Genomic DNA, 57,075 nt, shown 5'->3' on the forward strand with positions numbered 1-57,075 from the left:
GCGACGGTGTCGCCGCCGATGACCGCGGCCCCCAGGGGCGCGCACTCCGCCGCCATCCCGGTCGCCACGCCCTCCAGCCAGGCGGTGGGGGTGTCGGCCGGGCAGGCCAGGCCGACCAGCAGCGCGGTGGTCGTGCCACCCATCGCGGCGACGTCGGCGAGGTTCGCGGCGGCGGCCTTGTGCCCGACGTCCTCGGCCGTCGACCAGTCCCGCCGGAAATGGCGGCCCTCCACCAGGACGTCGGTGGTCGCCACCACCCGCCCGTCGGGCGTGGCCAGCACGGCGGCGTCGTCCCCGGGACCCACCTCCGCCAGGGCCGCCGTACCGGTGCGGGCGAGCACGCGGGCGATGACGCCGAACTCCCCGACGGCCCCGACGGTGTCGGCGCCGTCCTCGCGCGGCACGAACGGACGGGGCCGACTCACCGGGTGCCTCCGATCACTGGGGTAGGTTGCCGAACTGACCGCCAGACGGCGGGGACGACGTATCGGCGCAGTTGCCGGAGGAAGGATCTCCCGTGGTCCACGCCTACATCCTCATCCAGACCGAGGTCGGCAAGGCCGCCCAGGTCGCCACGACCATCAGCGAGATCAGCGGGGTGACCCGGGCCGAGGACGTGACCGGCCCCTACGACGTGATCGTGCGCGCCGAGGCCGAGACCGTCGACGAGCTCGGTCGGCTGGTCGTGGCGCGGGTGCAGTCGGTCGACGGCATCACCCGCACGCTGACCTGCCCCGTCGTCAACATCTGACGGTCCTCCCGCCCCGCCCGCCTTACCCCTGCGAGCTCTGACACCCTGACCGAGCACCCGCCTGCGCCGGAGCGCCCCGACGACCCGCTGCGGCGCATCGCCCTGATCGCGACCGCCGTCCTGGTACCGGTGGTCGTGGTGCTGGTCGTGCTGGCCAACGTCCTGGGCGGCGGGAACGAGGACGACGACACCGCCGCGCGCGGACCGGCCGAGATCGAGGGCACGGCTCCCCAGCAGCGCGCCGACCTCCCGCCGCTGCCGGTGGAGGTCCCCCCGGTCACGCCGGAGACCGAGGGGCCCTGCACGGCGCTGATGGCCGTCCTGCCACTGGAGCTGGCCCGCCAGCCGTCCCGGCCGGTGCAGACGGACTCCCCGTTCGCCTACGCCTGGGGCGACCCGGCCGTCGTCCTGCGCTGCGGCGTGGAGCGGCCCGCGGGCTGGGTGACGGGCGCCGCGGCCATCCAGATCAACGGCGTGCAGTGGTACGTCGACACCGACGATCCCGAGACCACGGTCTGGACGACGGTCGACCGGCCCGTCTACGTGGAGCTCACCCTGCCGCCGGGCGTCGACAGCGCCCCGGTGACGGCACTGACCACCCAGATCGCCGAGGCACTCCCCTACCAGGAGCCCACCCCCGGGCCCTGAGCGCGGCCGCCCGTCATCCGGCCGGCAGCCTGTCCAGCTGCGCGACCACCACGGCGTGGACCTCGTCGGTCGCGCCGTCGAGGGAAGCGGCGACGGCCGTGACGGCGACGCTGAACGGCCCGCGCGTGCACCACACGAAGGCCGCGGGACCGGACAGCTCCGGCCGGCGGGGCTCGGCCACCTGGAGCTCACGACAGCCGTCGGGCAGGTCCGGGTCACCCTCGCTCAGCAGCCCGCCGTAGTGCGCGGCGTCGTTGCGCGCGAGGTCCTCGGCGTACGCGCCGGCACCCTCGCCGTCCTCGAACTGGTCGATGAAGACCCCGGTCAGCGGCCCCTCCCCCGTCCCGGGCCCCCAGAACCGCTCCCAGCCGTGGCGGTAGTCGTAGTCCCGGAGGACCGCGCGCTCGCGGGCGGGGTCGTCGGCGTACCCGGCGACGTCCTCGACCCGCTTCGCTCCCGCCGGCGGCTCGATCTCGGCGTCCGGCAGCCGCGGCAGCCCCGAGGGCACCTCCTCGACGACCAGCGGCTCCAGCTCCTCGGGGGAGGCGGGGAGGGACGGCGCCGCGACCGCGGTCTCCGCCGTCCCCTCGTCCTCTCGACCGCACGCGGGCACGACGACGACGGGTAGGACGGCCAGCAGGACGGCGACCCGGCGGCGGGGCCACCGTCCGGAGCTCACCGTGGAGCCAGGGCGCCGGACACCAGCCGGTCGACCAGTTCGGCGAAGTCCACGCCACTGGCTGCCCACATCCGGGCGAACATGGAGATCGGGGTGAAGCCGGGCATGGTGTTGACCTCGTTGATCACCAGCTGCTCGGCGCCGTCGGCGCCGGTGCCGAGGAAGAAGTCGACGCGGGCCAGGCCCCGGCAGTCCAGCGCCAGGTAGGCGCGGCGGGCCGCTGCCTGCACCGCCTCCGTCTGCGCCGGGGTGAGGTCCGCGGGGATGTCGAACTCGGCCGCGTCGTCGAGGTACTTGGCGGCGAAGTCGTACCAGTCCACGCCCTCGCGCAACCTGATCTCGGCCGGCACGCTGGCCTCCGGGAGGCCCGTGCCGCGGGCGGCGAGGACCCCGCACTCGATCTCCCGGCCGGTGACGGCCGCTTCGACGATCACCTTGGGGTCGACGGCGGCGGCAGCGGCCACCGCCTCGGGGAACCGGCCCCAGTCGGTGACCTTGGTGATCCCGATGCTCGAACCGGCGCGGGACGGCTTGACGAAGACGGGCAGTCCGAGCCGCTCTCGGGCGGCGTCGTCGAGCACCGCGGGATCGGGGCAGACGGCGCCGTCGGCGTCGCGCAGCACCACGTGGTCGCCCTGCGGCAGCCCGGCTGCGGCCAGGAGCTTCTTGGTGAACTCCTTGTCCATGGAGGCCGCGCTGGCGAACACGCCGGAGCCCACGTAGGGCAGGCCGCTCATCTCGAGCAGCCCCTGCACGGTGCCGTCCTCGCCGAACGGGCCGTGCAGCACCGGGAACACCACGTCGACCGCGGTGAGCACCTCGCCCATGCCGGCGCCGGGCTCGAGGACGGCCAGGCCCCGGCCGGCGGGGTCACCGACCAGGGAGACCGCCGTCCCGCCGGTGACCTCCGGGAGCTCGCCGTCGGTGATGGCCAACGCCTGCTCGCTGTCGGTCAGCACCCAGCGCCCGTCGCGGGCGATGCCCACCGGCACCACCTCGTAGCGCTCGGGATCCAGCGCAGCCATGACCGCACCGGCCGAGACGCAGGAGATGGCGTGCTCGGCGCTGCGGCCCCCGAACACGACCGCGACGCGCACCTTGCCTGCCTGCCCGTTCATCGGGTCGACCCTAGTGCCGCGTTCCCGGGCGCACGCGCCGTCCCGCCGGGGCGTGGCGGGTGTGGCAGCCTCGACGCGTGCACGATCACGCCGCCGCGCCGTCGGGGTCCCCGGCCCCCGCCTTCTCGCGGGGCGCCCGGCTGGCCGGCTGGGCCGTGCACCTGTACACGGCCTCCGGCGCGGTCCTGGGCCTCCTGACGGTCCTCGCGGCCATCGAGGGCGAGGTCGAGACCGCCTTGTGGCTGGTGCTGGCCACGCTGTTCGTCGACGGCACCGACGGCATGCTGGCCCGCCGTCTCCGGGTCAAGGAGACGATCCCCTGGTTCGACGGCGCCCTGCTCGACAACATCGTCGACTACCTGACGTTCACCTTCGTCGCGGTCGTGCTGCTCTGGACGACGGACCGGCTGCCCGACGGCGCGGTCGGCTGGGTGGTGGCCGCGCTGCCCCTGCTGGCCTCCTGCTACCAGTTCTGCCGGGTCGACGCGAAGACCGAGGACCACTACTTCCTCGGCTTCCCCAGCTACTGGAACATCGTCGCCCTCTACGCGATCGTCCTGGACCTCGGCACCACCGCGGTGGCCGTCCTCCTCGTGGTGCTGACCGTGCTGGTGTTCGTGCCGATCAAGTACGTCTACCCCTCGCGCACCGTCCTGCTGCGCAGCCTGAACATGGGGCTGGCCACCGCCTGGCTGGTGAGCGTCGTCGTGCTGCTCCTGCAGTACCCCGACCCGCACCCCGTGGCCGTGGCGCTGAGCCTCGCCTACCCCGTCTACTACACCGCCGTCAGCGTCTGGCTCACGGTGGCCGGCAGCGGGCAGCGGGCCGGGTCAGCCCAGGGCGGCCAGACCGCGGCCTAGGTCCTCGACGAGGTCGTCGGTGTCCTCGATGCCGCAGGAGAACCGCACGAACCCGGGCGGGACGGCGTCGCCGCCCCACTGCGCCCGCCGGTCGACGGTGCTGTGCACGCCGCCGAAGCTGGTCGCCGCCGACCAGAGCCGGGTGCCGGCGAGCAGCCGGGCGACCGCGTCCTCGTCCGCCAGCTCGCAGGAGAGCACCCCGTTGGGGCGCAGCATCTGCCGCCCGGCCACCTCGGAGGAGGGGTCGCCCACGCGCCAGGGCCAGCGCAGCCCGGTGACCGCGGGCGAGGAGGCCAGCAGCTCGGCCACCGCGGCGGCGTTCTGCGCCTGGCGCGCCAGCCGCAGGTCGAGGGTGCTCATCGACCGGTGCCCCAGCCAGGCCTCGAACGGGCCGGGGGTGCTCCCGGTGCGGTTCCGGAAGCCCAGCACCTGCGCGTACAGCTCGTCGTCGGCGGTGCTGACGTGCCCCAGCAGCAGGTCGCTGTGACCGGTCAGCGCCTTGGTGTCGCTGCCCACGGTGAGGTGCGCGCCCAGCGCCAGCGGCCGCTGGCCCAGCGGCGTCGCCGTGGTGTTGTCGACGGCGACCACGGTGCCGGCCGCCCGCGCGGCGCGGGCCACGGCGGCGATGTCGCAGACGTCGAGCTGCGGATTGCTCGGCGTCTCCAGCAGCACCATCGCCACGCCCGCCAGGCCGCCGTCGGCCGCGAAGCGCTCGATCTCGGGGGTGGGGACCTCGGTGACCGCGATGCCGAACCGGGTCAGCTCCTCGGCGCCCAGCATGCGGGTCGTGTAGTAGCCGTCCGACGGCAGGACGACGCGGTCTCCGCTGCCCACGCAGGCCAGCACCGTCGCCGTCAGCGCCGCCATCCCGGTGGCGAAGGAGAGGCACCGCCCCCCGTCGAGCTCGCCGACGGCGGCCTCGAAATCGCGCAGCGTCGGGTGCTCGGTGCGGGCATAGGCGTCCCGGCCACCGGCGCGCGGCGGCAGGTCACCGAGGTGGAAGGGCGCGGCGAAGACCGGCGACGGCCGCAGCGGCGCACCGGGAACGGCGGGGTGCTCCCCCGCCCGCACGGAGCGGGTGCCGTCCCCCCAGCTCATTCGGGCTTCGTCATTCGGGCCTCGTCATTCCGGCTTGGCCTCGCGGGACATCATCGCCTGCACCATCCGGGCCGCGGGCTGTCCGTCGTGGCAGACCCGCACGACAGCCTCGGTGATCGGGACGTCGACCCCGTGCGCCCGGGCCAGGTCGAGCACCGAGCGGCAGCTCTTCACGCCCTCGGCGGTCTGCCGGGTGCTCTCCTGCACCTCCTGCACGGTCATGCCGCGGCCGAGCTTCTCGCCGAACGTCCGGTTGCGCGACAGCGGCGAGCTGCAGGTGGCCACGAGGTCGCCCAGTCCGGCGAGCCCCGCGAAGGTGGTGAGCTCGGCGCCCAGGGCCATGCCCAGCCGCGCGGTCTCGGCGAGCCCCCGGGTGATCAGCGACGCCCGGGTGTTGTCCCCGAACCCCAGCCCCTCGGCGATGCCGCAGGCCAGCGCGATGACGTTCTTCACCGCGCCACCCAGCTCGCAGCCGACCAGGTCGGGGTTGGTGTAGGGGCGGAAGTAGCGGGTCTTGCAGGCGTCCTGCACCTGGGCCGCGCGGTCGCCGTCGCTGCACGCGATGACCGTGGCGGCCGGCTGCTCCTCGGCGATCTCCCGGGCCAGGTTGGGCCCCGAGAGCGCCGCCACCCGGTCGGCGCCCGCGCCGGTGACCTCGCAGATGACCTCGCTCATCCGCTTGGTCGTGCCGAGCTCGATGCCCTTCATCAGGCTCAGCAGCGTGGCGTCGGCCGGCAGCAGCGGCGCCCAGTCGACGAGGTTGCCCCGCAGCGACTGCGAGGGGACGGCGAGGACCACGAGCTCGGCTCCCTGCAGGGCCTCGCCGGCGTCGGTGGTCGCCCGCACGGACGCGGGCAACCGGATGCCGGGCAGGTAGTCGCGGTTCTCCGCGTCCTCGGTGATCGCCCGCGCGAGCTCGGGCCGGCGGGCGTGCAGCGCGACGTCGCACCCGGCGTCGGCGAGCACCTTCGCGAACGTCGTCCCCCACGAACCGGCTCCCAGGACCGCCGCCCGCCTCACGCGACACCTCCCGCGAGGTCGCCGGGCAGCTCGCGCCGGGGGCGCGGGTAGAACGCCACCGGCGCGGGCTCGCCGCGCAGCTCGGCCAACTGGTCGCGGACGCGGCCCATCATGAGGTCGGTGGTCTCCTTCAGCAGCTCGGCGGTGACCGGTCCCCCGGCCCGGACCCGAGCGCGCTGCTCGGAGAGGTCGATCGGCTCGCCGACGTAGTAGTCGGCAGGCGTCCGGGGCCGCAGGTACAGCTTCTTGGCGTGGTAGTCGTGGAGCCGCTGCGGACCCCACTGGGCGACGGGCAGCACGACGGCATCGGTGGTCAGCGCGAGCCGCGCGGCACCGGTGCGCGACTCCATCGGCCACCACTCGGGGTCGCGGGTGACCGAGCCCTCGGGGTAGATGACCACCACGTTGCCGGCGGCCAGGTCGTCCTGCGCCGCGGCCAGGGCGCCCACCGCGTCCGAGGAGTACCGGGCGACCGGGATCTGACCGGCGGACCGCAGGATCGCCCCGGCCAGCCCCTTGAACACCGACTCCTTGGCCAGGAAGTGCGGCATCCGGCCGTGGTCGAACACCAGCCGGGCGCAGGCGATCGGGTCGAGGATCGACACGTGGTTGGCCACCAGCAGCACCGGCCCGCTCCTGGGCAGGCGGTCGCCGTGCCGGTAGCGGATGCGGAACATCAGCTTCGACGCCGGGAAGACGACGGCGATGCAGAGCCAGAACGCCCAGCCGATGCGCCCACGGGTGCGCCACCTGCCGGGCCGGCGGCTCGGGGGCCGCTCGACCGGCGCGGACCCGTCGTCCGAGCCCCGCCAGGACGTCTGCTCCGCCACCGGCTGTCCTCCCCGTCTCCTGTGATCTGCCCCATGATCGACCCTGCGGTCCCCCGGCGGGAGCACCGGGGTCCCCGGGGAGCGGCGACCGGCGCCGAGCGGTGTGCTGCCATTGTCGCCGTGTCCCCGTGGTCGGTCGTCGTCCCGGCGAAGCGGCTCGCCGTGGCCAAGACCCGGCTGCGGCCGCTGACCGACCGGGCCGACGGGGCCTCCGACGCCCACGAGGCGCTGGTGCTCGCGCTGCTCGCCGACACGGTGGCGGCGGCCCTGGCGTGCCCGTCGGTGGGCGACGTCGTGGTGGTGACCGACGAGCCCGCGGCCGCGGCGCTGGTGCGCCACCTGGGTGCCCGCCCGGTCGCCGACGAGCCGGACCGCGGGCTGAACCCGGCCCTGGAGCACGGCGCCCGCGTCGCCCTCGGGACGGCCGTCGCCGCCCTCTCCTCCGACCTGCCGGCGCTACGACCGGACGAGCTCGCCGCCGCCCTGCGCGCCGCCGACGCCGCCCCGCGGTCCTTCGTCCCCGACGCACAGGGCAGCGGGACCACGATGCTCACCGCGCGCGGCACCCCGCTGCGGCCGCGCTTCGGGACGGGGTCCGCGCGGCTCCACCGCGACGACGGCGCGGTCCCCCTGGACGGCGCGTGGCCGGGGCTGGTCCGCGACGTCGACACCGTCGAGGACCTGCGGGCGGCCGTGGCTCTGGGTGTGGGAGCCCGGACCGCGGCCCTGCTGGCCGGTTCGCCGACTCTCGCCGTTCACCTCGGTGCGGCACGATGAACCGGTGCCCTCCCGCGACGACGCCGTCCCCCTCCCGGCCGACCGCTTCCTGAACCGGGAGCTGTCCTGGCTGGACTTCAACGCCCGCGTGCTGGAGCTGGCGGAGGACGACCGGCTGCCGCTCCTGGAGCGGGTGAAGTTCCTGGCGATCTTCGCGAGCAACCTCGACGAGTTCTACATGGTCCGCATCGCGGGGCTGAAGCGCCGGCAGAGCACGGGGCTGACGGTGCGCTCCCCCGACGGGCTCACCATCCGGGAGCAGCTGGAGCGGGTCACGGCCCGGACGCAGGAGCTGGTCCAGCGGCACTCCGACGTCTTCAACAAGGACGTGCTGCCGCGGCTCGAGGAGGCCGGTATCCGCATCGTCCACTGGGACGAGCTGGAGGAGGCCGCCGCGCTGAAGCTGCGGGAGTACTTCCGCGACCAGGTCTTCCCGGTGCTCACGCCGCTGGCGGTCGACCCGGCGCACCCCTTCCCGTACATCAGCGGGCTCTCGCTGAACCTCGCGGTGTCGGTGCGCGACCCGGACACCAACGCACCCCGCTTCGCCCGGCTCAAGGTGCCCAACAACGTGCCCCGCTTCGTGCCCGTGGCGATCGCCGGGTCGGTGGCGGACGGTGCGCCGTCGGCGGCCTTCCTGCCGCTCGAGGAGCTCATCGCCGCCCACCTGTCCCAGCTCTTCCCGGGCCTGGACGTGCTCGACCACCACTTCTTCCGTGTCACCCGGAACGCCGACCTGGAGGTCGAGGAGGACCGCGACGAGGACCTGCTCCAGGCGCTCGAGCGGGAGCTGGCCCGCCGCCGCTTCGGACCGGCGGTGCGGCTGGAGGTCGCCGAGCCGATGGACCCGCGGATCCTCGAGGTGCTCGTCTCCGAGCTGGAGGTGCAGCCCGACGACGTCGTGCACGTGCCCGGGTTGCTCGACCTCGCCTCGCTCATGGCCCTGTACGACCTGGACCGGCCCGAGCTCAAGGACGAGCCGTTCGTGCCGACCACCCATCCGCGGCTGAGCGAGGGCGAGACGCCCAAGAGCGTGTTCGCGACGCTGCGCGAGGGCGACGTCCTGGTCCACCACCCGTACCACTCGTTCGCGACCAGCGTGCAGCGCTTCATCGAGCAGGCCGCCGCCGATCCGAACGTGCTCGCGATCAAGCAGACGCTCTACCGGACCTCCGGTGACTCACCGATCGTCAACGCGCTCATCGAGGCGGCCGAGGCCGGCAAGCAGGTCGTCGTCCTGGTGGAGATCAAGGCCCGCTTCGACGAGGAGGCCAACATCAGCTGGGCCCGCTCGCTGGAGAGGGCCGGCTGCCACGTCGTCTACGGGCTGGTCGGCCTCAAGACCCACTGCAAGACGGCGCTGGTGGTGCGCCGGGAGCAGGGCGTCATCCGGCGCTACTGCCACATCGGCACGGGCAACTACAACCCGAAGACCGCGCGCCTCTACGAGGACCTCGGCATCCTCACCGCCGACCCCCGGGTGGGCGCCGACCTCACCGACCTGTTCAACGTGCTCACCGGCTACTCGCGGCAGACCAACTACCGCACCCTCATGGTCGCCCCCCACGGCGTCCGGAACGGCCTGGTGGAGAAGATCCGCCGCGAGGTGCGGCACGCCGCCGAGGGCCGTCCGGCCGGCATCCGCATCAAGGTGAACTCGCTGGTCGACGAGAAGATCATCGACGCCCTGTACGAGGCCTCGCAGGCCGGCGTCCCCGTCGAGCTCTTCGTCCGCGGCATCTGCGCCCTGCGCCCCGGGGTGGAGGGGCTCTCGGAGAACATCCGTGTGCGCTCCGTCGTCGGCCGCTTCCTCGAGCACAGCCGGGTGATCTCTTTCGTCAACGGCGGCGAGCGCGAGTGGTGGATCGGCAGCGCCGACCTCATGCACCGCAACCTCGACCGTCGCGTCGAGGTCCTGCTGCGCGTGTGCGACGACGTCGCCCGGAGGCAGCTGCACGAGGCGCTCGAGGCCGCGCTGGGCCCGGACGTGCGGTGCTGGGAGCTGCGCAGCGACGGGCAGTGGGAGCGGCTGGAAGGACGCGACTACCAGGCCGACCTGATGGACCGCATCCATGCCCTCGCCGGCTGAGGGCAGGGAGATCGCGGCCGCCGGCGGAGTCGTGTGGCGGGCCGCGGGGTCCGGGATCGAGGAGTCCGGGATCGAGGTGGCGGTCGTGCACCGCGCCCGGTACGACGACTGGTCGCTGCCCAAGGGCAAGCTGGAGCCCGGCGAGCACGCCCTGCAGGCCGCCTGCCGCGAGATCGTCGAGGAGACCGGGCTCGCCGTCGTCCCCGGCCGCCGGAGTCTGACGACCCGGTACGACGTCGAGGGCGTGCCGAAACGGGTGGACTACTGGCTGATGCGCTGCGCCGGAGGCACGTTCCTGCCCAACGACGAGTGCGACGAGCTGCGGTGGCTCTCCCCCGCCGACGCCGCCGCACTGGTCACCCACGAGCACGACCGGGAGGTGCTCGCCGACGCCGCGCGCACCGACCTGCCTCCCGAGGTGCGGCTGCTGCTGGTGCGGCACGGCAAGGCGGGCAGCAGCGACAGGTGGACCGGTCCGGACGGGGAGCGCCCCCTCACGGCCGCCGGCGAGGAGCAGGCCCGCCGGCTCGCCGACGTGCTGCCGCTGTTCGGGCCGGGCGCCGTCGTCAGTGCGACGCCGCTGCGCTGCCGGCAGACGGTGGCGCCGCTGGCCGGCCGGCTGGGGGGAACGGTCGAGGAGCACCCCGAGTGGGGCGAGCCGGAGTTCGGCGGCGACCCGCAGCGCGCGCTGGAGACGGCGCTGCGGCTGCTCGACGGACCTGGCGTCACCGTGGTGTGCAGTCAGGGCGGGACGATCCCCACGGTCCTCCAGGCCCTCGGGGTGCACGGCCACGGCGTGCCGGGGCTGCTCCCGCCGGCCGCCAAGGGCAGCGTGTGGGCCCTGGGTGGCCGCCCGGGGGCGCTGGTGGCGGACTACTACCGCGACGTCGCGCCCCCGGATCCGTCAGGCGGCCGGTAGCGCGCGCGGCAGCCAGGCGGGGCGGTTCGTCTCGAACGCCTGGATGTCGTCGAGGTGCCGCTCGGTCAGGCCGACGTCGTCGAGCCCCTCGAGCAGCCGCCAGCGGATGTAGTCGTCGATCTCGAACGGCACGACGACGTCCGCGTAGCTCACCGTCTTCGACTGCAGGTCCACGGTCACCTGCGTGGCCGGGTCGGCCTCGATCGCCGTCCAGAGCCGCTCCACCTCGGCCTGCGGCAGCACGACGGTGAGCAGCCCGGCCTTGGTCGAGTTGTTGCGGAAGATGTCGGCGAACCGGGAGCTGATGACCACCCGGAACCCGCCGTCGAGCAGCGCCCAGTTCGCGTGCTCGCGGGAGGAGCCGGTGCCGAAGTCGGGTCCGGCGACCAGGATCGAGGCGTCGGCGTACTCGGGCCGGTTGAGCACGAAGTCGGGCTCGTTGGTGCGCCACGCGACGAACAGGCCGTCCTCGAAGCCGGTGCGGGTGATCCGCTTGAGGTACTCGGCCGGGATGATCTGGTCGGTGTCGACGTTGGTGCGGCGCAGCGGCGCGGCGTTGCCGGTGTGGGTGACGAAGGCGTCCACGAGTCAGGCTCCGATCAGGTCGGCGGGGGCGGTCAGGCGACCGGTCAGCGCGGTCGCAGCGGCCACGGCGGGGCTGACCAGGTGGGTGCGCCCGCCCTTGCCCTGCCGGCCCTGGAAGTTGCGGTTGCTGGTGGAGGCCGAGCGCTCCCCCGGCTTGAGCTGGTCGGGGTTCATGCCCAGGCACATGGAGCACCCGGCCCCGCGCCACTCGGCGCCGGCGTCGAGGAACACCCGGTCCAGACCTTCGGTCTCGGCCTGCGCCTTGACCGCCACCGAACCGGGGACGACGAGCATCCGGGTGTCGCCGTCGATGCGCTTGCCGCGCAGCAGCTCGGCGGCGACCCGCAGGTCCTCGATCCGGCCGTTGGTGCAGGAGCCGAGGAAGACGGTGTCCACCTTGATGTCACGCAGGCGCGTGCCGGCGGTCAGGCCCATGTACTCCAGCGCCTGCTCGGCGGCGCGGCGGTCGCCCTCGTCGGCGAAGTCGGCCGGGTCGGGCACGCTGGCGTCGATCGGCAGCCCCTGGCCGGGGTTCGTGCCCCAGGTGACGTAGGGCGTCAGGGCCGCCGCGTCGATGCGCACCTCGTGGTCGAAGGCGGCGTCGTCGTCGGTGCGCAGCGTCGACCAGTGGGCGACGGCGGCGTCCCAGTCCGCCCCCTGCGGTGCGTGCGGGCGGCCCTGCAGGAAGTCGAAGGTGGTCTGGTCGGGGGCGATCAGGCCCGCCTTGGCGCCGGCCTCGATCGACATGTTGCAGATGGTCATCCGGGACTCCATCGAGAGCTTCTCGATGGCGCTGCCGCGGTACTCGATGACGTAGCCCTGGCCGCCGCCGGTGCCGATCCGGGCGATGACCGCGAGGATGACGTCCTTGGCCGAGACCCCCGGGGGCAGCTCGCCGTCGACGGTGACCGCCATCTGCTTGGGCTTGTACTGGGGCAGGGTCTGCGTGGCCAGCACGTGCTCGACCTCGCTGGTGCCGATGCCGAACGCCAGCGCGCCGAACGCGCCGTGGGTCGAGGTGTGGCTGTCGCCGCAGACGATGGTCATGCCCGGCTGGGTCAGGCCGAGCTGCGGGCCGATGACGTGCACGATGCCCTGGTCCCGGTCACCCATGGGGGCCAGCCGGATGCCGAACTCCTTCGTGTTCCGGCGCAGCGCGTCCACCTGGGCCCGGCTGACCGGGTCGGCGATCGGCTTGAGGATGTCGAGGGTCGGGACGTTGTGGTCCTCGGTGGCCATGGTGAGGTCGGGACGCCGCACCGTGCGCCCGGCGGCACGCAGGCCGTCGAAGGCCTGGGGGCTGGTGACCTCGTGCACGAGGTGCAGGTCGATGTAGAGCAGGTCGGGCTCACCCGCGGCGCTGCGCACCACGTGGGCGTCGTAGACCTTCTCGGCCAGGGTCTTCGGCACGGTTCGTCCTCTCACCGGGGGTCGCCCGGTCCCGTCGCGCGGTTCTCGCACAGTGGTTGTGTCTCACTGTGTGAGATGCAAGTATTGCTGTGTGGGACAGCCTAACCCCGTTGCGGTTCTGGACAAAGCGGTCGCGATCCTCCGCGCGGTCGCCGACGAGCCGGCCACCCTCGCCGAGCTGGTCGCGCGCACCGGACTGCCCCGTGCCACGGCCCACCGACTGGCCGTGGCGCTCGAGGGCCACCGGCTCGTCCGGCGCACCGACACCGGGACCTGGGCCCCCGGGCCGGCGCTCGCCGAGCTCGGCCGCGGCTCGGCCGACCTGGGCGACCTCGCGGGCCGGCACCTGGTGGCGCTGCGGGACGCGACGGGCGAGAGCGCCCAGTTCTACGTCCGTGACGGCGCCAGCAGGGTCTGCGTCGCCGCTGCCGAACGCACCAGCGGCCTGCGCGACACCGTCCCCGTCGGCGCACGACTGCCGATGACCGCGGGCTCCGCGGCCCACGCACTCCTCGCGTTCACGCCCGTCGACGAGGTCAACCGGCTGCTCCCGAACGCCAGCTTCACCGCCCGGACGCTGCTCGACGTCCGCCGCCGCGGGTGGGCGCACAGCATCGCCGAGCGCGAGGCCGGGGTCGCCTCCCTGTCGGCGCCGGTCCGCGACGGCGCGGGCTCCGTGCTGGGGGCGGTGTCCATCTCCGGCCCGGTCGAGCGGCTCGGCCGGCGGCCGGGCCCCGAGGTGGTCGGCGCCGTCCTCGACGCCGCCGCCGCCATCGCTCGCGCAGCTCGCTAGGGTCCGCTCGGCTACCGGCCCCCCACGGCCAGCAACGGCGCGAGGTAGCGGCGGACCTCCCCGGCCATGTCGACCGACTCACGGTCGTAGAGCCACTGGACCTGCAGGCCGTCCATGAGCGCCGCCAGAGCCCGCGCCGTCCCCGCGCGATCGACGTCCCGGCGGAGCAGGCCCGCCTCGGCAGCGCCGTCGAGCCGGGCCCGCAGCAGGGAGACCGTGCCCGCGTAACGCCTGACGAAGTACTCGTGCAACGGATGGTCCGGAGCTGTCGCCTCGGCCGACAGCACGACGTAGAGCCCGACCGACTCGGGATTGCGCTGGTTGTGCTCGACCAACGCCACCAACGCGGCCAGCGGGTCGAGCCCGGCCGCCACCGCCTCGACGGCCACCTTCCCCGACTGCTCGTCGTGCCAGTCGACCACGGCCTGGAGCAGGCGCTCCTTGCTCGGGTAGTGGTGCAGCAGGCCCGCCTGGCTGAGACCCGCGCGTTCGGCGACGTCCCGGAGGGAGCCCGTGCGGTAGCCGGACGCGGCGAAGACCTCCACCGCTGCGGTCACGATCCGCTGCCGTCGGCCCGCGGTCTTGGCGTACTCCCCGCGCGACGTGGTGGCGGGTCGCGTCATGCCCCGGAGCTTAGGCGAGGGCGGGGAGGGAAAACCTAGCACCGGCTCGGTTTTGTCGTTACGTTGTGCGCTGGCTCACCCGGCCGGGTGCAGCGCACCACCCCTGACGAGAGCGGGCCCATGACGACCGACGCCGCCGCACCCGCGGACGCCCAGCTCACCGACGCCCTGGCTGCGCTCTCCCTCGAGGAGAAGGTGCGGCTGCTCACCGGGCGGGACTACTGGACCACCTGGCGCCTCGACACGATCGGCCTGCGCCGCATCCTCGTCTCCGACGGCCCCTCCGGCGTCCGCGGCGAGCTGTGGGACGAGCGGGACCCCTCGCTCAACCTGCCCTCGGCCACGGCGCTGGCCGCCGCCTGGGATCCCGGGCTCGCGCGCCGCTACGGCGCGGCGGCCGCCGTCGAGGCCCGGCGCAAGGGCGTCGACGTCGTGCTGGGCCCGACGATCAACCTGCACCGGTCACCTCTGGGCGGCCGGCACTTCGAGTGCTACAGCGAGGACCCGGTCCTCACCGCCGAGCTCGCCGCCGCCTACGTGACCGGGGTCCAGGACAACGGCGTCGGGGCGACCCCCAAGCACTACATCGCGAACGACTTCGAGACCGACCGCTTCACCGTCGACGTCCGCGCCGACGACCGCACACTCCGCGAGCTCTACCTGCTGGCGTTCGAGAAGGCGGTCGTCGAATCCCGGGCCTGGCTCGTCATGAGCTCCTACAACTCGATCAACGGCGCGACGGCCAGCGAGAACGCGCTGCTGGAGACGCCGTTGAACAGCGAGTGGGGGTTCGACGGCGTCGTCATCAGCGACTGGACCGGGGTCCGCAGCCTGGAGAGCGCGAAGGCGTCGCAGGACCTCGTCATGCCCGGCCCCCAGGGGCCGTGGGGCGAGGCGCTGGTCACCGCCGTCCGGGACGGCGAGATCGACGAGGGCGACGTCGACCGCAAGGTGCTGCGCATCCTGCGGCTCGCGCAGCGCGTCGGGGCCCTGCCCGGCACCTCACCGGCCGAGCCGGTCCTGGTCGAGGACGGTCCGGCCCTGGCCCGCGAGGCCGCCACGGAGGGCACCGTCCTGCTGGAGAACCGGGGCGAGCTGCCTTGGGACCCCACGGCCCTGCGGTCCGTCGCCGTCATCGGCAACAACGCCTCCGCGGCGCGCACCCAGGGCGGCGGCAGCGCGACCGTCGTGCCCGAGTACACGGTCTCCCCGCTGGACGGGCTCCGCGCCGCCCTGCCCGGCGTCGAGGTGAGCTACTCCGTCGGCGCGGTGGTGCAGCAGGGCGTCGCCGAGCTGCCGCTGCGCGAGCTCACCAACCCCGTCACCGGCTCCCCCGGCCTGCGTGCGCGCTTCCTCGCCGAGGACGGCGCCGAGCTGCTCGCCGAGGACCGGCGCTCCAGCAACCTCGTCTACTTCGGCGGTGACGTCCCCATCGAGGAGGCGGCGGAGTTCGAGCTGTCCACCCGGCTGACCCCCACGGACAGCGGCGCCGTCCGGCTGGGCTACGCCCTGGTCGGCACCGCCCGGTTGTACGTCGACGGCGAGCTGCTCGTCGAGCAGCGCCTCCGCCCGGACGGGACGAATCTGGGTGCCTCCTTCATGGACCCGCCGACGGCGTCGGCCGAGGTGCGGCTCACCGCGGGGAAGCCGCTCGACATCCGGCTGGTCTACGACCTGCGGCGCCGCCGCGGTCCCGCCGCACGGGCCATGTCGCTGCGCCTCGGCACCGAGCCGGCCGACGTCGACGCGGACGCACTGATCGCCGAGGCCGCTGCCTCCGCCGCGGCGGCCGACGTGGCACTGGTCGTCGTCGGCACGAACTCGGTCGTCGAGTCAGAGGGCTACGACCGGACGACGCTGGCCCTGCCCGGGCGGCAGGACGACCTCGTCCGGGCCGTCGTCGCTGCCAACCCGCGCACGGTGGTGCTGGTGAACGCGGGCGCCCCGGTGCTCCTGCCGTGGCGCCACGACGTCGCCGCCGTGCTGGTGGGCTGGTTCGGCGGACAGGAGTTCGGCACCGCGGTCGCCGACGTCCTGCTGGGCGCGGCGGAGCCCGGCGGGCGGCTGCCGACCACCTGGCCGGCCCAGGAGGCCGACGTCCCGGTGCTCTCCTGCACCCCGGTCGACGGGGCCCTGGAGTACGCGGAGGGCATCCACATCGGCTACCGGGCCTGGCTGAGACAGGAGGCCCCACCCGCGTACTGGTTCGGCAGCGGCCGCGGCTACACGCGGATCGACCTCACCGGCATCGACGCGCCCACCGAGGCACGCCCCGGCGACGTCGTGACGGTGACCGCCGAGGTGGCCAACCGCGGCGACCGCGACGGCAAGCAGGTCGTGCAGGTCTACGCCGAACGTGCGGGGTCCGCCGTCGACCGGCCGGTGCGCTGGCTGGTCGGCTCCGCCCCGGTGCGGGTGCCGGCGGGCGGGACGGCGCGGGTGGACGTCGCCGTCGCGACCCGGTACCTGGCGCACTGGGCCGACGGCTGGCGGTACGAGCCGGGCGCCTACCGGCTGCGGGTCGGCACCAGCGCCGTCGACCTGCCGTTCGAGACGCCCCTGACGCTGTAGCCCGGGCCGGAACGCCGCGAGCCCCCGACCGGTACCGGTCGGGGGCTCGCGCTGCGCTGTAGCCCCGAAGGGATTCGAACCCTCGCTACCGCCGTGAGAGGGCGGCGTCCTAGGCCGCTAGACGACGGGGCCGTGCTGCACCCCGATTCTGCCATGCCGCGGTGGCCCGACCGGTGCGGGGTCGATCACACGGGGGTCGATCACACGGGTCGACCACAGGCAGGGGAACGGCGAGAGCCCCCGACCGGACTCGGTCGGGGGCTCTCGATGCGTAGCCCCGAAGGGATTCGAACCCTCGCTACCGCCGTGAGAGGGCGGCGTCCTGGGCCGCTAGACGACGGGGCCGTGCTGTCTTGCTCGGAGGAGCTGGCACAGCTTCGGAGAAGCCATGCCATTGCCTCGCTGGGGTACCAGGACTCGAACCTAGACTAACGGAACCAGAAACCGTCGGGCTGCCAATTACCCCATACCCCATGGGCCGTTCTCACGGCGCCGCAGAAGACGATACCCGACGCACCGGACGGTGGTCGGACCCCCCTGTGCTCCGCGCGCCACCGCGTGCCACGAGAGCGAGGAAACCCGCCAGTCCTGCGGCCCCGAGGAGAGCGAACACCTCACCCGGGCCGGAGGGCGTCAGGGCCGGCACGGCCTCCTCCCCCAGGCCCGCACCCAGGAGGAGGACGACCACCCCGCAGACCGCGTGCAGCGCGATCGCCGCCTCGAGGCCGCCGGTGAGCGCCACGGCGGCCGAGGCGGCCAGCCCGAGGGCCACCCGGCCGAGGAAGACGGTCAGATCGTCGGTCCCGTACAGCGCTGCCCACAGCAGCGCGCTGAGGACGGCGGCGACGACCGCGCCCGTGCGCGGACGGCCGATCCACCCGGCCACCGCCTGGCTCAGGTAGCCGCGGAACAGGACCTCCTCCGCGGCGGCGCGCAGCGGCACGGTGAGCAGGCCCACCAGCAGCACCCAGGCCAGGTCCGGCACCGGACCGGTGACGTCGCGGTCGGCGAGGAGGACGGCGCCGCCGGTGGCCAGCGCCACGCCGACCCCGGCGGTGAGGAGGGCGACGAGGCCCAGCCGTCGCAGGAGCGGCCACCGGAGCCGGCCCGCGACGGACAGCCCGGGTCCCGGACCGACCCCGTGCACCACCGGCCAGGCCAGGACGACGGCGGGCAGCGCGACGGCGAGCAGCAGGTTCGCGACCAGGAGGCCGCGCCAGGTGAGCGGCACGGCGTCGAGGTCCGCGCCCACGCCGAACAGCAGGTCGACGATCCGGGTCAGGATCAGCCCGATCCCGAGCAGGAACGCGATCAGCAGCAGCCCCGCGACGGGACGCCACCACGCCCATGGGCCGTCGCGCATCGCCAGCAGGTACGACGGCGGTCGCTCCGGCTGCGGGTCCGGCGCGGCGTCGTCCTCCTGCGTCAGCGCCGGCGCGGGCACGTCCGACGACGGCCGCAGCGTGGGCGGCGGCCCGGTGTAGGGCGCCTGCTCCTCCTCCCGCTCCTCCGGCGCCGCGGCGGTCATCCGCCGGCGAGCCCGCGGGCCGCGGTCAGCCGGGCGAGCGTGCGTTCCCGGCCCAGCAGCTCCATCGACTCGTACAGCGGCGGGGAGACGGTGCGCCCGCTGACGGCCACCCGCACGGGCCCGAACGCCAGCCGCGGCTTGAGACCCAGCCCGTCGACGAGAGCGGACTTCAGCGCCGCCTCGATGGCCGGGGTGCTCCACTCCGCCAGTTCGCCCAGCGAGGCGGTGGCCGCGTCGAGCACGGCGATGGCGTTCTCACCGGACAGCTGCTTCTCCGCGGCCGCGGGGTCGATCACGACCTCGTCCACGAACAGGAAGCCGAGCAGGCCGACGGCCTCCGACAGCACGACCATGCGCTCCTGCGCCATCGGCGCGATCGCCTGCAGCACGGCGGCCTGCTCCGCCGTCGGCGGCTCGCCGACCAGCCCGGCGTCGGCCAGGTAGGGCACGACGCGGGTGGTGAACTCCTCCACCGGCAGCGCCCGCAGGTGCGTGGCGTTGATCGCCTCGGCCTTCTTCAGGTCGAAGCGCGCCGGGTTGGCGCTCACCCGGGAGACGTCGAACGCCTCGACCAGCTCGGCGGTCGAGAAGATGTCGCGGTCCTCGGCGATCGACCAGCCCAGCAGGGCCAGGTAGTTCACCAGCCCCTCGGGCAGGAAGCCACGCTCGCGGTAGACGTCGAGGTTCGACGTGGGGTCCCGCTTCGACAGCTTCTTGGTCCCCTCGCCGGTCACCAGCGGGAGGTGCCCGAACCGCGGGGTCACCGTGGCGACGCCGACGTCGGTCAGCGCGGCGTAGAGGGCCAGCTGGCGCGGCGTGGACGGCAGCAGGTCCTCACCGCGCAGGACGTCGGTGATGCCCATCAGGGCGTCGTCGACCGGGTTGACGAACGGGTAGAGCGGCGCGCCGTTGCCGCGCACCAGCACGAAGTCCGGCACCGCGCCCGCGGCGAAGCGCACCTCGCCGCGCACCAGGTCGGTCCAGACGAGGTCCTCATCGGGCATGCGCAGGCGCAGCACGGGCGTGCGCCCCTCGTCGCGGAAAGCGGCCTTCTGCGCGTCGGTGAGGTACCGGTCGTGGTTGTCGTAGCCGAGCTTCGGGTCCTGGCCGGCTGCCCGGCGGCGGACGTCGACCTCCTCGTTGGTCGAGAAGGACTCGTAGGCGTGCCCCGACTCGAGCAGCTTGGCGGCCACCTCGCGGTAGATCTCGGAGCGCTCCGACTGCCGGTAGGGACCGTGCGGCCCGCCGACCTCGGGGCCCTCGTCCCAGTCCAGGCCCAGCCAGCGCAGGCTGTCGAGCAGGTGCCGGTAGGACTCCTCGGAGTCGCGGGAGGCGTCGGTGTCCTCGATGCGGAAGACGAACGTCCCGCCGTGGTGCCGGGCGTGCGCCCAGTTGAACAGCGCCGTCCGGATCAGGCCGACGTGGACCAGACCGGTGGGCGACGGGCAGAAGCGGGTGCGCACGCTCACCGGGCGCCGCCCGCGGTGGAGACGGCGTCGGCGCCGGTGACCGAGCTGGTCAGGGTGCCGAGGCCCTCGATCGTGCACTCGACCCGCTGACCCGGCCGGATCGGCCCGACCCCGGCCGGAGTCCCGGTGAGCACCACGTCGCCCGGGAGCAGCGTCATCACCTGCGAGATGTAGGAGATCAGCGTCGGGAGGCCGAAGATGAGCTGGCTGGTGCGTCCGTGCTGGCGGCGCTCGCCGTCGACGGTGCAGGTGACCTCCAGGTCGGCGGCGTCCAGCCCGAGGGCACCCAGGTCGGTCTCGATCCACGGCCCCAGCGGGCAGAAGGAGTCGAAGCCCTTCGCGCGGGTCCACTGCCCGTCGCTGCGCTGCATGTCGCGCTCGGTGACGTCGTTGCCGATCGTGTAGCCGAAGACGCTGCTCAGCGCCTGCTCCGGTGACACGTTGCGGGCACCGCGGGCGCCGATGACCACGGCGAGCTCCGCCTCGTGGTGCACGTTCGTGCTCCCCGGCGGGATGCGGATGGCGTCACCCGGGCCGATCACCGACGTCGACGGCTTGAGGAACAGCAGCGGCTCCGTGGGGGCGTCGCCGGTCTGTCCCTTCATCTCCGCGATGTGGTCGGCGTAGTTCTTGCCCACGCAGACCACCTTGCTCGGCAGGATCGGCGAGAGCAGACGGACGTCGGCCTGCGCGTAGCGGGCCCCGGTGAAGGAGATCTGGCCGAAGGGGTGACCCTCGATCTGGGCCACCTGGCCGTCTCCGTCGAGGACGCCGAAGGACATGCCCTGAGGGGAGGCGAAGCGGACGATGCGCACGCACCGAGGCTAGTCCGGCCGCTCCGGCGCTACGGTTCCGGCCATGGCCTGCCGGTTCAGCGAGCTCGTGATCGACTGCCGGGACCCCGAGGCGCTCGCCGCCTTCTGGGCCGCCGTCCTCGACTACCGGGTGCTGGGCCGCGAGGACGACGGCAGCGTCGAGATCGGACCGGCCGAGGGGTTCGGCGGCACCGCGCCCACCCTGGTGTTCGGGAAGGTGCCGGACCCGACGCCGGGCAAGGTGCGGCTGCACATCGACGTGAGCCCCACCGACCGCGACCAGGACGGCGAGCTGCAGCGGCTGCTGGACCTGGGCGCCACGGGGGCCGACGTCGGCCAGACCGGAGACGAGACGTGGCACGTGCTCGCCGACCCCGAGGGCAACGAGTTCTGCCTCCTGCGCACGCGCATCGACCCGCTGCCCGTACGGCCCGCCGGGATCAAGTGACCTGATCGTCGAGCGTCCTACCTCACGTCCCACGGTGAGGGAGGACGCCGCATGATCAGGTCACCTGATCGTCGCGGGATGCAGGACGGCGGGTGGCCGCAGGGCCGTCCGAGGACGACGATGTCGAGGTGATCCTGATCGTCGTGAAGTTCCCCGTCCGGCCCGAGCGCGCCGACGAGTGGGTGGCGCTGGCCGCCGACTACGCCCGCTCGGTGAACGCCGAGGAGGGCTCGCTGTTCTTCGAGTGGTCCCGCAGCCTCGATGATCCGGACACGTTCGTCTGCGTCGAGGGCTTCCGCGACTCCGACGCCGGCGCCGCGCACGTGGGCACGGACGCGTTCAAGCGCTTCGTCGAGCAGGCACCGGACCTGGTCGCCGCGCAGCCGCAGATCATCTACGTCGACGCCCCGGACCTGTCCGGCTGGGGCCCGATGGGCGAGATCCAGCCCCGCTGACCGGCGTGCGGCCGTTCCTGCTGCTCTCCTCCCGCCCCGAGGACGAGGCGGCCGACGAGGAGTACGCCTCGTTCCTGCGCTTCACCGGTTTGCCCGCCGACCGGCTCCGCCGGATCCGTCTGGAGGGCGGCCCGCTGCCCGCCCTCGACCTGGACGGCTACGCCGGGGTCCTGCTGGGCGGCGGGCCGTTCAACTCCAGCGACGCCGACGACGAGAAGTCCCCGGTCCAGCTGCGGGTGGAGCGCGAGGTCAGCGGGCTGCTCGACGAGATCGTCGGGCGGGACCTGCCCTTCTTCGGCGCCTGCTACGGGATCGGCACCCTGGGGACCCACCAGGGCGGCGTCGTCGACCGGACGTACGGCGAGCCGGTGTCGGCGGTCGAGCTGACGCTCACGCCGGAGGGTCGGGCCGACCCGCTCCTCGCCGGCGTGCCCGACCGGTTCGAGGCGTTCGTCGGCCACAAGGAGGCCTGCCGCGTCCTGCCCCCTCGCGCGGTGCTGCTGGCCTCGTCGCCGGCCTGCCCGGTGCAGATGTTCAGGGTGGGCGACAACGTCTACGCCACCCAGTTCCACCCGGAGCTCGACGTGCCCGGGATCGTGCAGCGGGTGCACATCTACCAGGACGCCGGCTACTTCCCACCGTCCGAGCTCGAGGCGGTCATCGCCCGGCTGACGCCCGCGGTGGTCACCCACCCCCCACGCCTGCTGGCGAACTTCGTGGCCCGCTACGGCTGAGGGTGGCGCAGGACGGCGTAGGTCAGGGCGTCGACCAGCGCGTGCCACGACGCCTCGACGATGTTGGCGTGGACACCGACGGTGGTCCACTCCCCCACGCCGTCGGTGGTGTCGATGAGCACCCGGGTGGTCGCGCTGGTGCCGCCCTTCCAGCCGAGGATGCGGACCTTGTAGTCGGCCAGGGCGACGTCGGCCAGCTGGGGGTAGCGGTGCACCAGCGCCTGCCGCAGCGCGTTGTCCAGCGCGTTGACCGGCCCGTTGCCCTCCGCGGTGCTGATCACCCGCTCGCCGTCGACGTGCACCTTCACCGTCGCCTCGCTGACCACGACGCCGTTGCCCCAGTGCTCGACGGAGGTCTTGTAGCTCTCCAGCTCGAACAGCGGTGGCGGGGCGTCCGGGAGCTGGCCGCGCAGGAGGAGCTCGAAGGAGGCGTCCGCGGCCTCGAACGACCAGCCGTCGGCCTCGAGCACCTTCACCTGGTCGACGACGCGGCCGATGGCGTCGGACTGACCCGCAAGGTCCACGCCGAGCTCTCGTCCCTTGAGCTCCACCGAGGCGCGGCCGGCCATCTCGGTCACCAGGATGCGCATGTCGTTGCCGACGACGGCCGGGTCGAGGTGGTTGTACAGCTCGGGGCTCACCTTGATCGCGCTGGCGTGGAGCCCCGCCTTGTGCGCGAACGCCGAGGCCCCGACGTAGGGCTGGTGGTCGTCGGGCGCGATGTTGGCCAGCTCGGCGATCGCGTGGCTCACCCGCTGCAGCTCGGGCAGGCACTCGGCCGGGACCGCCGGGATGCCCATCTTGGTGACCAGGTTGCCGATCAGCGCGAACGTGTCGGCGTTGCCGGCCCGCTCGCCGTAGCCGTTCGCCGTTCCCTGCACGTGGGTGACGCCGGCCTCGACGGCGGCCAGGGTGTTGGCCACCGCGCAGCCGGTGTCGTCCTGGCAGTGGATGCCCAGCTTCCCGCTCACCCGCGAGCGCACCTCGGCCACGACCCGGCCGACGCCCATCGGCAGCATGCCGCCGTTGGTGTCGCACAGGACGCCGACCTCGGCGCCGGCGTCGAACGCGGCCTGCAGCACGCGCACCCCGTAGTCGGGGTCGGCGGCGTGGCCGTCGAAGAAGTGCTCGCAGTCGAGGAACACCCGCCGGCCGCGTGCGACGAGGAAGGCGACGGTGTCGGCGACCATGGCCAGGTTCTCCTCCGGCGTCGTCCGCAGCGCCTCGCGGACGTGCCGGACGTCGGACTTCGCGACCAGGCAGACGACCGGCGACCCGGCGTCGAGCAGGGCCCGCACCTGCGGGTCCTCCTCGACGCGCACGCCGGCCTTGCGGGTCGACCCGAACGCCACCAGTTGCGCGTGCTTCAGGTCGAGTTCGGTGCGGGCGCGGGAGAAGAACTCCGTGTCCTTGGGCAGTGCGCCCGGCCAGCCACCCTCGATGAACCCGACCCCGATCTCGTCCAGCAGCCGGGCGACGGCGAGCTTGTCCGCGACGGAGTAGCTGATGCCCTCCCGCTGGGCGCCGTCGCGCAGGGTGGTGTCGAAGACGTGGAAGTCGGTCTCGCTGGTGGTCATGGGAACTCCTGGGAAGGTGCTGCCGGCCCGAACACGAAAAAGACCCCCCGGGTACGGGAGGTCTGCGCGCAGTCGAGGAGGGGACTGCGCGCTACACGATGATGATCGAGCGGGTGGCGTACATCGCGACGAGTAAAGCACGCACGCCGGAAACCACGTGAACGCGCTGCACACCGCTGGCAGGCTGCCCCCTCGTGATCCCACCCGGCTGGACCCCCGTGCACCGCGCCGACGGCGAGCAGGTGGGCTGGCTGGCGCCCGACGGCGCCGCGGGCCGGGTCGTGCCGCGGCTGCTCACCGGCACCCCGCTGGCCGACGCCCGGAAGGCCGCGGACGCCGCGGCGCTGCTGCGCGCCGAGGGGCTGGCTGCGCTGGACCGCCGGTGGTGGGCCCGGCTGCCGGGTGAGCCGCTGACCGGTGTCGTCGACGCCGGGAAGCCGGCCGAGGACTGGTCCTGGCAGTCGGTCGTGCTGGTCGAGTCCTCCCCCGCCGGCTGCACGGTCCGCCCGGAGTGGCCCGCGCCCGGCGAGACCGGGCGGGCGAGCCTGCCCGTGCCCGTCGGCGACCTGCTGCTGGCGGAGCCCCCGAGCTGACCCGACAGAGGCCGGCCCGGGAACTCAGCCGCTGGCGAGCGCGGCGAGCCGGTCGCCGACCTCCGCGGTGCGGACCGGCTGCTGGGGGTCGCGGGTGGAGAGGTCGAACGCGACGGCGGCGTTGACCTTCCTCGCCTGGTCCGCGCGGCCGAGGTGCTCGAGCAGCAGGCCGACCGACAGCACCGTGGCGGTCGGGTCGGCGACGCCCTGGCCGGCGATGTCGGGGGCGGAGCCGTGCACCGGCTCGAACATGCTGGGGTTCGTGCCCGAGGCGTCGAGGTTGCCGCTGGCGGCCAGGCCGATGCCCCCGGTCACCGCGGCGGCGATGTCGGTGACGATGTCGCCGAAGAGGTTGTCGGTGACGATCACGTCGTAGCGGCCCGGATCGGTGATGAAGAACATCGAGGCGGCGTCCACGTGCTGGTAGGCGACGGTGACGTCGGGGAACTCCGCGGAGACCTCCTCCACGATCCGGGACCAGAGGTTCCCGGCGAACGTGAGGACGTTGGTCTTGTGGATCAGCGTCAGGTGCTTGCGCGGCCGGCTGACGGCCCGCTCGAACGCGTAGCGCACCACCCGCTCGACGCCGAAGGCGGTGTTGAGGCTGACCTCGGTGGCGAGCTCCTGCGGGGTGTCCTTGCGCAGCACGCCGCCGTTGCCGACGTAGGGGCCCTCGGTGCCCTCGCGGACGCAGAGCATGTCGATCGGCCCGCTGTCGGCCAGTGGCCCGCGGACGCCGTCGAACAGCTTGGCCGGGCGCAGGTTGACGTGGTGGTCGAGCTCGAAGCGCAGCCGCAGCAGCAGACCGCGCTCGAGGATGCCGGGCGGCACGCTGGGGTCGCCGATGGCGCCCAGCAGGATCGCGTCGTGCCGGCGGAGCTCGTCGAGCACGGTGTCGGGCATGAGCTCGCCGGTCCGCTGCCACCGGGCCGCGCCCAGGTCGTAGGGGGTGGTCTCGAGGTCGGGGGCGACCTCGCGGAGGACCTTGAGCCCCTCCTCGACGACCTCCGGGCCGATGCCGTCTCCAGGGATCACTGCCAAGCGCATGAGGAGAACTCCTGGGTCAGAGGGTGTCGAGGTCGGCGGCGCGGGCCTCACGGGCACCGATGCGCCCGGCGATGGACTCGAGCAGCTCGGGGGTGACCGGGCTGTCGACGGTGACGGCCATGAGCGCCTCGCCGCCCTCGGTCGTGCGGCTCACCTGGGCGCCGGCGATGTTGATGCCGGCCTCCCCCAGTGCCGCACCGACCGCGCCGACGACGCCGGGCCGGTCCTCGTAGGTGAAGAACAGCAGCCTGCCGTCGGCGGCCAGGTCGATCTCGAAGCCGGCCACCTCGGTGAGCCGGGCGACCTGGTTCTTGCCGTAGAGCGTGCCCGAGACCGAGACCTGGCGGCCGTCGGCCATCGCCCCGCGCACGGTGACCAGGTTGCGGTACGTGGGGCTCTCCGGATCGCTGGTGAGACCCACCTCGAGGCCGCGCTGCTCGGCGAACAGCGGCGCGTTGACGTAGGTGACCTGCTCCTCGATCACGTCGGAGAAGACACCCTTGAGGACGGCCAGCTGCAGCACGGCGACGTCGAACTCGGCGAGCTTCCCGCGCACGTCCACGGTGACCGACTGCGCCAGGCCACCGGCCACGGCGGTGAAGACCCGGCCGAGCTTCTCGGCCAGCGGCAGGCCCGGGCGCACGTCCTCGGCGACGACGCCGCCGGCCTGGACGTTGACGGCGTCGGGCACGAACTCGCCCTGCAGCGCCAGCCGCACCGAGCGCGCCACGGCGGTGCCCGCCTTGTCCTGCGCCTCGGTGGTCGAGGCACCCAGGTGCGGGGTGACGACGGTGTTGGGGAGCCCGAACAGCGGGCTGTCGGTGGTGGGCTCCGTGGCATAGACGTCGATGCCCGCGGCACCGACCTGACCCGAGCGCAGCGCGTCGGCCAGCGCGGCCTCGTCGACCAGCCCGCCGCGGGCGGCGTTGACGATGATCACGCCGCGCTTGGTGGTCGCCAGCTCCGCGGCGCCGATGAGGCCCACGGTCTCCGGCGTCTTCGGCAGGTGGATGGAGATGAAGTCCGACTCGCGGAGCAGCTCCTCCAGCGAGACCAGGCGGACGCCGAGCTGTGCTGCGCGACCGGGCTGGATGTAGGGGTCGTAGGCGATCAGCTCGACACCGAAGGCGGCCAGGCGCTGCGCGAACAGGACGCCGATGCGGCCCAGGCCCACGACACCGACGGTCTTGTCGGTCACCTCGACGCCCATGAACTTCGAGCGCTTCCACTGCCCCTCGCGCAGGGTGGCGTCGGCGGCCGGGATCTGGCGGGCGGCGGCCAGCAGCAGGGCGACGGCGTGCTCGGCGGCGCTGACGATGTTCGACGTCGGCGCGTTGACGACCATCACGCCCCGCTCGGTGGCGGCGGCGACGTCGACGTTGTCCAGGCCGATGCCGGCCCGGGCGACGACCTTCAGATTCGGGGCGGCGGCCAGTGCCTCCGCATCGATCTGGGTCGCGCTGCGGATCATCACCGCCGCGGCGTCGGCGAGCGCAGGCAGCAGCGCGGAACGGTCGGCTCCGTCGACGTGGCGGATCTCGACCTCGGTCCCGAGCACCTCGAGGACGCTCGGGGCCAGCTCTTCGGCGATCAGGACGACGGGCGCGGTCCCCGACACGATGGCTGTCACGGGGTGACAGCCTAAGGACGGCCGCCGGTCGCGGGTCGGCCGGGTGGCCTGGGGCTCAGGGGTCCTAGACTCGCCCGCCACGGCTCCGCCGTCGGCGGAGGGCCCACGAGGAGGAGCACGTACATGACCACTCCCACCGGCAGCGGTTCGGATCTGCCCCCGGAGGACCAGCCGGGCTGGGGCGCCCCTCCCCCGCCGGGGTACGGCCAGCAACCCGGCTACGGCCAGCAGCAGCCCGGATACGGTCCGCCGCCCGGGTACGGCCAGGCACCCGGCTACGGCCAGCAGCACGGTTACGGCCAGGCGCCCGGATACGGAAGCCCCTACCCCGCGGCCCCGGGCTACAGCGCCCCGTCCCCCTCGACCCCGCAGCTGGACCCGGCCACCGCGGTGCGCAGCGTCCTGACCCAGTACGCCGTCTTCACCGGCCGCGCCCGCCGCTCGGAGTTCTGGTGGTTCTGGCTCGCCAGCGCTCTGGCCTCGCTGGTCGCCTCGGTCCTCGACGTCGCGATGGGCAGCGAGGTGATCGCCGACACCGGGATCGTCGGCCTGCTGCTCACGCTGGCGCTGATCATCCCGAGCGTGGCCGTGGCCGTGCGGCGGCTGCACGACACCGGCAAGTCCGGCTGGTGGCTGCTGCTCTGGCTGATCCCGATCGTCGGCTGGATCGTGCTGATCGTCTTCTGGGCGCAGGACGGTCATCCGCACCCGAACCAGTACGGCCCCTCGCCGAAGTACCAGGCGGCCGGCGGCTACTGACGCCGGAACGCGGAACGGGCCCCGTCACCTCGTGGTGGCGGGGCCCGTTCTGCGTGCGCAGGGTCAGCGCGCGGCGGTGCCGGTGTAGTCGTCGGAGGCAGCCACCCAGCTCATGAGGCCGCGCAGCTTGCGCCCGGTCTCCTCGATGGGGTGCGCCTCCGCGGCGGCCCGCTTGGCCTTGAAGTCCGGGGCGCCGGCGTCCTGGTCGGCGATGAACGCGGCGGCCCACGAGCCGTCCTGGATCGCGGTGAGGACGTCCTTCATCGACTGCTTGACGCGGGCATCGATGACCTTCGGGCCCGACGTGTAGTCGCCGTACTCGGCGGTGTCGGACACCGACCAGCGCTGCTTGGCGATGCCGCCCTCGTACATGAGGTCGACGATGAGCTTCAGCTCGTGCAGGCACTCGAAGTAGGCGACCTCGGGCTGGTACCCGGCCTCGGTGAGGGTCTCGAACCCGGCGGTGATCAGCGCACTGGCGCCACCGCAGAGCACGGCCTGCTCGCCGAACAGGTCGGTCTCGGTCTCCTCGGCGAAGGTCGTCTTGATGACGCCGGCGCGGGAGCCACCGATGGCCTTCGCGTAGGACAGGGCGAGCGCCTGGGCGCTGCCGCTGGCGTCCTGCTCGACGGCGATGAGGCAGGGCACGCCCTTGCCGTTCTCGAACTCGCGGCGCACCAGGTGGCCGGGGCCCTTGGGGGCGACCATGGCGACGTCGACGCCGGACGGGGCCTTGATGTAGCCGAACCGGATGTTGAAGCCGTGCCCGAAGAACAGCGCGTCGCCGTCCTGCAGGTTGGGCTCGACCGACTCCGCGTACAGCGTCCGCTGCACGTGGTCGGGCGCCAGGATCATGATCAGGTCGGCCTCGGCGGACGCCTCGGCGGGGGTGACCACCCGCAGACCCTCGGCCTCGGCCTTGGCCCGGCTCTTGCTGCCCTCGGGCAGGCCGACACGGACGTCGACGCCCGAGTCGCGCAGGGACAGCGCGTGCGCGTGTCCCTGGCTGCCGTAGCCCAGGACGGCGACGGTGCGCCCCTGGATGATCGAGAGGTCGGCGTCGTCGTCGTAGAAGATCTCGGCGGCCATTCGGTCCGTACTCCTTCGGTGGTTGTTCTGCGTGGACGAGTCGTGGTGGCCCCGTGCAGGGGCCCGCCGCGAGCTAGCGAGCGGTGGGGGGCACGGGGTCCTTGTTCAGGCGGTGCGCTCGACCGGGCGCAAGGTACCGGTGCCGGACATCGACCTCGGTCCGCGGCCCAGCGCGACCGTGCCGGACTGCGCCATCTCCTTGATGCCCATCGGGGCGAGGACGGCGAGCAGCGCCTGCAGCTTGTCGGGGGTGCCGGTCGCCTCGAGGGTGACCGTCTCGGGGTTGACGTCGATGACGCGGGCGCGGAAGAGCTCGGCCGTCTGCAGCACCTGGGTGCGCTCGGCCAGCGGCGCCCGCACCTTGACCAGGAGCAGCTCGCGCTGCACCGCGGCGCCGCCGTCGAGCTCGACGATCTTGATGATCTCCACGAGCTTGTTCAGCTGCTTGGTGATCTGCTCCAGAGGCTGCGCCTCGGCGTCGACGACGATCGTCATGCGGGACAGCCCGGGGTTCTCCGTCGGCCCGACGGCCAGCGACTCGATGTTGAACGCGCGCCGGCTGAACAGTGCCGAGACCCGGGCGAGGACGCCGGACTTGTTCTCGACCAGCACGGACAGGGTGTGACGGGACATCAGACCTGGCCCTCTCCGAAGACGGGCCGCACGTCGCGCGCGGCCAGGATGGCGTCGTTGCTGGCACCCGCGGCCACCATCGGCCACACCTGGGCGTCGGCACCCACGACGAAGTCGATGACGACCGGTGCGTCGGTGATGGCCATGGCCTTCTCGATCACCGCGTCGACGTCGTCCTTGGTCTCGCACCGCAGCCCGACGCAGCCGAGGGCCTCGGCCAGCGTCACGAAGTCGGGGATGCGCACCGGCTTGGGCGTGCCATCGGCGTTCTGGGCGTGCAGCTTGGTGTTGGAGTAGCGGCCCTCGTAGAACAGGGTCTGCCACTGCCGCACCATGCCGAGGTTGCCGTTGTTGATGACGGCGACCTTGATCGGGATGCCCTCGATCGCGCAGGTGGCCAGTTCCTGGTTGGTCATCTGGAAGCAGCCGTCGCCGTCGATGGCCCACACCGTGGTGTCGGGGCAGCCCTGCTTGGCGCCCATGGCGGCGGGCACGGCGTAGCCCATCGTCCCGAGGCCGCCGCTGTTGAGCCAGGTGCCCGGCTTCTCGTACTTGATGAACTGCGCGGCCCACATCTGGTGCTGGCCCACACCGGAGGTGTAGATCGCGTCGGGCCCGGCGATCGCACCCAGCCGCTCGATCACGTACTGCGGCGACAGCGCGCCGTCCTCGGGCCAGTCGTAGCCGAGCGGGTAGCGGTCGCGCCAGCTGTCGAGCTGGGTCCACCAGGCGGCCAGGTCCGGCGTGCGCCCCGCCTCGTGCTCGGCGCGCAGCGCGGTCACCAGCTGACCGATGGTCTCCTTCGCGTCGCCGACGATCGGAACGTCGGCCCGGCGGTTCTTGCCGATCTCCGCCGGGTCGATGTCGGCGTGCACCACCAGCGCGTCGGGCGCGAAGCTCGACAGCTCACCGGTCACGCGGTCGTCGAAGCGCGCGCCGAGGGCGACGATGACGTCGGCCTTCTGCAGGGCGGTGACCGCGGCGACCGTCCCGTGCATGCCGGGCATGCCCAGGTGCTGGGGGTTGCTGTCGGGGAACGCGCCGCGCGCCATGAGGGTGGTGACGACGGGGGCACCCGTCAGCTCGGCCAGCGCCGCCAGCTCGTCGGTCGCGCCGGCCTTGAGCACACCGCCACCGACGTAGAGGACCGGCCGGCCGGCCCCGGCGATCATCGCCGCGGCCTCCCGCACCTGCTTGCCGTGCGGCCGGGTGGTCGGCCGGTAGCCCGGCAGGTCCATCCGCGGCGGCCAGACGAAGTCGGTGGTCGCCTGCAGGACGTCCTTGGGGACGTCGACGAGCACGGGGCCGGGACGACCGGTGGAGGCCAGGTGGAACGCCTCGGCGATGCGCTGCGGGATGTCCGCCGCGTCGGTCACCAGGAAGTTGTGCTTCGTGACCGGCATCGTGATGCCGCGGATGTCGGCCTCCTGGAAGGCGTCGGTACCGATCGAGCCGCTCGGCACCTGCCCGGTGATCGCCACCATCGGGACCGAGTCCATGTAGGCGTCGGCCAGCGGGGTGACCAGGTTGGTCGCCCCGGGGCCGGAGGTGGCCATGCAGACCCCGACCCGGCCGGTGGCCTGGGCGTACCCGGTCGCCGCGTGGCCGGCGCCCTGCTCGTGCCGCACCAGGACGTGGCGGACCTTCGAGTCGAACAGCGGGTCGTAGAGCGGGAGGATCGCGCCGCCCGGGATGCCGAAGACGACGTCGACACCGATCGCCTCGAGCGAGCGGACGAGGCTCTGCGCTCCGGTGATGCCGGTGGCCGGCGCGACCGCGGCCTCCTCGATGGAGCGGGCCGTGGTCTCGACGCCCGTGAGGGCGGCTGCGGCCTCGCGGGTGGCGGACTCGCTCGGGGTGCTGGTCATCTCGGGGTCTCTCCTGGGCCGTGCTGGACGAGTGCGGGTGCCGCCGGGTGTCGACAGGCTGACGGGCAACAAAAAACCCCTCGTGCCGCGGGCACGGAGGGGTCAGCGCGTCGGTCGGGAGGACCGACGCGCTAGGCGACTACGAGGACGCTGCGGGAGCAGCCGTCGACGAGCAGGCAGACGTGGGGCACCTGCACACTGTGCGCCTCCACCGGGGCGGTCGTCAACCGACCCGTCCCACTCTCTGGACTCCGGTGTCCAGAAACGGCGACCACCTCGGGGAGGTGCCGCCGCCGGGTCACGCCGGCGTGGGGGTCAGCGGACGCCGGCCATGCCCGGCCTCAGCGCACCTGCACCGTCCTGGAGCGCGGCCATGAGCTGCTCGAACGGCATGGGGCGCGCCAGGAGGAAGCCCTGGGCCAGGTCGCAGCCGAAGCCGCTCAGGGCGGCCAGCTGGGCCGACGTCTCCACGCCCTCCGCGACGACGGCGATCCGCAGGGCGCGGCCGATGCCGACCAGGGACTCGCACAGCGCGCGCATCCGGGCGTCGCGGTCGATCCGGGACACGAAGGTCCGGTCGAGCTTGACGACGTCGATCGGCAGGCGGGTGAGGTGGGTCAGCATCGACGAGTCGCCGCCGAAGCCGGCCAGGGCCACCCGCACGCCCATGAGCCGCAGCGTCGAGATGTCCAGGGCGTCGCGGTCCTCGGTGGAGGTCACGGTGGCGTCGCCGATCTCCAGGACCAGCCGCTCCGGAGCGAGCCCCGACCGGCGCAGGGCGGCTTCCACGTCGGCCACGAGGGTGCCGGCAGCCACGTAGCCGGCCGGCGCGTCCACGCCCATGGGGATCGGTTCCGGACTCTCGGGCAGTGCGGCGGCGGCGAGCGCGGCCTCGTCGAGCGCGAACCGCTGCAGTTCGCCGAGGAGACCGGCCTGCTCGGCGATCGGCAGGAACTCCGCCGGCGGGATCTCGCCCAGCTCCGAGTGCCGCCAGCGCAGCTGCGCCTCGACACCGGCCACCCGGCGGTCGGTGAGCGAGAACACGGGCTGGAACAGCAGGACGAGCTCACCCTTCGCTCGGGCGGTGCGCAGGTCCTCGCGCAGCCGGTCCCGGCGGGCCGCGGCCTCGCCGAGCTCGGCGCGGTAGCGCTGCGCCATGCCGGTCCCCGCGGTGCGCGCGGCCCGGACGGCCAGATCGGCGCGGACGAGCAGGTCCTCGACGTCGAGGCCGTGGTCCAGGTCGACCAGGCCCACGCTCGCGGACAGGTCGACGAGGCCCGCGGTGGTCACGAGCGGCTGCTCGACGACCGACAGGATCCGGTCGGCGAGCCGGTCGGCGTCGGCGCCGGTCCCGGCCGCCAGGACGGCGAACGCCCCGCCGCCCATGCGTGCCACGACGTCCTCGCCGCGCACGGTGTCCCGCAGCCGGCGACCGACCTCGGCCACCACGGCACCGACCACGTCGCGGCCGGTGTGCTCGCGGGCCGCGAGCAGCCCGTCGAGCTCGACCACGAGCAGCGTGTCGCGGTCCTCGTCCGTTCCGGCGGCGAGCCGGTCGTCCAGCAGTTGGAGCATCCCCGCGCGGTTGGGCAGCGCGGTCTTGGGATCGATGTAGGCGACGCTCTGCAGCGACCGCTCGCGGGCCTGCCGCTCGGTCATGTCACGGCAGTGGAGGACGACGCCGGCGACGTCGGCGTCACCGCGGAGGTCGGAGATCCCCGCCTCCATGCAGCGCCACACACCGTCGGCGTCCGCCAGGCGCAGACCCAGCAGCACCGCGGCCCGCGCGTCGGCGGCCAGCGCCTCGGCGAGGTCGGCCCGGTCCTCCGGGTGCACGGCGTCGAGCAGATGCCGTCCCAGGAGCTCGGTCGCCGCCGGTCCCAGCACCCGGTCGAGCGCCGGCGAGGCCCAGGTGACCCGCAGCTCGCCGTCGAGGATGATCATCGCGTCGACGCCGGAGTGCACGAGCGACCGGAAGTAGGCCTCGCTGCGGCGCAGTCGCGCGGACAGCTGGTGCTCCTGGCACGCGGTGAACCAGCGGTGCACCACGGCGAGCAGGACGGCGAGCAGGAGCCCGCCCCAGGTGAACATGTCGAGGTGCCCACCCGTGAAGCGGACGATGCCGGCAGCGGCGACGGCCACCAGCAGGGCACCCATGGGCAGCAGCTGCCCGATGTCGACGGAGCGGGGGAAGCCGGCCCCGGACGGCGCGGGTGCCGTCCGGCCGGGGTCGAGGAAGACCGCGACGGCGAGCAGCAGCAGCCCCCCGGCCACGAGGAAACGGGACGCTGCCGTGAGCGCCGCCGCGTCCGAGAGGATGGCCGACGTGCCGATGCCGCGACCGGCGGTCAGCAGCACGGTGCCGACGAGGAGCACCACCGCCATCCGCCGGCGAGCCGGCTCCACCAGGCCCAGCACGACGAGCGCGGCGGCCATGGTCGCCGACGTGACGACGACCGCGGCGGCGAGGACCACCCGCTCGGCCAGGAGCAGGGTGGCCCACTCGTCGACCGACCCGGAGACCAGCAGCCGGACCGTCACGATGCTGGCCGTCAGGAACAGCGCGACCTCGACCGCGCCCCGCCGACCCGTCCACAGCCGGCGGCGGTCGACCAGGCACAGCAGCCCGAGGATGCCGAGGAGGTAGCCGGGCACGGTCGGCAGCCAGCGCAGGATGACGCCGTCGAGCGGATCGGCCGGATCGACCACGCCCACCAGGACTGCGCCGAGGACGGGGAACAGCGGCGCGACGGCCAGCAGCCGCCACCCGGCGGAACGGTCCGATCGAGCCCCGGCGATCCACACGGTGGCCGCGGCCACCAGGCCTACGACGACGAGGGCGAGGTCTCCGAGGCCTTGCAGGGCAGGCGTCGCAGCGGCGACCGCGCAGGCGATCGCCACCGGCACGGCCACCGCGAGCAGCCACCATCGACGCGGGTCCACACCGGCTGTCTCGGCATCGCCGGGTGTGCGGCCAAGCCGTGCCGGGCGGACCTCACCCCTTGGGAGGAGGCCCGCACATCACCCCATTCAGCCGCAGATCGCGCCCTGTGCGGCCGATCCGACGAGCTTGGCGTACTTGCCCAGCACGCCCGTGGTGTAGCGCGGCGGGAGCGGCTCCCAGCCTTCCTCGCGGCGGGCGAGCTCGTCGGCGTCGACCAGCAGGTCCAGCGTGCGGGTGGTGAGGTCCAGCCGGATCCGGTCACCGTCGCGGACGAAGGCGATCGGGCCGCCGTCGGTGGCCTCGGGCGCGACGTGGCCGATGCACAGGCCGGTCGTGCCGCCGGAGAACCGGCCGTCGGTGAGCAGGAGGACGTCCTTCCCGAGGCCCGCACCCTTGATCGCGCCGGTGACGGCGAGCATCTCGCGCATGCCGGGTCCGCCGCGCGGCCCCTCGTACCGGATGACGACGACGTCGCCGGGCTCGAGCGTGCCCTCGGTGACGGCGTCCATGGCGCCCTGCTCGCCGTCGAAGACGCGCGCGGTGCCCTCGAAGGACTCGGCGTCGAAGCCGGCCGACTTCACGACAGCGCCCTCGGGGGCCAGCGAGCCGCGCAGCACCACGAGGCCGCCGGTCTTGTGGATCGGGTCGTTCATCGCGTGGATGATCGCGCCGTCGGGGTCCGGCGGGGCGATCTCGGCCAGGTTCTCGGCCATCGTCTTCCCGGTCACGGTGAGTGCGTCGCCGTGCAGCAGGCCGGCGTCCAGCAGCGCGCGCATGACGACCGGGACGCCGCCGATGCGGTCGATGTCGGTCATGACGAACCGGCCGAAGGGCTTCACGTCGGCCAGGTGCGGGGTGCGGTCGCCGATCCGATTGAAGTCCTCGAGGGTCAGGTCGACCTGCGCCTCGTGGGCGATCGCCATGAGGTGCAGGACGGCGTTGGTCGAGCCGCCCAGCGCCATCACGACGGTGATGGCGTTCTCGAACGCCTTCTTGGTCATGATCTGGCGCGCGGTGATGCCCTTGCGCAGCATGGTCACCACGGCCTCGCCGGAGGCGACGGCGTAGGCGTCGCGACGGCGGTCCGGCGCGGGCGGGGCGGCGCTGCCGGGCAGGCTCATGCCCAGGGCCTCGGCGGCGCTGGCCATGGTGTTGGCGGTGTACATGCCACCGCAGGCGCCCTCGCCGGGGCAGGTGGCCTTCTCGATGGCGGTCAGCTCGTCGCGGGTGATCTTCCCGGACGCGCACGCGCCGACGCCCTCGAAGACGTCGATGATGGTCAGGTCCCGGTCGTCGAGCCGGCCCGGCAGCGTGGAGCCGGCGTAGAGGAAGACCGACGCCAGGTCCAGGCGGGCGGCCGCCATGAGCATCCCCGGCAGCGACTTGTCGCAGCCGGCCAGCAGCACCGAGCCGTCCAGCCGCTCGGCGAACATCACCGTCTCCACCGAGTCGGCGATGACCTCGCGGGAGACCAGCGAGGCGCGCATGCCCTCGTGGCCCATGGAGATGCCGTCGGAGACCGAGATCGTGCCGAACTCCATCGGGAAGCCGCCGGCGGCGCGGACGCCCTCCTTGGATCGCTTGGCCAGCCGGTCCAGCGAGAGGTTGCAGGGGGTGATCTCGTTCCAGGACGAGGCGACGCCGATCTGCGGCTTGACCATGTCCTCGTCGCCCATGCCGACGGCGCGCAGCATGGCGCGGGCGGGCGCCTTGGCGTCGCCGTCGGTCACCTCGTAGCTGCGCGGCTTGAGCGGGTTGCGGGTCGCGCTCGCGGAGTCGTTGCCTGGGATGAGGTCCTCGCCGATCGTCACGAGGAGCGATGCTAGGCCGGTCGGCGGCGGTCGCCGAGTTTGCAGCGATACTAGTAGTGACACCACCACTGCACGAGGAGTCGCGTGACCGCGTCCACCCGCCGCGAGCTGGCCGAGTTCCTCAGCTCCCGGCGTCGTCAGCTGTCCCCGGCCGCGGTGGGCCTCCCGGCCGGGGCCAACCGCCGGACGCCGGGACTCCGGCGCGAGGAGGTCGCGCTGCTCGCCGGGGTGAGCCACACCTGGTACACGTGGCTGGAGCAGGGGCGGGACATCCGGCCGTCCCGGCAGGTGATCGACGCGCTCGCCCGCACGCTGCGGCTGACGACGGCGGAGCGGGAGTACGTCCTGCGGCTCTCCGGCAACGAACCCTTCCGGGGGGACGGCGGGCTCGAGGCGATGCCCGCGCACGTGCAGCGGCTGATGGACGCCCTGGGCTCCTCCCCCGCGTACGCGATCACCTCGAGCTGGTCGATCGTCGGCTGGAACCGGGCCTACGAGCGGCTCTACCCCGGGGTGGCGGAGTTGGCGGAGGCGGACCGCAACCTGCTGTGGGTGGTCTTCACCGATCCGGCCGTCCGCCGGCTCCTGGGTGACTGGACGACCGACAGCCGGCGCTTCCTCGCCCAGTTCCGCGCCGAGGTCGGCCCGAGGCTGGCCGATCCGGAGGTCGTGGACCTGGTGACGCGCCTGCAGGCGGCCAGCCCGGCGTTCCGCGAGGGGTGGGCCAGCCACGACGTCGACCGGTTCACCTCCACCGAACGTCGCTTCGAGCACCCGGTGGCCGGCACCCTGGTGCTGGAGCACCACCAGCTCACCCCGGCCGACGCCGCGGGCCTCCAGCTCGTCGTCTACACCGCGGCGGAGGCGGACAGTGCCGGCAAGCTGGCGCGGCTGTCCTCGTGAGGCGTCTGGGAGGATCGGCAGCCGTGGACAGCACCGCCCGCTTCCGGATGAACCGCACCACGCTGCTGGCCGTCTTCGCGTTCGCGATCTGCCTGACCACGCTGACGGTGGCCTCGGCCTGGTTCCTGCTGGCGCTGGTCGTCCCTGCGGTGCTCACTGCCTGGGTGCTGCGCACCGGCTTCGACGTCGGCGACGCCGGCATCACCGTGCGCTCCCTGACCCGGAGCAGGGCGGTGCCGTGGTCCGAGCTGGCGGGCATCCGCGTCGGCGAGCGGGCCGACCTCTGGCTGGTCACCACCGGCGGCACCGAGGTGCGGCTGCCGGCGGTCCGCGCCCGCGACCTGCCGGCCATCGGGCGCGCCTCGGCGGGGCGCATCCCGGTGCCGGCCCTGGATCAGTAGCGGTCGACCACGTTGACCAGCGGCTCGCCGGCGAGGATCCGGCGGAGCTGGTCGCCGACCGCCGCCGCCGCGCGCTCGTTGGTGCCCGGGACGTCTCCTCCGACGTGCGGGGTGAGCAGCAGGTTCGGCGCCTCCCAGAGCGGGTGCCCGGCGGGCAGCGGCTCGGGGTCGGTCACGTCGAGGGCGGCGCGCAGCCGGCCGGAGGTCAGCTCGGCCAGCAGCGCGTCGGTGTCGACGACGACCCCGCGGGCGGCGTTGACGAGCAGGGCGCCGTCGCGCATGGCGGCGAGGAAGGCCGCGTCGACCAGCCCGATCGTCTCGTCGGTGACCGGCACGATCACGATCACGACGTCGGCGTGCGGGAGCAGCTCGGGTAGGTCGCTGGTCGGCCGGACGTCGTCCCGGGCGGTGCGGGCGACGAAGGTCAGGTCGACGTCGAAGCCCTCGAGCATGCGGCCGATGCGGTGACCGATGTCCCCCGCCCCGACGACCAGGACGCGGGCGCCGACGACCGACGAGTGGGTGCTCGGTGTCCAGCGCCCGGCCAGCTGCTCCCGCACGAAGAACGGCAGCCCGCGCTGGGCGGCGAGGGTGGCCGCGACCGCCCACTCGGCCGTCGACGGCGTGTGGGCGCCGCGGGCGTTGCACAGCGCGACGCCGTCGGGCAGCCGCCCGGCGAATCGCTCGGCGCCGGCACTGAGCAACTGCACGACGCGCAGGTCCGGCAGCGCCGCGAAGACCTCCGGGCCGGGGAAGGGTTCGCCGACGGAGCGCGGGACCCACACCCGGGCGCGGGCGGCGTCACCGGTCGGCGGGCCGTCCGCCACCCTCCACCGGTGGGCGCGGATGCGCGGCGAGACCGCCTCGACGGCAGCCGCGAGCGCGCGGGAGGGGACCAGGACGTCGAGCACCTCGTCGGGGCCGACCAGAGCTTCGGTCATGAGGCCTGACAGTAGGTGCAACCACCCGTCCGGCCCAGGCTGCGCACGTACTGTGGGAGGCATGCGGCGGGCGAGGGCAGGGGCGCTGCTCCTGGGCGCCGTCCTGCTCGCCGGGTGTGGCAGCGACGGCTACGAGCCCTCCGGCCCCTTCCGGCCGCTGCCCGAGGGCGCGCCGCCCGAGGTGGGCCCTCCCCCGACGTCCGCGCCGAACCCGAACCGTCCGGCGGACCCGGGGGCCGGGGAGCAGGTGGGCGACCCCAACGTGGTCGCCTCCGGCCTCGCCGTCCCCACCGGGCTGGCCCTGCTGCCCGACGGCAGCGCGGTCGTCGGCGAGCGGGACACCGGTCGCATCCTCCAGGTCTTCCCCGACCGCTCCCCCGCGCGCGAGCTGATGACCGTGCCGGGCGTGGACCCGGCCGGCGACGGTGGCCTGCTGGGACTGGCGGCGTCGCCGACCTATCTCGAGGACGGGCTGCTCTACGCCTACCTGTCCACGGCCTTCGACAACCGCGTCGTGCGGTTCCCGGTCGGCGGGACCCCGAACGCCGTGCTGACCGGCATCCCCCGCGGGGAGTTCCACAACGGCGGCGGGCTCACGTTCGGCGCGGACGGCAGCCTCTACGTGGGCACCGGCGACACGGGCGACGCCGCGCTGGCCGCTGATCCCCTCTCGCTCGCCGGGAAGGTGCTGAGGATCGACGTCTTCGGTTTCCCGCTGGGCGCCGGACCGGTCTTCACGAGCGGCCACCGCGACGTCACGGCCGTGTGCGTCGGCGAGGGGGACCGCGTGTTCGCCGTCGACGCCGCGCGCCAGGGCCCCGACGAGCTGAACCTGCTCGTCGAGGGCCGAGACTACGCCGGTGGGAACGGCCCGGTGGTCGAGATCGCGCCCGACGCGGACGGGCTGGGCGGCTGCGCCGCGGTGGGTGGTGCGGTGTTCCTCGGCGCGCTGGACGGGGAGCGGGTGCACGCCGTCCCCGTCAACGCGGCCGGCGCGGTCGAGGGCGAGCTCGAGGAGTTCCTCGAGGGGGACTACGGCCGGCTGCGCACCGTCGTCGCCGACGGCCAGGGCGCGCTGTGGATCACCACGTCGAACCGGGACGGCATCGGCGACCCGGCCGAGGACGACGACAAGGTGCTGCGCATCCAGCCACCGTCGTCGGCCGGCGGCTCCCCGCTCTAGAGCTCAAGATCATCACGCACTGGTGGTAGCCGAACACGGCAAGGCAACCGCCCTCACTGTGCGCTGATCTTCGATGGGTCCGCACGGGAGACGCGGACAGGGCGCCGACCCGAGTAAGCGCAGCTGCACGTCGGGCAGCTCACTCATCGAGCTGGAGCGCGGTCAGCCCGGCGACGTCGACGGCGACGCCCTCCCCGGCGTCGGCTGCACGAGCTGGAGATCTTCGGACTTCGTGAGCTCGCACGGCCGAGAGCGCTGTCGACGGAAGGCAAGCCGACCGAGCGGTGCATCTGCGGACACACGGGCAGTGTGCCGCCGCGACCTAGGAGGAGACCAGCCGCTCCTCGAGCATCCGCTTGACGGTCGCGGCGTCGGCCTTGCCGCGGGTGGTCTTCATGACCGCACCCACGAGCGCGCCGATGGCCTGCACCTTGCCGCCGCGCACCTTCTCGGCGACGTCGGGGTTGCCCTCGATCGCGGCGTCGACGGCGCTGACCAGCTCGTCGGACTCCCCCATGACGGCCAGCCCGCGGGCCTCGACCACGGCCGCCGGGTCGCCCTCGCCGGCGAGCACGCCGTCGAGCGCCTGGCGGGCCAGCTGGTCGTTGATCGTTCCGGCGGAGATCAGCCCGATCAGCTCGGCCACCTGCGCCGGGGTGACGGCCAGCTCACCCAGCTCCGTGCCGGTGTCGTTGGCGCGGCGGGCGAGGTCCCCCAGCCACCACTTGCGGGCGTCGGCGGGCGAGGCGCCGGCGGCGACGGTGTCGCTGACCAGCTCGACGGCTCCGGCGTTGACCAGCCAGGCCATCTCGGTCGGCGAGATCCCCCACTCGTCGGAGAGCCGGCTGCGGCGGGCCGCCGGGAGCTCGGGCAGTGCGGCGGCGAGCGTGGCCACCCACTCCTCGTCGGGCGCGACCGGCACCAGGTCGGGCTCGGGGAAGTACCGGTAGTCGGTCGCCTCCTCCTTGCTGCGACCCGGCGAGGTGCTGCCGGTGTCCTCGTGGAAGTGCCGGGTCTCCTGCGTGATCGTCCCGCCCTCGTCGAGGACGGCGGCCTGGCGGCGCATCTCGAAGCGCACGGCGCGCTCGACCGAGCGCAGCGAGTTCACGTTCTTCGTCTCGGTGCGGGTGCCCCACTCGAGGCTGCCGATGGGCGCCAGCGAGGTGTTGACGTCGCAGCGCAGGTTGCCCTGCTCCATCCGGACCTCGGAGACGCCGAGGGTCACCAGGATCTCGCGGAGCTCGGTGACGTACGCCTTCGCGACCTCCGGCGCCTTCGCGCCGACGCCCGGGATGGGCCGGGTGACGATCTCGACCAGCGGGATGCCGGCCCGGTTGTAGTCGATCAGCGAGTGGTCGGCGCCGTGGATGCGACCGGTCGAGCCACCCACGTGCAGGTTCTTGCCGGTGTCCTCCTCCAGGTGCACCCGCTCGATCTCCACGCGGTAGGTTTCGCCGTCCACCTCGACGTCCAGGTGTCCGGCCGTGCACATCGGCTCGTCGTACTGCGTCGTCTGGAAGCCCTTGGGGATGTCCGGGTAGAAGTAGTTCTTCCGGGAGAACCGGGCCCAGGTGGCGATGCGGCAGCCGAGCGCGAGCCCGATGCGGATCGTGGACTCGATCGCGGCGGCGTTGGCCACCGGCAGCGAGCCGGGCAGCCCGAGGCAGACCGGGCAGGTCTGGGTGTTGGGCTCGGCCCCGAACGTGGTCGAGCATCCGCAGAACATCTTGGACGCGGTGCCCAGCTCGACGTGGGTCTCCAGGCCGATCACCGGCTCGTAGCGGGTGAGGACCTCGTCGAAGTCGACGAGCCGGTCGGCGGTGGCGGTGCTCACGGGGTGGGGCCCTCCTTCGGGGTGTCGGGCCGGGTGGCTGCGCGCTCGGCGCGGCCGGTGACCACGGCGCCGACGGCGGTCAGCACGCCCAGGACGAGGAAGACGGCGAAGACGGCGCGGTCGGTGACGATCCAGCCGACGATGCCGGCGACGATGACGAACGCGGTGAGACCCCACGCGGCCTTCAGCGGGCCGCTCATGCGGCACCGCCCGCCGGCCGTGCGGGCATCTGATCGAGGAACCGGGAGCCGCGGGCGGCGTCCTGTGCGGCCTCGAGCGCGGCGGCGACGCGGTAGCAGCGGTCGTCGGCCAGCGCCGGCGCCATGATCTGGAAGCCGACGGGCAGGCCCTCGGAGAGACCGCAGGGAACCGAGATCGCCGGGACGCCCGCGAGGCTGGCCGGCAGCGTGCACAGGTCGGCGGCGTACATCGCGATCGGGTCGTCCACGCGAGCGCCGATCGGCCAGGCCACGGTCGGGCTGGTCGGGCTGACCAGCACGTCCACGTCGTCCCACGCGCTGGTGAAGTCGCGGGTGATCAGCGTGCGCACCTTCTGCGCCTGCCCGTAGTAGGCCTCGTAGTAGCCGCTGGAGAGGGCGTAGGTGCCGAGGATGATCCGGCGCTTCACCTCGGGGCCGAAGCCCTGCTCGCGGGTGAGCGCCATGACCTCGTCGAGGTCGCGCTCCCCGTCGTCGCCGACCCGCAGGCCGTACCGGACGCCGTCGAAGCGGGCCAGGTTGGACGACGCCTCGCTGGGGGCGATCAGGTAGTAGGCGGGCAGCGCCAGGTCGAACGCCGGGCAGGAGACCTGGCGGACCTCGGCGCCCAGGCTCTCCAGCAGCGCGATCGCCTCGGCGGTGCGGGCGAGCACTCCCTCGTCGTAGCCGTCGGTGTGGCCCTCGCCGCCGAGCTCGGTGACGACGCCGACCCGCAGGCCGGCGAGGTCGCCCTCGGCGCCGCGGCGGGCGGCCTCGGCGAGCACCGGCACCCCGGCGGCGATGCTGGTGGAGTCCAGCGGGTCGTGGCCGGCGATCGCCTCGTGCAGCAGGGCCGCGTCGAGGACCGTGCGAGTCATGGGGCCGGCCTGGTCCAGGCTGCTCGAGAACGCGATGAGGCCATAGCGCGACACCGAGCCGTAGGTGGGCTTGTGGCCGACCAGGCCGGTGACGGCGGCCGGCTGGCGGATGGAGCCACCGGTGTCGGTGCCGATCGCCCACGGCGCCAGCCCGCCCGCGACCGCCGCCGACGAACCGCCGGAGGAGCCGCCGGGGATCCGGTCGGCGTCCCACGGGTTGCGGGTGACCTGGTAGGCGGAGTTCTCGGTGGAGGAGCCCATCGCGAACTCGTCCATGTTCGTCTTGCCGAGCAGCACCGTGCCGGCGGCCTTCAGCCGGGCGGCGAGCGTCGCGTCGTACGGCGGCCGCCAGCCCTCCAGGATCTTCGAACCGCTCGTGGTCGGAACGCCCCCGGTGACGACGACGTCCTTCAGTGCCAGCGGGACCCCGGCCAGCGAACCGACCTCGTCCCCGGCCGCGCGGGCGGCGTCCACCTGCCCGGCGGCGTGCAGCGCGGCCTCGGGGTCGACGTGCAGGTAGGCCCCCAGCTCGCCGTCCTCGGCCGCGATGCGGTCGAGGTAGGCGCGGGTCACCTCCACGGCGGTGACGTCACCGCCGGCCAGCAGGCGGCCGAGCTCGGCGGCGTCCGTGGCGGTCAGCTCGGTGGTCAGGCCGGTCACTGCTCCTCCCCCAGGATGCGGGGCACGCGGATCCGGCCGTCCTCGGCCGCCGGAGCTCCGGCCAGGGCGACGTCGCGCGGCAGGCTGGGCCGGGCGACGTCCTCGCGGAAGACGTTCGTCATCGGGACGGCGTGCGTCGTGGGAGCGACGTCGTCGACCTCGGCCTTGCCGACCTGCGCCACGGCGTCCAGCACGGCCGCCAGCTGTCCGGCGAAGAGGTCGAGCTCCTCGTCGGTCACGGCCAGCCGGGACAGGTGCGCCAGGTGGGCCACCTCGTCACGGGTGAGTCGGTCCTTGCGGGACGGCGTGCTCATGCGGGACGGAACTCCACTTCACGGGGGCGGTGGCCGGCGCCGGTGACCCCTGCTGGGACCGGGACCTGACCGTGCCACTGTACGTGGGACCGCTGTGCCGATCTCCACCGTGAGAGGCTGCGCAGGACTGCGATCAACGGAGATCGACCGCCCGAGGATGCCCCCGGAGGAAGCGTGTCCCATCTCCTGCGCCTGGTCGTGCCCGACCGTCCCGGCATCCTGGGTGCGGTCGCCACCGCACTGGGCGCCGCCGGCATCGACATCGTCTCCCTGGACGTCCTCGAGCGGGGCGGCGGTGTGGCCGTCGACGACCTCGTCGTCGAGCTCCCGCCCGACCGGCTGCCCGACAGCCTGATCACCGTGGCGCAGAGCGTGCCGGACGTGCAGGTGGAATCGCTGCGGCCCTTCGTCGGCGCGCTGGACACCCACCGCGAACTGGACCTGCTGGACGCGCTGGCCCGCACCGACGACGGCGCGGCCGCCAAGCTCCTGGCCGCCGAACTGCCGCGCGTCTTCCACAGCGGCTGGGCGGTGATCCTCGACTGCGGTCCGGACGGCTCGAGGGAGGTCCGCGCCGCCTCCGAGGCAGCGCCGGCGTTCGACGGGCTCGAGCTGCCGTGGATGCCGCTGAGCGGTCCGCGTCTGCTGCCGAGCGACGACGAGTGGCTGCCCGAGCGCTGGCGCGAGATGGCGATCGAGATGATGGCCGCGCCCTACGGCGGGGACGGCTGCGCGATCGTCCTCGGCCGCTCGGGCGGTCCCGCGTTCCGCCGCTCGGAGTTGCTGCGCCTGGCCCACCTCACCGGCATCGCCTCGACCGTGGTCCAGCTGCCTCCGGCCTGATCCGGCGCAGCCGGAGATGGGCCTCGGCGTTCCTCCCGCGCGCCCGAGGTCCGGGCGTCCAAAACTGTCAGTGGTCGAACATACGATCGAACACATGGAAGCCCAGTCGACCGCCGTGGCGGATGCGCCCGTGGCCGGGTGGGCATCGGGTCCGCTGCGCGTGGTGCAGGCCGCGGACCGGGAGATCGCCCGGCTGACCGCGGTCCGGGCGCGGGCGATCGCGGAGTTCGCCGCCTCCCGGCCCGCCTCGGTCGACCGGCAGCCCGGTGAGCCGGGTGCGATGAGCGCCGAGCGCCGCGCCGCCCGGCCGGCGGTGCTGGCCGGGGTGAGCGAGTGGGCGGTGCCGGAGCTGTCGATCGCGCTGTCGATCAGCAAGCCGGCCGCCGCGCGGGAGCTGGAGCGGGCGATGACGCTGGTGCACAAGCTGCCGGCCACGCTGGACGCGCTGGAGTCCGGGCTGCTGCACACCGGGCACCTGTTCACCCTGCTGGAACGGGTCGCGGTCGTCGCCGACGACGCCAAGCGGGCCGAACTCGAGCGTGACGTGCTCGCGTGGGTCGCCGCCCGGGCGGGCACGCGGCACCTCACCACCCCCGCGCAGCTGGCCGACAAGGCCCGCCGGATGGGGCTGGGCCGGGACCCGAAGCAGGAAGCGGCCGACCTGCTGGCCGCCCTGCGCGCCCGCGGCGTCTGGGTGCGCCCGGACCGGCGGCCGGGGATGGCGATGCTCGAAGCGCTGCTCACCGCACCGGAGGCGCAGGCGCTGGTGGATGCGCTGGGCCGCTACGCCGACGCCCTCGACGACCCGGCCGACACACGCACCCGCGGGCAGAAGATGGTCGACGTCCTGCTCGACCTGGTGCTGCGGCCCGGCGAATCCCGACTGCCGCCGGTGCAGGCCCAGCTGACCCTGGTCGCCGGAGTCCGCACCCTGCTCGGCGGCGCAGCACCGGGTGATGTGGGTGGCGAGCCGGTGCCGGCGGAGATGGTCCGCGCCCTCGCCCGAGCCCTCGGCCTCCTCAGCGACGCGCCAGCCACACCGCAGCCCGCCCCCGCGCCCGCGGCGGCCGGGTTCTGGGACCCGACCGGCCAGCCCGACGAGAGCTGGCCGGAGCACGCCCGGGCCGACTTCGACCGGTGGGAAGCAGAGATCGACGCCCGCGCCCTGGCCGGCGTGTGGGGCGGCGAGGACGACCCACCACCAGAGGTGCAGCAGCGCTGGTGGGAGGAGGAAGCCCGCCGCAACGCCCACCAACACCCTGACCCCGGCGAACCCCAGCGCGACCCCCACGACGACGGCGACGTCGCACGGGCCGAAGCCTGCGACGACGAGCCGGAGCCAGCGACGGCCCATGCCCCGGCGCCGACCGAGGGCGTGCAGGCAGCCGCACGCGCCGCCGCAGAACAGGCCGGCCTCGCCCTGCTCCACCTCGACCAGGCACTGCGCCGCGCCTCGGCCGCCGCCGGCCGCGCCTGGCTGGATGACCGAGCCGACGACCGAGCCGCGACCGCCGCCCGCGGGCACCTCATCGACGCCGCGAACAGCGACCTGGAGGCACTCAAGTCCGCGTCCGCGGAGCGGCGTGCAGAGCTGGCCGCACTCCTGGACCGCAGCGCCGGCGGCACCCTGGTCGACCGGCCCCGCATCGCCGTCGTCGACGAACTCACCGGCGCACTACTGGCCCTCACCGACGCCCGCGAACTACGCCGCAGATCCCACTGCGGCCAACCCACCTGCACCCGCCGCCCCGAACGCTGCGACCACGACCTCACCGGCCGCCCCGGCCTCGGCCCACCACCACCCACCGACGGCTACCGGCCCGCCACAGCCCTCGACCGCTACCTCCGCGCCCGCGACGCCCGCTGCCGCTTCCCCGGCTGCCGACACCCCGTCGCCGAACTCGACCACAACACCCCCGCCCCCCACGGACCCACCAGCGCCTGCAACCTCTGCGGCTTCTGCACCAACCACCACCGCTGCAAGCACCAAGCCGCCGACTGGACCCACCACCTCGCCGCCGACGGCACCCTCACCGTCACCACCCCGAGCGGCCTCGCCGCCGCCACCACACCCCCGCCCTACTGAGCAGGGGACCCGGCGCTCGCGTCCGAATGTCGGTGGCCATCACTAGCCTGCGCGGCCATGGGCACCGGACCGTTCTGGGACGTCGTCGAAGGCCGCACCGAGGCACCACCCGTCGCGCACCTGCTGGGTTTCCGCTTCGTGCGCGCGGACCCGGAGGAGGGCACGATCGAGGTCGGATTCACGGCCACCGAGCAGTTCCTCAACCCGGCAGGGCACATCCAGGGCGGGATGCTCGCCGCGATGCTCGACGACACCATGGGCCCGGCGCTGGTCGCGACGCTCGGCCCCGGCGAATGGGCCCCGACGACCGACCTTCACATCCAGTTCCACCGGCCGGCCCTCCCCGGTCCGCTCACCGGACACGGGCGGGTGGTCCGCCGTGGCGGAGCGATCGCCTTCCTCGGCGGAGAACTCGTGGACGCCGACGGGCGCACCGTCGCGACCGGAATCGCGACGGCCGCGCTCCGCCGCGCCTGACCACCGCGCCGGGCTACTCGCTGCCGTCGCCGATCGTCGCCACCTCGCGCGCGGCGTCCGGCCCCTGCTCGAGCAGCACCCGGAAGCCGTCGTCGTCGAGGACCGGCGCCTTCACCTGCACCGCCTTGTCGTACTTGCTCCCCGGGTCGGCGCCGACCACGACGAATCCGGTCTTCTTCGACACCGAGCCGGTCACCTTGCCGCCGCGCTCCTGGATCGCAGCGGTGGCCTGGTCCCGGCTGTAGTCGCGCAGCGAACCTGTCACAACGACGGTCACCCCGGTCAGCGGACCCGGCCCGGCGTCCTCCCCCTCGTCGGCCATCCGCACCCCGGCCCGGCGCCACTTCTCGACGACCTCGCGGTGCCAGTCGACGGCGAACCAGTCGCGGATCGCCGCGGCGATGGTCGGGCCGACACCGTCAGCCGCAGCGAGTTCCTCCTCGCTCGCCTCGGCGATCCGGTTCAACGACCGGAAGTCACGCGCCAGCGCCTGCGCGGCCGTCGGACCCACGTGCCGGATCGACAGCGCCACCAGCACCCGCCACAGCGGGACGTCCTTGCGGGTCTGCAGGTTGGCCAGCAGCTTCTGGCCGTTGGCCGAGAGCGTGCCGTCCTTCTTGGTGAAGAACTCCGACCGCTCGAGCTTCTCGGCGTCGAGGAAGAACAGGTCGCCCTCGTCGCTGAGCAGCCCGTTGGCCAGCAGCGAGGTGGCGGCCTCGTACCCCAGGTTCTCGACGTCGAAGGCACCCCGGCCGGCGACGTGGAAGACCCGCTCCCGCAGCTGCGCCGGGCACGAGCGGGAGTTCGGGCAGCGGATGTCCGCGTCGCCCTCCTTCTCCGGACGCAGCTCGGTGCCGCACTCCGGGCAGTGCGTCGGCATGACGAACTCGCGCTCCGAGCCGTCCCGGGCCGCGACAACCGGACCCAGCACCTCGGGGATGACGTCACCGGCCTTGCGGATGACGACGGTGTCGCCGATCAGCACGCCCTTGCGCTTCACCTCGCTCGCGTTGTGCAGCGTCGCCAGCTGCACCGTCGAGCCGGCCACCTTCACCGGCTCCATGTACGCGAACGGGGTCACCCGGCCGGTGCGCCCGACGTTGACCCGCACGTCGAGGAGCTTCGTCGTCGCCTCCTCCGGCGGGTACTTGAAGGCGATCGCCCAGCGCGGCGCCCGGGAGGTCGACCCGAGGCGCCGCTGCAGCGCCACCTGGTCGACCTTCACCACGACGCCGTCGATCTCGTGCTCCACCGAGTGCCGCTGCTCGCGGTAGCGCTCGATGTAGGCCCACACGCCCTCGAGGTCGTCGACCACCTCGTAGCGCGGGCTCACCGGCAGGCCCAGCTCGCGCAGCCGGTCGTAGGCCTGCGACTGGAACTCCGGCTGCCACCCGTCGTGCGCACCGATCCCGTGCACGATCAGCCGCAGCGGCCGCGTCGCGGTCACGCGCGGGTCCTTCTGCCGCAGCGAGCCCGCCGCGGCGTTGCGCGGGTTGGCGAACGGCGCCCGGCCCTGCTCGACCATCGCCGCGTTCAGGTCGGCGAAGGCCTCCACCGGGAAGTAGATCTCCCCGCGCACCTCCAGCCGCTCCGGCAGGTCGTCACCGGTCAGCTGCTGCGGGACGTCGTCCATCGTCCGCACGTTGGCGGTCACGTCCTCGCCGGTGACGCCGTCCCCCCGGGTGGCCGCGCGCACCAGTCGGCCCCGCTCGTAGAGCAGCGCGACGGCGAGCCCGTCGATCTTCAGCTCGCACAGGTAACGCGCCCCGGACCCGACCTCCCGCTCGACCCGCGCGGCCCAGGCGGACAGCTCGTCGCTGGAGAAGGCGTTGTCGAGCGACTGCATGCGTTCGATGTGCTGCACCGGCGCGAAGGTCGCCGCGAAGCCGCCGTTGACCTTCTGGCTGGGCGAGTCCGGCGTGACCAGCGCCGGGTGCGCGGACTCCAGTGCCTTGAGCTCGCCCATGAGCTCGTCGTACTGGCCGTCGCTGACCAGCGGTTCGTCGCGGACGTAGTAGGCGAAGGCGTACCGGTCCAGCTCCTCGGAGAGGTCGCGGTGCCGGGTGCGCGCGTCGTCAGGGACCTCGGTGAGGTCTTCGCGGTCGATTGCGGCCTCGACGACCGGTTGGTCCAGCGCGGCAGACTCGGTGGTCACCCGGAAACGGTATCCGGCGGGTACGACGGCGAACCCGCCCTCACCCGGTCGGGCTCACTCCGGCTGGAGGTACTTCGCGGCCTCGCGGACATGGGTCATGGCCGCCCGGGCATGGGCGGGGGTCGCACCGGCCAGGCCGCAGGCCGGGGTGAGGGTGACCGCGTCCGGCAGCCGGTCGGCGGGGAACCCGAGCTCCCGCCAGAAGGCCTGCACCCGGCTCGCCGTCGCCTTCGGCTCGGGCAACGCGGCGTCGGTGCCCGGCACCACCCCGACCAGCAGCTGCACCCCGGCCTCGATCGCGGTGCCGACGGCGTCCAGGTCCTGCACCAGCCCGAGGTCGAACGACAGCCCGGCCGCGCCGGCGGCACGGAAGAGGTCCAGCGGCATCCGCTGCGCGCAGCAGTGCACGACGACGTCACCGGGCAGCGCGTCGAGCATCGCCCGGAGCTCCTCCTCCACCACCGCGGCGGCCACCGCGGGCAGCTTCCCGAAGCCGCTGGCCGTCGGCAGCCCGCCCTGCAGCACCGCGGGCACGCTCGGCTCGTCCAGCTGGACGGCGATGCGGGCACCCGGCACGCGCGCGCCGACCTCGGCGACGTGCGCGGCCAGCCCTTCGGCGAGCGACTGCGCGAGGTCGCGGCGCGCACCCGGGTCGACGACGGCGCGCTCCCCGCGGGTCCGCTCCAGGGAGGCGGCCAGCGTCCACGGGCCGGCGGCCTGCAGCTTCAGCGGCCCCTGGTAGCCCTCGGTCTGCTCGAGCAGGGCGTCCAGATCACGTGCCAGGAACTCCTGCGCCCGCCGCTGGTCGCCGCCCGAGCGTGGCACCAGCCGCCAGCCGGCCGGCGTGAGGTCGACGGCGAGGTCCACGAGCAGCCCGGCCGTGCGCCCGATCATGTCCGCGCCGGCGCCGCGGCCGGGCAGCTCGGGCAGGTGCGGCATCCCGGGCAGCTCACCGAGGACGAGCCGGACCGCCTCCGCCGGATCGGCGCCGGGCAGCGACCCGACGCCCGTGGCGGCGCCCCAGGACGACGTCACAGAGCCACGGCCGCCTGCCCGACGACCCGGTCACCGCGCTCGGCGTCCGGCTCGTAGAGGACGGCGGACTGCCCCGGGGCCACGCCCCGCTGCGACTCGGCCAGCGCGATGCTCAGCCCGCCGTCGTCGGTGGCGCGCACCTCGCAGGCGACCGGACTGCCGTGGGCCCGGAGCTGGACCTCGAAGCGCCCCGGCAGGGCCGGCGCCGCACCCGTCCACGTCGGAGCACCGGTGCGCACCTCGTCGACCGAGGCGAGGTCGGCCGTGCCGATGGTCACCGTGCGGCTGACCGGCTCGATGCCCAGCACGTACCGCGGTCGCGAGTCCCCGGCGCTCACGCCCAGCCCCTTGCGCTGGCCGATCGTGAAGCCGTAGGTCCCGTCGTGCTCGCCGACGGTCGTCCCGGTGGCGGCGTCCACCACCGGACCCGGTCGGCTGCCGAGCTTCCGGGACAGGAAGCCGCGGGTGTCGCCGTCGGGGATGAAGCAGATGTCGTGCGAGTCGGGCTTGGCGGCGACGGCGAAGCCGCGCTCGGCCGCGATCTCCCGGACGCGGTCCTTGGTCATGCCGCCGAGCGGGAACATCGCCGCGGCCAGCTGCTCACCGGTCAGGACGGCCAGCACGTAGGACTGGTCCTTGGCGGCGTCGACCGACCGGCGCAGGACGCCGTCGGCCAGCCGGGCGTGGTGCCCGGTCACGACGGCGTCGAAGCCCAGCGCCCGGGCCCGGTCCAGCACCGCCGAGAACTTGATCTTCTCGTTGCAGCGCAGGCACGGGTTCGGCGTCCTGCCCGCGGCGTACTCGGCCACGAAGTCGTCGACGACGTCCTCGGTGAACCGGTCGGCCATGTCCCACACGTAGAACGGGATGCCGAGCTCGTCGGCGACCCGGCGGGCGTCGTGCGAGTCCTCGACGCTGCAGCAGCCGCGCGAGCCGCTGCGCAGCGTCTGCCGGTTCTGCGACAGCGCCAGGTGCACCCCGGTGACGTCGTGTCCGGCGTCCACGGCCAGCGCCGCGGCGACGGCGGAGTCCACTCCCCCGCTCATCGCGGCGAGGATCCTCACGACCGGCCCATCCCGGCGCGGCGCGCCCGCTCCACCACGGGGGCGATCACCTCGAGGACGGCGTCGACGTCGGCGTCGGCGGAGGTGTGGCCGAGGCTGAACCGCAGCGAGCTGCGGGCGCGGTCCGCGTCGGCCCCCACGGCCAGCAGCACGTGGCTGGGCCGGGCCACCCCGGCGCTGCACGCCGAGCCCGTGGAGCACTCGATGCCCTTGGCGTCGAGCAGCATGAGCAGGGCGTCGCCCTCGGCACCGGGGAAGGACAGGTGCGCGTTGCCGGGCAGCCGCCCCGGCCCGCCGGCGACGACGTCGTCCAGCGGGGCGCCGTTGAGCTGGGCGTCGGGTACCTGCGCCACGACCCCGGCCACGAGCCGGTCGCGCAGCGCGGCCAGCCGGGCGGCCCGCTCCTCGCGGGTGGCGACGGCGCTCGCCGCGGCGGTCGCCAGGCCGACGATCGCGGCGACGTCGAGCGTCCCCGACCGGACGTCGCGCTCCTGGCCGCCGCCGTGCAGCAGCGGGGTGCACTCGACGTCGCGGCGCAGCAGCAGCACCCCCGCGCCCATCGGCCCGCCCAGCTTGTGCCCGGTCATGGTGAGGGCGTCGACCCCGCTCGCGCCGAAGTCCACCGGCACCTGCCCGACCGCCTGGACGGCGTCGGTGTGCAGCGGCACCCCCACGGCGTGCGCGGTCTCGGCCAGCACCGCGATGTCGCTGACCGTGCCGATCTCGTTGTTGGCCCACATGGCGCTGGCCAGAGCCACGTCCCGTCCGTCGCCCAGCGCGTCGGCCAGTGCCTCGGGACTGACCCGCCCGGTCGGCCCGACCGGCAGCCAGGTGACCTCGGCCCCGTCGTGCTTGATCAGCCACTCGACGCTGTCCAGGACGGCGTGGTGCTCGGCGGGACTGACCACGAGCCGGCGCCGCTGGGCGTCGGCGGCCCGGCGGGCCCAGAACAGGCCCTTGACCGCCAGGTTGTCGCTCTCGGTGCCCCCGCCGGTGAACAGCACCTCCGAGGGGCGGGCGCCCAGCGCCTCGGCCAGCCGCTCGCGCGACTGCTCGGCCACCCGGCGCGCGGCGCGACCGCTGGCATGCAGGGAGGACGCGTTGCCGACGCGGCCCAGCTGCTCGCTCATCGCGGCCAGCACCTCGGGGAGCACCGGGGTCGTCGCCGCATGGTCCAGGTAGGTCATGTCGCCGCCAGGGTAGTCGCGCCCGCCGGGGCCTCCTGCCCCGACGGGACCGTGCGGTCGGCCACCCGGGCACCCACGAGCGCCGGGACGGTGAGGACGGCGACCGCGGCGACCACCGCGGGCCACAGCGCACCCCCGCCGTCCGCCGCCCCGGCCACCAGGACGCCCGCCAGCCCCACGCACAGGGCCGACGCGGTGACGTCGGAGATCTGGAAGGCAGCGGAGTTGGCACCGCGGTCGGCCTCGGGCGACTGGTCGAGCAGCAGCACGCCGACGCTGGGCATGCCCAGCCCCATGCCGACACCGGCCACGGCCCAGGTCAGGTAGGCCGGCCAGCCGCCCAGGGCCGGGATCGCGGTCGTGGCCGTCGCGGCGAGCCCGAGGGCGAGCAGCAGGAACCCGGCACGCAGCACCCGCTCCCGCGGCACGTGCGTCAGTCGCCCCTGGAGCTGCGCGGCGGTCACCCAGCCGACGGCCCCCGCGGTCAGCGGCAGCCCGGCGGTGGTGGCGCTCCACCCGTGCTGCGTGGTGAGGACGAACGGGAGCAGGGCGTCCATGCCGAAGAAGGAACCGGCCAGCAGCCCGCGGCCGGCGATCACGGCCGGGATGCCCGGGCGGGCGCGGACCGTGCCGCGCGGCAGCAGCCGCCGCAGTCCGGCGGCCAGGGCCAGGGCGCCCAGGACGGCCAGGCCGGCCGCGGCGAGGTCGAGTCGCTGACCGGCGTAGAGGCAGGTGGCGATGCCGACCCCGGTCAGCAGCGCCCACGGGACGTTGCTGGCCCGGCGGCGTGCCGGCTCCGGATCGGGTGCGTGCCCCGATCCGCCGCTGAACAGCAGTGCCAGCCCCGCCCCGACGAGCGGCAGCAGCCCGAGGAAGACGCCGCGCCAGCCGATGTGCGTGGTCACCAGCCCGGCGACCAGCGGTCCGATCAGCGCGGGCAGCACCCATCCGGCCGCGAAGGCGCCGAACAGCCGCGGGCGGAGCTCTGAGGAGAACGCCTGCCCGGCGATGACGTAGAGCAGCACGATGACGATGCCGGCGCCGAGCCCCTGCACCGCCCGGCCCAGGACGAGCACGGCCATGCTCTGGGCGAGGCCGGCGATCAGCAGCCCGGTCGCGAACAACGCCACTCCGGCGAGCACGCCCGGGCGCGGCGGCCTCCGGTCGCCCACCTCGCCGCCGATCACCATGCCGGCCACGGACGCCACGAGGAAGGCGCTGAAGGTCCAGGCGTACCAGGCGACGCCGTCGAGCTCGGCGACGGCGGTCGGCATCGCCGTCCCCACGGCCATCGCCTCGAAGGCGATGAGGGTGACGAGGGTGAGCAGTCCGATCGTCGCCCGACGGTGCTCCGCGTCCCAGATGCTCGCCGCCGCAGTCCCGTCCACGAACCGCCCAACCGTCCGGGTGCCCCGGAGCTTCCCGCTCCGGGGCCCGGATCCGGACGATCGGCGTCAGCCGCGGACGGCCACGCTCTCCCCCGGGACGGCGGCCGGTGCCGTCTCCTCCTCCGGCCGGCTCAGCGCCCGCCCGAGCAGGACCAGCGCGACCGTCGCGACCGCGATCCCGGCGACCTCGGTCGCCTTCACGGTGAACTCGGTCGCGACGAAGGCCCCGATGCCGAGCAGCCAGCAGGCCAGCGCCGCCCACGGGAGCGCCCCGGCCCGCCGTGCCCGGAGCAGTCCCGCGGCGAGGACCACCGGGCCGAGGAGCAGGGCGGGCAGGGTGAGCACCAGCGGCAGGAAGCCCGGGCCGACGTCGGCGTTCGCGACCGTCTCGGCCGCCTCCCGGCCGATCGCCGGGTCGGTCAGCTGGTACATGTGCAGGTTGAAGGCGCCGCGGCCGGCGGCGAGCCAGACCCCGCCGAGCCCCAGCATCACGGTGCCGGCACGCATCAGGCCACTGCCGCGGCCGGAGACGTCCGCTCGCCCGGCCACGACGGCCGCGGCCACGAGCAGCACCCCGGCCAGGGCGAACAGCGCGGTGGCGAGGGCCTGCATGGGGCGGTCGGCGGCGACGGCCGCCAGCCGGTCGGACCAGGCGGTGCCCATGTCGGGGAGCACCGCCTGGCCGGCGGTCCAGGCGGCACCGGCGAGCAGGAGCAGCACGGGCAGGGACGAACGCTTCACGGGGATCTCCTCAGGACGACGTCGACGGACCCGCCGATCGTCAGCACCGGAACCGTCCCGGGAACTGGCGCGCGGCACCCGGCTGCCTGCACCACGCTCCAGGTGGATCCTGCAGCCCACTCCCTCCCCCGCAGCCGCCGCGACTGCCACAGTGACGCGGTGCCCGCCGACGTCCTCATCGGGATCGTCCTGGTCGCCTGGCTCGCGTCGGGCCTGGCGGCCGTCTGCCTGACGCCGCGCAACACCGCGGCGCGCACGCTGCTGCTGGCCGGTCTCCTGCTCGCGGCGAGCGCCCTGGCCGACTCGCTCGCCGCGGATCCCGACGTGGGCGACCTCCCCTTCGCCCTCCTGCGCACCGCCGGCTGGATGTCGTTCCTCGGTGCCGTCGCGGCCATCGTCGCGACCCTGGCCCGGCTCCCCGACGGCGCGGCCGACCGGCCGTGGCACGTCCGGCTCGCAGGGGGCCTGGCCGTGCTCGCCGTCGTCGCGCCGCTGCTGGAACTGGTGGGTTCGGAGTCCCTGGCGGTGGACGAGGACGGTGTGGTCCACGCCAACCCGCTGGCCGTCGACGCGCTCGAGCCACTGGCAGGTCTGGGCGCCGCCGTACGGGTCACCGAACCGGCCTGGGTGCTGCTGGGCGTCGCCGTGCTGGTGCTGCGGTGGCGCAGCGGGGATGCCGAGCGGCGGCGCGAGCTCAGCTGGGCCATCCGGAGCATCGCCCTCCTGGCCTGCCTCCTGCTGCTCATCGTGGTGGTCGAGGTCAGCGGCCTGCCCATCCCGCCCGAGCGGGTCTTCGTGCCGCTCTTCCTGCTGGCGCTCGCGCTGTTCCCCCTCGCCCTGCTCGTCGGGATCACCCGCCGGGTCCGCGTCCTGGAGGACCATCTGGTCGAGTCGCGCGAGCGGCTGGTCAGCGCCGAGGACGCCGCCCGGCGGACGCTGGAGCGCGACCTCCACGACGGAGTCCAGCAGCAGCTCGTCGCCGCGCTCTCGCTCGTGGCGCTGGCCTCGCGCCAGGCGTCCCGCCGTCCCGAGGAAGCCCGGGCCACCGTCGGTGAGGTCGGGCAGCGCATCCAGGACGCCATCACCGAACTGCGCGAACTGGTGCGCGGCCTGCGCCCGCCGGTGCTCGCCGACGCCGGACTGGTGGCCGCGGTGGAGAGCCGGCTGACCGGCCTGCCCGCCCGGGTCGAGCTGGAGACGCCGCTGGGCCCGGCCGACCGGTGCGCGCCCGCCGTGGAGGCCGCCGCCTACTTCGTCGCGACGGAGGCGGTCACCAACGCCCTCAAGCACGCGCCGGGCAGCCGGGTCGTGGTGCGCATCGACCTCGTCGACGATCGGCTGTGCCTCGAGGTGGCCGACGACGGCCCCGGGCTCCCGGACGACCCGCCGGCCGGGCCCGGCCCGAGCGGCCTCAGCGGTCTGCGGGACCGGGTGGAGTCGCTCCGCGGCACCTTCGCCGTCGTCCGCGCGCCCGGTGGCGGCACCGTCCTGCGGGCCTCGTTCCCGGCGGGAGGGAGGTGACGGTGCGACTCGTGCTGGCCGACGACAACTACCTGGTGCGCGAGGGCGTGCGCCGACTCCTCGACGACGGACCCGAGGTCGAGACGGTGGGCACGGCCGCCAGCGCACCGGAGCTGCTGGCGCGCGTGGCGCAGCTGCGTCCCGACGTCGTCCTCACCGACATCCGGATGCCGCCGGGGTTCAGCACCGACGGGATCACCGCGGCACGGCAGATCCGGGCCGAGCACCCCGGCGTCGGCGTCGTCGTGCTCTCGCAGCACGCCGACGCGTCGTACGCGACCACGCTGTTCAGCGCCGGCACGGCGGGTCTGGGTTACCTGCTCAAGGACCGCGTGTCCGACCGCGACGAGCTGGTCCGCGCGCTGCGCGCGGTGCACGACGGCGGCTCCGTGGTCGACCCGGCCGTCGTCGACGCGTTGGTGGCCGCGGGACGGCGCACCCGCGACTCACCGGTGAACCGGCTGACCGGCCGGGAGCTGGACGTGCTGCGCGAGATGGCGCAGGGGCGGACGAACGGCGCGATCGCGGCCCGGCTGCACGTCTCGGAGTCCGCCGTCAGCAAGCACGTCGCGGCCATCTTCGCCGCGCTGGGCCTGCACGAGTCGCGGCAGGTGGACCGCCGGGTGAGCGCCGTCCTGGCCTGGCTGGAGCACCGGGACCCCTGAGATCGCGTCGAGCGCCGGCCCCCGTACGGGGACCGGCGCTCGACGCGAGGTGCTGCTGTCGTTACTTGCGGGCCTGGATCAGCTCGGTGGCCTGCGGGACGACGGTGTTGAGGTCACCGATGACACCGAAGTCGGCGAGCTCGAAGATCGGCGCCTCCGGGTCCTTGTTGATGGCGACGATCGTCTTCGACGTCTGCATGCCGGCGCGGTGCTGGATCGCACCGGAGATGCCGACCGCCACGTACAGGTTCGGCGAGACGGTCTTGCCGGTCTGCCCGACCTGGAAGCTGTGCGGGTAGAAGCCGGAGTCGACCGCGGCACGCGAGGCACCGACGGCCGCGCCGAGCGAGTCGGCCAGCGCCTCGATGATCGAGAAGTTCTCGGCGCTGGCGACACCACGACCACCCGAGACCACGATGGAGGCCTCGGTG

At 74.0% G+C, this 57,075-nt stretch carries 53 protein-coding genes and 3 tRNA genes (1 of these 56 cut by a window edge); 21 read left to right on the forward strand and 35 right to left on the reverse strand.

The window, feature by feature from the left end; genetic code table 11:
- Positions 1-425, reverse strand: a 425-nt coding sequence (locus BN344_RS20700) for an AIR synthase related protein (protein ID WP_231486830.1), incomplete at its 3' end; no start/stop codon positions are given.
- 92 nt (positions 426-517) lie between these two features.
- Here BN344_RS20700 and BN344_RS08865 point away from each other — a divergent pair.
- Complete coding sequence (locus BN344_RS08865; RefSeq protein ID WP_040338235.1) at positions 518-751, forward strand: Lrp/AsnC ligand binding domain-containing protein; 234 nt, start codon at positions 518-520, stop codon at positions 749-751.
- 129 nt (positions 752-880) lie between these two features.
- Positions 881-1,399 (forward strand): DUF3515 domain-containing protein, encoded by a 519-nt coding sequence (locus BN344_RS08870; protein WP_231486672.1) that lies wholly within the window; start codon positions 881-883, stop codon positions 1,397-1,399.
- A 13-nt stretch (positions 1,400-1,412) separates the two neighbouring features.
- On the opposite strand, the gene BN344_RS08875 is transcribed toward BN344_RS08870, so the two are convergent.
- A complete protein-coding gene (locus BN344_RS08875; protein WP_040338237.1) occupies positions 1,413-2,078 on the reverse strand; it encodes a hypothetical protein in 666 nt (221 codons plus the stop codon).
- A complete protein-coding gene (locus tag BN344_RS08880; protein ID WP_040338238.1) occupies positions 2,075-3,196 on the reverse strand; it encodes a D-alanine--D-alanine ligase family protein in 1,122 nt (373 codons plus the stop codon). Before BN344_RS08880 ends, BN344_RS08875 begins: the two co-directional genes overlap by 4 nt.
- A 77-nt stretch (positions 3,197-3,273) precedes the next feature.
- On the opposite strand from BN344_RS08880, the gene BN344_RS08885 reads away from it, so the two are divergent.
- Positions 3,274-4,056: a CDP-alcohol phosphatidyltransferase family protein gene (locus BN344_RS08885; RefSeq protein ID WP_040338239.1), complete on the forward strand. Its 783-nt coding sequence runs from the start codon at positions 3,274-3,276 to the stop codon at positions 4,054-4,056.
- On the opposite strand, the gene BN344_RS08890 is transcribed toward BN344_RS08885, so the two are convergent.
- The 3 genes from BN344_RS08890 to BN344_RS08900 are packed head-to-tail and all read right to left on the reverse strand — an operon-like array spanning position 4,027 to position 7,004.
- Positions 4,027-5,154 carry a cystathionine gamma-lyase gene (locus BN344_RS08890; RefSeq protein ID WP_040338240.1) on the reverse strand — a complete coding sequence of 376 codons (1,128 nt, stop codon included), beginning with the start codon at positions 5,152-5,154 and terminating at the stop codon, positions 4,027-4,029. The two genes, BN344_RS08885 and BN344_RS08890, sit on opposite strands and share 30 nt — an antisense overlap.
- Before the next feature lie 24 nt (positions 5,155-5,178).
- Positions 5,179-6,174, reverse strand: a complete 996-nt coding sequence (locus tag BN344_RS08895) for an NAD(P)H-dependent glycerol-3-phosphate dehydrogenase (RefSeq protein ID WP_040338241.1) — start codon at positions 6,172-6,174, stop codon at positions 5,179-5,181.
- Entirely contained in the window at positions 6,171-7,004 is an 834-nt protein-coding gene (locus BN344_RS08900) for a lysophospholipid acyltransferase family protein (RefSeq protein WP_051515745.1), read from the reverse strand. Before BN344_RS08900 ends, BN344_RS08895 begins: the two co-directional genes overlap by 4 nt.
- Before the next feature lie 120 nt (positions 7,005-7,124).
- Between BN344_RS08900 and cofC the strand changes: the two genes are divergently transcribed.
- From cofC to BN344_RS08915, 3 genes are read left to right on the forward strand one after another with little or no spacing between them, the layout of a single operon-like run.
- A complete protein-coding gene (gene cofC, locus BN344_RS08905) occupies positions 7,125-7,781 on the forward strand; it encodes a 2-phospho-L-lactate guanylyltransferase (protein WP_231486674.1) in 657 nt (218 codons plus the stop codon).
- 4 nt (positions 7,782-7,785) lie between these two features.
- The gene (locus BN344_RS08910) at positions 7,786-9,870 is read left to right on the forward strand and encodes an RNA degradosome polyphosphate kinase (RefSeq protein ID WP_231486676.1); all 2,085 of its coding nucleotides are present in this window, start codon (positions 7,786-7,788) and stop codon (positions 9,868-9,870) included.
- Positions 9,854-10,789, forward strand: coding sequence for an NUDIX hydrolase (locus BN344_RS08915; RefSeq protein ID WP_040338243.1), 936 nt, complete (start codon positions 9,854-9,856; stop codon positions 10,787-10,789). Before BN344_RS08910 ends, BN344_RS08915 begins: the two co-directional genes overlap by 17 nt.
- On the opposite strand, the gene leuD is transcribed toward BN344_RS08915, so the two are convergent.
- Positions 10,775-11,374 (reverse strand): 3-isopropylmalate dehydratase small subunit, encoded by a 600-nt coding sequence (leuD, locus tag BN344_RS08920; protein ID WP_040338244.1) that lies wholly within the window; start codon positions 11,372-11,374, stop codon positions 10,775-10,777. The genes BN344_RS08915 and leuD overlap by 15 nt on opposite strands.
- Positions 11,375-11,377: 3 nt before the next feature.
- Entirely contained in the window at positions 11,378-12,784 is a 1,407-nt protein-coding gene (gene leuC, locus BN344_RS08925; RefSeq protein ID WP_040338245.1) for a 3-isopropylmalate dehydratase large subunit, read from the reverse strand.
- A gap of 91 nt (positions 12,785-12,875) precedes the next feature.
- Here leuC and BN344_RS08930 point away from each other — a divergent pair, with 91 nt between their 5' ends.
- Positions 12,876-13,577, forward strand: a complete 702-nt coding sequence (locus BN344_RS08930) for an IclR family transcriptional regulator (RefSeq protein WP_051515746.1) — start codon at positions 12,876-12,878, stop codon at positions 13,575-13,577.
- A gap of 11 nt (positions 13,578-13,588) precedes the next feature.
- On the opposite strand, the gene BN344_RS08935 is transcribed toward BN344_RS08930, so the two are convergent.
- On the reverse strand, positions 13,589-14,200 hold the full coding sequence (locus BN344_RS08935) for a TetR/AcrR family transcriptional regulator (protein ID WP_040338247.1): 612 nt from the start codon (positions 14,198-14,200) through the stop codon (positions 13,589-13,591).
- A 120-nt stretch (positions 14,201-14,320) separates the two neighbouring features.
- Between BN344_RS08935 and BN344_RS08940 the strand changes: the two genes are divergently transcribed.
- The gene (locus tag BN344_RS08940) at positions 14,321-16,771 is read left to right on the forward strand and encodes a glycoside hydrolase family 3 protein (RefSeq protein WP_040338248.1); all 2,451 of its coding nucleotides are present in this window, start codon (positions 14,321-14,323) and stop codon (positions 16,769-16,771) included.
- A gap of 59 nt (positions 16,772-16,830) precedes the next feature.
- Here BN344_RS08940 and BN344_RS08945 read toward each other — a convergent pair.
- From BN344_RS08945 to BN344_RS08970, 6 genes are all read right to left on the reverse strand, one after another.
- Positions 16,831-16,903: transfer RNA gene (locus BN344_RS08945), tRNA-Glu, on the reverse strand.
- Positions 16,904-17,043: 140 nt separating this feature from the next.
- Positions 17,044-17,116, reverse strand: a tRNA-Glu gene (locus BN344_RS08950).
- A gap of 57 nt (positions 17,117-17,173) precedes the next feature.
- Positions 17,174-17,245: transfer RNA gene (locus BN344_RS08955), tRNA-Gln, on the reverse strand.
- Between the two features lie 10 nt (positions 17,246-17,255).
- Positions 17,256-18,299 carry a CPBP family intramembrane glutamic endopeptidase gene (locus tag BN344_RS18995; RefSeq protein WP_051515747.1) on the reverse strand — a complete coding sequence of 348 codons (1,044 nt, stop codon included), beginning with the start codon at positions 18,297-18,299 and terminating at the stop codon, positions 17,256-17,258.
- A complete protein-coding gene (gltX, locus tag BN344_RS08965; protein ID WP_040338249.1) occupies positions 18,296-19,768 on the reverse strand; it encodes a glutamate--tRNA ligase in 1,473 nt (490 codons plus the stop codon). Before gltX ends, BN344_RS18995 begins: the two co-directional genes overlap by 4 nt.
- On the reverse strand, positions 19,765-20,583 hold the full coding sequence (locus BN344_RS08970) for a fumarylacetoacetate hydrolase family protein (RefSeq protein WP_081788512.1): 819 nt from the start codon (positions 20,581-20,583) through the stop codon (positions 19,765-19,767). The genes gltX and BN344_RS08970 overlap by 4 nt, the downstream gene beginning before the upstream one ends.
- A gap of 43 nt (positions 20,584-20,626) precedes the next feature.
- Between BN344_RS08970 and BN344_RS08975 the strand changes: the two genes are divergently transcribed.
- The 3 genes from BN344_RS08975 (at position 20,627) to BN344_RS08985 (ending at position 22,220) form a co-directional block, all read left to right on the forward strand.
- Positions 20,627-21,031, forward strand: coding sequence for a VOC family protein (locus BN344_RS08975; protein WP_040338250.1), 405 nt, complete (start codon positions 20,627-20,629; stop codon positions 21,029-21,031).
- 92 nt (positions 21,032-21,123) lie between these two features.
- Positions 21,124-21,486: a putative quinol monooxygenase gene (locus BN344_RS08980; protein ID WP_231486678.1), complete on the forward strand. Its 363-nt coding sequence runs from the start codon at positions 21,124-21,126 to the stop codon at positions 21,484-21,486.
- A gap of 5 nt (positions 21,487-21,491) precedes the next feature.
- Positions 21,492-22,220, forward strand: a complete 729-nt coding sequence (locus BN344_RS08985) for a glutamine amidotransferase (protein ID WP_040338251.1) — start codon at positions 21,492-21,494, stop codon at positions 22,218-22,220.
- Here BN344_RS08985 and cimA read toward each other — a convergent pair.
- Positions 22,211-23,797 carry a citramalate synthase gene (gene cimA, locus BN344_RS08990; protein WP_040338252.1) on the reverse strand — a complete coding sequence of 529 codons (1,587 nt, stop codon included), beginning with the start codon at positions 23,795-23,797 and terminating at the stop codon, positions 22,211-22,213. The genes BN344_RS08985 and cimA overlap by 10 nt on opposite strands.
- A 194-nt stretch (positions 23,798-23,991) precedes the next feature.
- On the opposite strand from cimA, the gene BN344_RS08995 reads away from it, so the two are divergent.
- Positions 23,992-24,390 carry a hypothetical protein gene (locus BN344_RS08995; RefSeq protein WP_155858825.1) on the forward strand — a complete coding sequence of 133 codons (399 nt, stop codon included), beginning with the start codon at positions 23,992-23,994 and terminating at the stop codon, positions 24,388-24,390.
- A 24-nt stretch (positions 24,391-24,414) separates the two neighbouring features.
- Here BN344_RS08995 and BN344_RS09000 read toward each other — a convergent pair whose 3' ends face one another.
- Both BN344_RS09000 and serA read right to left on the reverse strand, forming a co-directional pair.
- Positions 24,415-25,437 (reverse strand): 3-isopropylmalate dehydrogenase, encoded by a 1,023-nt coding sequence (locus BN344_RS09000; protein WP_040338254.1) that lies wholly within the window; start codon positions 25,435-25,437, stop codon positions 24,415-24,417.
- A gap of 16 nt (positions 25,438-25,453) precedes the next feature.
- Positions 25,454-27,067 (reverse strand): phosphoglycerate dehydrogenase, encoded by a 1,614-nt coding sequence (gene serA / locus BN344_RS09005; RefSeq protein ID WP_231486680.1) that lies wholly within the window; start codon positions 27,065-27,067, stop codon positions 25,454-25,456.
- Between the two features lie 123 nt (positions 27,068-27,190).
- On the opposite strand from serA, the gene BN344_RS20240 reads away from it, so the two are divergent.
- Positions 27,191-27,826, forward strand: coding sequence for a DUF805 domain-containing protein (locus tag BN344_RS20240; protein WP_197022294.1), 636 nt, complete (start codon positions 27,191-27,193; stop codon positions 27,824-27,826).
- A gap of 63 nt (positions 27,827-27,889) precedes the next feature.
- On the opposite strand, the gene ilvC is transcribed toward BN344_RS20240, so the two are convergent.
- From ilvC to ilvD, 5 genes are all read right to left on the reverse strand, one after another.
- Positions 27,890-28,915 carry a ketol-acid reductoisomerase gene (ilvC, locus tag BN344_RS09015; RefSeq protein ID WP_040338255.1) on the reverse strand — a complete coding sequence of 342 codons (1,026 nt, stop codon included), beginning with the start codon at positions 28,913-28,915 and terminating at the stop codon, positions 27,890-27,892.
- A gap of 105 nt (positions 28,916-29,020) precedes the next feature.
- On the reverse strand, positions 29,021-29,548 hold the full coding sequence (gene ilvN / locus BN344_RS09020; protein ID WP_040338256.1) for an acetolactate synthase small subunit: 528 nt from the start codon (positions 29,546-29,548) through the stop codon (positions 29,021-29,023).
- Entirely contained in the window at positions 29,548-31,416 is a 1,869-nt protein-coding gene (locus tag BN344_RS09025; protein WP_040338257.1) for an acetolactate synthase large subunit, read from the reverse strand. The genes ilvN and BN344_RS09025 overlap by 1 nt, the downstream gene beginning before the upstream one ends.
- Before the next feature lie 315 nt (positions 31,417-31,731).
- A complete protein-coding gene (locus BN344_RS09030; protein WP_040338258.1) occupies positions 31,732-34,359 on the reverse strand; it encodes a putative bifunctional diguanylate cyclase/phosphodiesterase in 2,628 nt (875 codons plus the stop codon).
- An 87-nt stretch (positions 34,360-34,446) separates the two neighbouring features.
- Positions 34,447-36,171, reverse strand: a complete 1,725-nt coding sequence (gene ilvD / locus BN344_RS09035; protein WP_040338259.1) for a dihydroxy-acid dehydratase — start codon at positions 36,169-36,171, stop codon at positions 34,447-34,449.
- Positions 36,172-36,255: 84 nt separating this feature from the next.
- On the opposite strand from ilvD, the gene BN344_RS09040 reads away from it, so the two are divergent.
- Both BN344_RS09040 and BN344_RS09045 read left to right on the forward strand, forming a co-directional pair.
- Positions 36,256-37,074, forward strand: a complete 819-nt coding sequence (locus BN344_RS09040) for a helix-turn-helix transcriptional regulator (RefSeq protein ID WP_040338260.1) — start codon at positions 36,256-36,258, stop codon at positions 37,072-37,074.
- A gap of 23 nt (positions 37,075-37,097) precedes the next feature.
- Positions 37,098-37,475 carry a PH domain-containing protein gene (locus BN344_RS09045; protein ID WP_231486681.1) on the forward strand — a complete coding sequence of 126 codons (378 nt, stop codon included), beginning with the start codon at positions 37,098-37,100 and terminating at the stop codon, positions 37,473-37,475.
- Here the strand turns inward: BN344_RS09045 and BN344_RS09050 are convergent.
- Positions 37,469-38,416, reverse strand: coding sequence for a 2-hydroxyacid dehydrogenase (locus BN344_RS09050; RefSeq protein WP_040338261.1), 948 nt, complete (start codon positions 38,414-38,416; stop codon positions 37,469-37,471). The two genes, BN344_RS09045 and BN344_RS09050, sit on opposite strands and share 7 nt — an antisense overlap.
- 61 nt (positions 38,417-38,477) lie before the next feature.
- On the opposite strand from BN344_RS09050, the gene BN344_RS09055 reads away from it, so the two are divergent.
- On the forward strand, positions 38,478-39,599 hold the full coding sequence (locus BN344_RS09055) for a PQQ-dependent sugar dehydrogenase (protein WP_040338262.1): 1,122 nt from the start codon (positions 38,478-38,480) through the stop codon (positions 39,597-39,599).
- 322 nt (positions 39,600-39,921) lie between these two features.
- Here the strand turns inward: BN344_RS09055 and gatB are convergent, their stop codons facing one another.
- Genes gatB through gatC form a run of 4 tightly spaced genes read right to left on the reverse strand, consistent with a single transcriptional unit; the run spans position 39,922 to position 43,482 of the window.
- Positions 39,922-41,433, reverse strand: coding sequence for an Asp-tRNA(Asn)/Glu-tRNA(Gln) amidotransferase subunit GatB (gatB, locus tag BN344_RS09060; protein WP_040338263.1), 1,512 nt, complete (start codon positions 41,431-41,433; stop codon positions 39,922-39,924).
- Positions 41,430-41,633 (reverse strand): hypothetical protein, encoded by a 204-nt coding sequence (locus BN344_RS09065; protein ID WP_040338264.1) that lies wholly within the window; start codon positions 41,631-41,633, stop codon positions 41,430-41,432. Before BN344_RS09065 ends, gatB begins: the two co-directional genes overlap by 4 nt.
- Entirely contained in the window at positions 41,630-43,168 is a 1,539-nt protein-coding gene (gene gatA, locus BN344_RS09070; RefSeq protein WP_051515748.1) for an Asp-tRNA(Asn)/Glu-tRNA(Gln) amidotransferase subunit GatA, read from the reverse strand. Before gatA ends, BN344_RS09065 begins: the two co-directional genes overlap by 4 nt.
- Positions 43,165-43,482: an Asp-tRNA(Asn)/Glu-tRNA(Gln) amidotransferase subunit GatC gene (gene gatC / locus BN344_RS09075; protein WP_040338265.1), complete on the reverse strand. Its 318-nt coding sequence runs from the start codon at positions 43,480-43,482 to the stop codon at positions 43,165-43,167. The genes gatA and gatC overlap by 4 nt, the downstream gene beginning before the upstream one ends.
- A gap of 174 nt (positions 43,483-43,656) precedes the next feature.
- On the opposite strand from gatC, the gene BN344_RS09080 reads away from it, so the two are divergent.
- From BN344_RS09080 to BN344_RS09090, 3 genes are all read left to right on the forward strand, one after another.
- Positions 43,657-44,325, forward strand: a complete 669-nt coding sequence (locus tag BN344_RS09080) for an ACT domain-containing protein (RefSeq protein ID WP_040338266.1) — start codon at positions 43,657-43,659, stop codon at positions 44,323-44,325.
- A gap of 94 nt (positions 44,326-44,419) precedes the next feature.
- Positions 44,420-46,411: a DUF222 domain-containing protein gene (locus BN344_RS09085; RefSeq protein WP_040338267.1), complete on the forward strand. Its 1,992-nt coding sequence runs from the start codon at positions 44,420-44,422 to the stop codon at positions 46,409-46,411.
- A gap of 57 nt (positions 46,412-46,468) precedes the next feature.
- Positions 46,469-46,888: a PaaI family thioesterase gene (locus BN344_RS09090; RefSeq protein ID WP_040338268.1), complete on the forward strand. Its 420-nt coding sequence runs from the start codon at positions 46,469-46,471 to the stop codon at positions 46,886-46,888.
- 13 nt (positions 46,889-46,901) lie between these two features.
- On the opposite strand, the gene ligA is transcribed toward BN344_RS09090, so the two are convergent.
- The 6 genes from ligA to BN344_RS09120 form a co-directional block, all read right to left on the reverse strand.
- Positions 46,902-49,043, reverse strand: coding sequence for an NAD-dependent DNA ligase LigA (gene ligA / locus BN344_RS09095; protein WP_040338269.1), 2,142 nt, complete (start codon positions 49,041-49,043; stop codon positions 46,902-46,904).
- A gap of 54 nt (positions 49,044-49,097) precedes the next feature.
- Entirely contained in the window at positions 49,098-50,078 is a 981-nt protein-coding gene (locus BN344_RS09100; protein ID WP_040338270.1) for a methionine synthase, read from the reverse strand.
- On the reverse strand, positions 50,075-51,142 hold the full coding sequence (mnmA, locus tag BN344_RS09105) for a tRNA 2-thiouridine(34) synthase MnmA (protein WP_040338271.1): 1,068 nt from the start codon (positions 51,140-51,142) through the stop codon (positions 50,075-50,077). Before mnmA ends, BN344_RS09100 begins: the two co-directional genes overlap by 4 nt.
- The gene (locus BN344_RS09110; RefSeq protein ID WP_040338272.1) at positions 51,139-52,329 is read right to left on the reverse strand and encodes a cysteine desulfurase family protein; all 1,191 of its coding nucleotides are present in this window, start codon (positions 52,327-52,329) and stop codon (positions 51,139-51,141) included. Before BN344_RS09110 ends, mnmA begins: the two co-directional genes overlap by 4 nt.
- A complete protein-coding gene (locus tag BN344_RS09115) occupies positions 52,326-53,717 on the reverse strand; it encodes an MFS transporter (protein WP_040338273.1) in 1,392 nt (463 codons plus the stop codon). The genes BN344_RS09110 and BN344_RS09115 overlap by 4 nt, the downstream gene beginning before the upstream one ends.
- A 66-nt stretch (positions 53,718-53,783) precedes the next feature.
- Positions 53,784-54,458: a hypothetical protein gene (locus tag BN344_RS09120; protein ID WP_040338274.1), complete on the reverse strand. Its 675-nt coding sequence runs from the start codon at positions 54,456-54,458 to the stop codon at positions 53,784-53,786.
- A gap of 159 nt (positions 54,459-54,617) precedes the next feature.
- Between BN344_RS09120 and BN344_RS19000 the strand changes: the two genes are divergently transcribed.
- Together BN344_RS19000 and BN344_RS09130 are read left to right on the forward strand one after the other, a co-directional pair.
- Positions 54,618-55,979 (forward strand): sensor histidine kinase, encoded by a 1,362-nt coding sequence (locus BN344_RS19000; RefSeq protein ID WP_051515749.1) that lies wholly within the window; start codon positions 54,618-54,620, stop codon positions 55,977-55,979.
- A 2-nt stretch (positions 55,980-55,981) separates the two neighbouring features.
- Entirely contained in the window at positions 55,982-56,644 is a 663-nt protein-coding gene (locus tag BN344_RS09130; protein WP_231486683.1) for a response regulator transcription factor, read from the forward strand.
- Between the two features lie 61 nt (positions 56,645-56,705).
- Here the strand turns inward: BN344_RS09130 and BN344_RS09135 are convergent, their stop codons facing one another.
- Positions 56,706-57,075: the final stretch of an electron transfer flavoprotein subunit alpha/FixB family protein gene (locus tag BN344_RS09135; RefSeq protein ID WP_040338276.1), read on the reverse strand. It continues 593 nt past the right edge of the window; the window shows 370 of its 963 coding nt (coding positions 594-963); its start codon lies beyond the right edge, outside the window; its stop codon occupies positions 56,706-56,708.

The organism is Candidatus Blastococcus massiliensis AP3 (assembly GCF_000582785.1).
Classification (GTDB): Bacteria; Actinomycetota; Actinomycetes; order Mycobacteriales; family Geodermatophilaceae; genus Blastococcus; species Blastococcus massiliensis.

Coding starts and splice junctions, on each gene's coding strand:
- BN344_RS20240 (WP_197022294.1), top strand. CDS start 27,191: ATGACCACTCCCACCGGCAGCGGTTCGGATCTGCCCCCGGAGGACCAG.
- BN344_RS09110 (WP_040338272.1), bottom strand. CDS start 52,329: ATGACCTACCTGGACCATGCGGCGACGACCCCGGTGCTCCCCGAGGTG.
- BN344_RS09050 (WP_040338261.1), bottom strand. CDS start 38,416: ATGACCGAAGCTCTGGTCGGCCCCGACGAGGTGCTCGACGTCCTGGTC.
- gatC (WP_040338265.1), bottom strand. CDS start 43,482: ATGAGCACGCCGTCCCGCAAGGACCGACTCACCCGTGACGAGGTGGCC.
- cimA (WP_040338252.1), bottom strand. CDS start 23,797: ATGACCACCAGCGAGACCGACTTCCACGTCTTCGACACCACCCTGCGC.
- BN344_RS08940 (WP_040338248.1), top strand. CDS start 14,321: ATGACGACCGACGCCGCCGCACCCGCGGACGCCCAGCTCACCGACGCC.
- BN344_RS09085 (WP_040338267.1), top strand. CDS start 44,420: ATGGAAGCCCAGTCGACCGCCGTGGCGGATGCGCCCGTGGCCGGGTGG.
- BN344_RS18995 (WP_051515747.1), bottom strand. CDS start 18,299: ATGACCGCCGCGGCGCCGGAGGAGCGGGAGGAGGAGCAGGCGCCCTAC.
- BN344_RS08890 (WP_040338240.1), bottom strand. CDS start 5,154: ATGAGCTGGGGGGACGGCACCCGCTCCGTGCGGGCGGGGGAGCACCCC.
- ilvC (WP_040338255.1), bottom strand. CDS start 28,915: ATGGCCGCCGAGATCTTCTACGACGACGACGCCGACCTCTCGATCATC.
- BN344_RS09055 (WP_040338262.1), top strand. CDS start 38,478: ATGCGGCGGGCGAGGGCAGGGGCGCTGCTCCTGGGCGCCGTCCTGCTC.
- BN344_RS09000 (WP_040338254.1), bottom strand. CDS start 25,437: ATGCGCTTGGCAGTGATCCCTGGAGACGGCATCGGCCCGGAGGTCGTC.
- BN344_RS08935 (WP_040338247.1), bottom strand. CDS start 14,200: ATGACGCGACCCGCCACCACGTCGCGCGGGGAGTACGCCAAGACCGCG.
- BN344_RS08880 (WP_040338238.1), bottom strand. CDS start 3,196: ATGAACGGGCAGGCAGGCAAGGTGCGCGTCGCGGTCGTGTTCGGGGGC.
- BN344_RS08915 (WP_040338243.1), top strand. CDS start 9,854: ATGCCCTCGCCGGCTGAGGGCAGGGAGATCGCGGCCGCCGGCGGAGTC.
- BN344_RS09090 (WP_040338268.1), top strand. CDS start 46,469: ATGGGCACCGGACCGTTCTGGGACGTCGTCGAAGGCCGCACCGAGGCA.
- BN344_RS09025 (WP_040338257.1), bottom strand. CDS start 31,416: ATGACCAGCACCCCGAGCGAGTCCGCCACCCGCGAGGCCGCAGCCGCC.
- BN344_RS08975 (WP_040338250.1), top strand. CDS start 20,627: ATGGCCTGCCGGTTCAGCGAGCTCGTGATCGACTGCCGGGACCCCGAG.
- BN344_RS09065 (WP_040338264.1), bottom strand. CDS start 41,633: ATGAGCGGCCCGCTGAAGGCCGCGTGGGGTCTCACCGCGTTCGTCATC.
- ilvN (WP_040338256.1), bottom strand. CDS start 29,548: ATGTCCCGTCACACCCTGTCCGTGCTGGTCGAGAACAAGTCCGGCGTC.